Annotated in this window: 52 protein-coding genes and 2 pseudogenes; 33 read left to right on the top strand and 21 right to left on the bottom strand. The window is 64.6% G+C overall.

Annotated elements, in window-relative coordinates:
- The first annotated feature begins 107 nt into the window (after positions 1-107).
- Positions 108-488 carry an Rv0313 family protein gene (locus tag ON44_RS40245; RefSeq protein WP_040700084.1) on the top strand — a complete coding sequence of 127 codons (381 nt, stop codon included), beginning with the start codon at positions 108-110 and terminating at the stop codon, positions 486-488.
- A gap of 500 nt (positions 489-988) precedes the next feature.
- On the opposite strand, the gene ON44_RS53615 is transcribed toward ON44_RS40245, so the two are convergent.
- From ON44_RS53615 to ON44_RS40185, 11 genes are all read right to left on the bottom strand, one after another.
- Positions 989-1,297 carry a hypothetical protein gene (locus tag ON44_RS53615; protein ID WP_040700082.1) on the bottom strand — a complete coding sequence of 103 codons (309 nt, stop codon included), beginning with the start codon at positions 1,295-1,297 and terminating at the stop codon, positions 989-991.
- Positions 1,298-2,257: 960 nt separating this feature from the next.
- Positions 2,258-4,528 carry a serine/threonine-protein kinase gene (locus ON44_RS40230; RefSeq protein ID WP_083898462.1) on the bottom strand — a complete coding sequence of 757 codons (2,271 nt, stop codon included), beginning with the start codon at positions 4,526-4,528 and terminating at the stop codon, positions 2,258-2,260.
- A gap of 363 nt (positions 4,529-4,891) precedes the next feature.
- Positions 4,892-5,515, bottom strand: coding sequence for a hypothetical protein (locus ON44_RS40225; protein ID WP_051183093.1), 624 nt, complete (start codon positions 5,513-5,515; stop codon positions 4,892-4,894).
- A 420-nt stretch (positions 5,516-5,935) separates the two neighbouring features.
- Positions 5,936-6,586 (bottom strand): slipin family protein, encoded by a 651-nt coding sequence (locus tag ON44_RS40220; protein ID WP_040700081.1) that lies wholly within the window; start codon positions 6,584-6,586, stop codon positions 5,936-5,938.
- A 304-nt stretch (positions 6,587-6,890) separates the two neighbouring features.
- Positions 6,891-7,769 (bottom strand): membrane protein insertase YidC, encoded by an 879-nt coding sequence (yidC, locus tag ON44_RS40215; protein ID WP_040700094.1) that lies wholly within the window; start codon positions 7,767-7,769, stop codon positions 6,891-6,893.
- An 88-nt stretch (positions 7,770-7,857) separates the two neighbouring features.
- Positions 7,858-8,157 carry a DUF6412 domain-containing protein gene (locus ON44_RS40210; protein ID WP_040700080.1) on the bottom strand — a complete coding sequence of 100 codons (300 nt, stop codon included), beginning with the start codon at positions 8,155-8,157 and terminating at the stop codon, positions 7,858-7,860.
- Between the two features lie 16 nt (positions 8,158-8,173).
- On the bottom strand, positions 8,174-9,055 hold the full coding sequence (locus ON44_RS40205; RefSeq protein WP_040700079.1) for a sterol desaturase family protein: 882 nt from the start codon (positions 9,053-9,055) through the stop codon (positions 8,174-8,176).
- 52 nt (positions 9,056-9,107) lie between these two features.
- Positions 9,108-9,929, bottom strand: coding sequence for an AraC family transcriptional regulator (locus ON44_RS40200; RefSeq protein ID WP_306306538.1), 822 nt, complete (start codon positions 9,927-9,929; stop codon positions 9,108-9,110).
- Positions 9,930-10,131: 202 nt separating this feature from the next.
- The gene (locus tag ON44_RS40195; protein ID WP_083898456.1) at positions 10,132-12,189 is read right to left on the bottom strand and encodes a CocE/NonD family hydrolase; all 2,058 of its coding nucleotides are present in this window, start codon (positions 12,187-12,189) and stop codon (positions 10,132-10,134) included.
- Positions 12,190-12,344: 155 nt separating this feature from the next.
- Positions 12,345-13,517, bottom strand: coding sequence for a PucR family transcriptional regulator (locus ON44_RS40190; protein ID WP_040700077.1), 1,173 nt, complete (start codon positions 13,515-13,517; stop codon positions 12,345-12,347).
- A 19-nt stretch (positions 13,518-13,536) separates the two neighbouring features.
- On the bottom strand, positions 13,537-15,345 hold the full coding sequence (locus tag ON44_RS40185; protein WP_051183091.1) for an AMP-dependent synthetase/ligase: 1,809 nt from the start codon (positions 15,343-15,345) through the stop codon (positions 13,537-13,539).
- A 563-nt stretch (positions 15,346-15,908) separates the two neighbouring features.
- On the opposite strand from ON44_RS40185, the gene glnA reads away from it, so the two are divergent.
- Complete coding sequence (gene glnA / locus ON44_RS40180; protein ID WP_083898460.1) at positions 15,909-17,441, top strand: type I glutamate--ammonia ligase; 1,533 nt, start codon at positions 15,909-15,911, stop codon at positions 17,439-17,441.
- Position 17,442: 1 nt separating this feature from the next.
- On the opposite strand, the gene ON44_RS40175 is transcribed toward glnA, so the two are convergent.
- Positions 17,443-18,216 (bottom strand): helix-turn-helix domain-containing protein, encoded by a 774-nt coding sequence (locus ON44_RS40175; RefSeq protein WP_040700076.1) that lies wholly within the window; start codon positions 18,214-18,216, stop codon positions 17,443-17,445.
- Between the two features lie 45 nt (positions 18,217-18,261).
- Here ON44_RS40175 and ON44_RS40170 point away from each other — a divergent pair, with 45 nt between their 5' ends.
- Positions 18,262-19,131 (top strand): alpha/beta fold hydrolase, encoded by an 870-nt coding sequence (locus tag ON44_RS40170; RefSeq protein ID WP_040700075.1) that lies wholly within the window; start codon positions 18,262-18,264, stop codon positions 19,129-19,131.
- Positions 19,132-19,673: 542 nt separating this feature from the next.
- Here ON44_RS40170 and ON44_RS40160 read toward each other — a convergent pair.
- From ON44_RS40160 to ON44_RS40145, 4 genes are all read right to left on the bottom strand, one after another.
- On the bottom strand, positions 19,674-20,882 hold the full coding sequence (locus ON44_RS40160; RefSeq protein ID WP_083898459.1) for an FAD-dependent oxidoreductase: 1,209 nt from the start codon (positions 20,880-20,882) through the stop codon (positions 19,674-19,676).
- A gap of 152 nt (positions 20,883-21,034) precedes the next feature.
- Positions 21,035-21,784 carry a dienelactone hydrolase family protein gene (locus ON44_RS40155; protein ID WP_040700072.1) on the bottom strand — a complete coding sequence of 250 codons (750 nt, stop codon included), beginning with the start codon at positions 21,782-21,784 and terminating at the stop codon, positions 21,035-21,037.
- 63 nt (positions 21,785-21,847) lie between these two features.
- A complete protein-coding gene (locus ON44_RS40150; RefSeq protein ID WP_063721713.1) occupies positions 21,848-22,342 on the bottom strand; it encodes a hypothetical protein in 495 nt (164 codons plus the stop codon).
- Between the two features lie 76 nt (positions 22,343-22,418).
- Entirely contained in the window at positions 22,419-23,459 is a 1,041-nt protein-coding gene (locus tag ON44_RS40145) for an amidohydrolase family protein (protein ID WP_218007755.1), read from the bottom strand.
- An 88-nt stretch (positions 23,460-23,547) separates the two neighbouring features.
- On the opposite strand from ON44_RS40145, the gene ON44_RS40140 reads away from it, so the two are divergent.
- On the top strand, positions 23,548-24,462 hold the full coding sequence (locus ON44_RS40140; protein WP_218007754.1) for a LysR substrate-binding domain-containing protein: 915 nt from the start codon (positions 23,548-23,550) through the stop codon (positions 24,460-24,462).
- 211 nt (positions 24,463-24,673) lie between these two features.
- Positions 24,674-24,988, top strand: a complete 315-nt coding sequence (locus ON44_RS47505) for a hypothetical protein (protein ID WP_157187557.1) — start codon at positions 24,674-24,676, stop codon at positions 24,986-24,988.
- A gap of 34 nt (positions 24,989-25,022) precedes the next feature.
- Here ON44_RS47505 and ON44_RS53160 read toward each other — a convergent pair whose 3' ends face one another.
- From ON44_RS53160 to ON44_RS54295, 3 genes and pseudogenes are all read right to left on the bottom strand, one after another.
- Complete coding sequence (locus ON44_RS53160) at positions 25,023-25,412, bottom strand: IS3 family transposase (protein ID WP_157187556.1); 390 nt, start codon at positions 25,410-25,412, stop codon at positions 25,023-25,025.
- 101 nt (positions 25,413-25,513) lie between these two features.
- Positions 25,514-25,741: pseudogene (locus ON44_RS54300) on the bottom strand (DDE-type integrase/transposase/recombinase); the annotation flags it as partial.
- Between the two features lie 237 nt (positions 25,742-25,978).
- Complete coding sequence (locus ON44_RS54295) at positions 25,979-26,323, bottom strand: aromatic-ring hydroxylase C-terminal domain-containing protein (RefSeq protein ID WP_373283290.1); 345 nt, start codon at positions 26,321-26,323, stop codon at positions 25,979-25,981.
- A 22-nt stretch (positions 26,324-26,345) separates the two neighbouring features.
- On the opposite strand from ON44_RS54295, the gene ON44_RS40120 reads away from it, so the two are divergent.
- The 8 genes from ON44_RS40120 (at position 26,346) to ON44_RS40075 (ending at position 36,811) form a co-directional block, all read left to right on the top strand.
- Positions 26,346-26,840, top strand: a complete 495-nt coding sequence (locus ON44_RS40120) for a class I adenylate-forming enzyme family protein (protein WP_051183086.1) — start codon at positions 26,346-26,348, stop codon at positions 26,838-26,840.
- A gap of 292 nt (positions 26,841-27,132) precedes the next feature.
- Positions 27,133-27,552, top strand: a complete 420-nt coding sequence (locus tag ON44_RS40115; protein ID WP_040700068.1) for a nuclear transport factor 2 family protein — start codon at positions 27,133-27,135, stop codon at positions 27,550-27,552.
- A gap of 1 nt (position 27,553) precedes the next feature.
- On the top strand, positions 27,554-29,131 hold the full coding sequence (locus tag ON44_RS40110; protein ID WP_051183082.1) for a class I adenylate-forming enzyme family protein: 1,578 nt from the start codon (positions 27,554-27,556) through the stop codon (positions 29,129-29,131).
- Between the two features lie 278 nt (positions 29,132-29,409).
- Entirely contained in the window at positions 29,410-29,928 is a 519-nt protein-coding gene (locus tag ON44_RS40105) for a hypothetical protein (protein ID WP_157187555.1), read from the top strand.
- Between the two features lie 449 nt (positions 29,929-30,377).
- A complete protein-coding gene (locus tag ON44_RS40095) occupies positions 30,378-31,943 on the top strand; it encodes a class I adenylate-forming enzyme family protein (RefSeq protein WP_083898454.1) in 1,566 nt (521 codons plus the stop codon).
- A gap of 31 nt (positions 31,944-31,974) precedes the next feature.
- Entirely contained in the window at positions 31,975-32,388 is a 414-nt protein-coding gene (locus tag ON44_RS40090; protein WP_157187554.1) for a nuclear transport factor 2 family protein, read from the top strand.
- A gap of 355 nt (positions 32,389-32,743) precedes the next feature.
- Entirely contained in the window at positions 32,744-33,124 is a 381-nt protein-coding gene (locus ON44_RS40080; RefSeq protein ID WP_040700062.1) for an FAD-dependent oxidoreductase, read from the top strand.
- 402 nt (positions 33,125-33,526) lie between these two features.
- Positions 33,527-36,811 (top strand): protein kinase domain-containing protein, encoded by a 3,285-nt coding sequence (locus ON44_RS40075; RefSeq protein WP_040700061.1) that lies wholly within the window; start codon positions 33,527-33,529, stop codon positions 36,809-36,811.
- A 330-nt stretch (positions 36,812-37,141) separates the two neighbouring features.
- Here ON44_RS40075 and ON44_RS53155 read toward each other — a convergent pair whose 3' ends face one another.
- Positions 37,142-37,336, bottom strand: a complete 195-nt coding sequence (locus ON44_RS53155) for an acyl-CoA dehydrogenase family protein (RefSeq protein WP_245567521.1) — start codon at positions 37,334-37,336, stop codon at positions 37,142-37,144.
- A 234-nt stretch (positions 37,337-37,570) separates the two neighbouring features.
- Positions 37,571-38,368 (bottom strand): SDR family NAD(P)-dependent oxidoreductase, encoded by a 798-nt coding sequence (locus tag ON44_RS40065; protein WP_040700059.1) that lies wholly within the window; start codon positions 38,366-38,368, stop codon positions 37,571-37,573.
- A 216-nt stretch (positions 38,369-38,584) separates the two neighbouring features.
- Between ON44_RS40065 and ON44_RS40060 the strand changes: the two genes are divergently transcribed.
- The 20 genes and pseudogenes from ON44_RS40060 to ON44_RS53150 all read left to right on the top strand — a co-directional run.
- Positions 38,585-39,037 carry a MaoC family dehydratase gene (locus ON44_RS40060; RefSeq protein WP_040700058.1) on the top strand — a complete coding sequence of 151 codons (453 nt, stop codon included), beginning with the start codon at positions 38,585-38,587 and terminating at the stop codon, positions 39,035-39,037.
- A complete protein-coding gene (gene fabG / locus ON44_RS40055; RefSeq protein WP_040700057.1) occupies positions 39,034-39,774 on the top strand; it encodes a 3-oxoacyl-ACP reductase FabG in 741 nt (246 codons plus the stop codon). The genes ON44_RS40060 and fabG overlap by 4 nt, the downstream gene beginning before the upstream one ends.
- Positions 39,771-40,574: an enoyl-CoA hydratase/isomerase family protein gene (locus ON44_RS40050; protein WP_373283289.1), complete on the top strand. Its 804-nt coding sequence runs from the start codon at positions 39,771-39,773 to the stop codon at positions 40,572-40,574. Before fabG ends, ON44_RS40050 begins: the two co-directional genes overlap by 4 nt.
- Positions 40,571-41,359, top strand: coding sequence for an enoyl-CoA hydratase/isomerase family protein (locus ON44_RS40045; protein WP_040700056.1), 789 nt, complete (start codon positions 40,571-40,573; stop codon positions 41,357-41,359). The genes ON44_RS40050 and ON44_RS40045 overlap by 4 nt, the downstream gene beginning before the upstream one ends.
- Before the next feature lie 2 nt (positions 41,360-41,361).
- The gene (locus tag ON44_RS40040) at positions 41,362-42,144 is read left to right on the top strand and encodes an enoyl-CoA hydratase/isomerase family protein (RefSeq protein WP_040700055.1); all 783 of its coding nucleotides are present in this window, start codon (positions 41,362-41,364) and stop codon (positions 42,142-42,144) included.
- A 15-nt stretch (positions 42,145-42,159) separates the two neighbouring features.
- Positions 42,160-43,785 (top strand): class I adenylate-forming enzyme family protein, encoded by a 1,626-nt coding sequence (locus tag ON44_RS40035; protein ID WP_040700054.1) that lies wholly within the window; start codon positions 42,160-42,162, stop codon positions 43,783-43,785.
- A 3-nt stretch (positions 43,786-43,788) separates the two neighbouring features.
- Positions 43,789-45,498, top strand: coding sequence for an AMP-binding protein (locus ON44_RS40030; protein WP_218007756.1), 1,710 nt, complete (start codon positions 43,789-43,791; stop codon positions 45,496-45,498).
- Positions 45,499-45,602: 104 nt separating this feature from the next.
- Positions 45,603-46,835 (top strand): aromatic ring-hydroxylating oxygenase subunit alpha, encoded by a 1,233-nt coding sequence (locus ON44_RS40025; RefSeq protein WP_040700087.1) that lies wholly within the window; start codon positions 45,603-45,605, stop codon positions 46,833-46,835.
- Positions 46,835-47,320 (top strand): aromatic-ring-hydroxylating dioxygenase subunit beta, encoded by a 486-nt coding sequence (locus tag ON44_RS40020; protein ID WP_040700052.1) that lies wholly within the window; start codon positions 46,835-46,837, stop codon positions 47,318-47,320. Before ON44_RS40025 ends, ON44_RS40020 begins: the two co-directional genes overlap by 1 nt.
- A 12-nt stretch (positions 47,321-47,332) precedes the next feature.
- Positions 47,333-47,575 carry a hypothetical protein gene (locus tag ON44_RS40015; RefSeq protein ID WP_174415249.1) on the top strand — a complete coding sequence of 81 codons (243 nt, stop codon included), beginning with the start codon at positions 47,333-47,335 and terminating at the stop codon, positions 47,573-47,575.
- 1 nt (position 47,576) lies between these two features.
- A complete protein-coding gene (locus ON44_RS40010) occupies positions 47,577-48,833 on the top strand; it encodes an acetyl-CoA hydrolase/transferase family protein (RefSeq protein WP_040700051.1) in 1,257 nt (418 codons plus the stop codon).
- Positions 48,834-48,901: 68 nt separating this feature from the next.
- Positions 48,902-50,098, top strand: a complete 1,197-nt coding sequence (locus ON44_RS40005; RefSeq protein WP_040700050.1) for an acetyl-CoA C-acetyltransferase — start codon at positions 48,902-48,904, stop codon at positions 50,096-50,098.
- Positions 50,098-51,462 (top strand): OB-fold domain-containing protein, encoded by a 1,365-nt coding sequence (locus ON44_RS40000; RefSeq protein WP_040700049.1) that lies wholly within the window; start codon positions 50,098-50,100, stop codon positions 51,460-51,462. The genes ON44_RS40005 and ON44_RS40000 overlap by 1 nt, the downstream gene beginning before the upstream one ends.
- The gene (locus ON44_RS39995; protein WP_040700047.1) at positions 51,459-52,652 is read left to right on the top strand and encodes an acetyl-CoA acetyltransferase; all 1,194 of its coding nucleotides are present in this window, start codon (positions 51,459-51,461) and stop codon (positions 52,650-52,652) included. The genes ON44_RS40000 and ON44_RS39995 overlap by 4 nt, the downstream gene beginning before the upstream one ends.
- Positions 52,653-52,752: 100 nt before the next feature.
- Positions 52,753-53,529, top strand: a complete 777-nt coding sequence (locus ON44_RS39990; RefSeq protein ID WP_051183079.1) for an enoyl-CoA hydratase/isomerase family protein — start codon at positions 52,753-52,755, stop codon at positions 53,527-53,529.
- A 9-nt stretch (positions 53,530-53,538) separates the two neighbouring features.
- A complete protein-coding gene (locus ON44_RS39985; protein WP_040700045.1) occupies positions 53,539-54,699 on the top strand; it encodes an acyl-CoA dehydrogenase family protein in 1,161 nt (386 codons plus the stop codon).
- A 34-nt stretch (positions 54,700-54,733) separates the two neighbouring features.
- Positions 54,734-55,597: an SDR family NAD(P)-dependent oxidoreductase gene (locus ON44_RS39980; RefSeq protein ID WP_040700044.1), complete on the top strand. Its 864-nt coding sequence runs from the start codon at positions 54,734-54,736 to the stop codon at positions 55,595-55,597.
- A 14-nt stretch (positions 55,598-55,611) separates the two neighbouring features.
- Positions 55,612-56,919, top strand: coding sequence for a phytoene desaturase family protein (locus tag ON44_RS39975; RefSeq protein ID WP_040700043.1), 1,308 nt, complete (start codon positions 55,612-55,614; stop codon positions 56,917-56,919).
- A 222-nt stretch (positions 56,920-57,141) separates the two neighbouring features.
- Positions 57,142-57,327 carry a hypothetical protein gene (locus tag ON44_RS51080; protein ID WP_040700042.1) on the top strand — a complete coding sequence of 62 codons (186 nt, stop codon included), beginning with the start codon at positions 57,142-57,144 and terminating at the stop codon, positions 57,325-57,327.
- A gap of 168 nt (positions 57,328-57,495) precedes the next feature.
- Positions 57,496-57,671: pseudogene (locus ON44_RS53150) on the top strand (oxidoreductase); the annotation flags it as partial.

Here is a 57,671-nt window from a genome sequence, read left to right as displayed (position 1 = left end):
GGACGAGTTCGTCGCGTCGCGCCGTGATCATTTCCGGACGTGGCGAAGTCGGAATTACGCGAGGACACTGAAGCCGTAGCGCTGAATTCGACTCCAGGAGCAATGTGATGGCATCCGAAAGACCTTTTGGGATCGATCCGGAAGAATTCGAACGCGCGTTGCGGGAGGCGGGGATCGAATTCCGTGACCTGCTCGGAAAAGCCGGTGAGTACATCGATCGCACAACCGGGAGTACGCTGGCGTCGCTGCTGGGTCAGTTTGTTCAGCCGGAGCGCACGCGGCCACCGAAACCGGAGGGTGAGACCACCGGCGAGACCGGCAGTGGAGTGTGGGTCATCTACAGCATCGATGATGCCGGCGAGGCCAGGGTCGAGCAGGTTTTTCCGAGCGAGCTCGAGGCCTTGCGTGCGCATCGCGACAATACCGACGAACGCCGTCGCGTGCGGTTCTTGCCTTACGGTGTTCCCGCAACCGCGCTGGGCACCTGAGTGCGGAGCCCTGATTGATGGCAGCGCAATAAGCGAGCAGCCGTGTCAGCGACGCACACATACTTCGCCGCCGGATATCGCTGTTGTTAGGACCATAAGCCCGGCAGGCTCGCACGGACGTTGCTCCGGCGGGGAATTCAGGCCTCGGCGCTCGGCTGGACGAGGACCTCGAGAGCGGCTTGCTGAAGGAGACCGCTTACGTACATGGATTCGGCGGACCGGTCCGCTATGACTCGATTGCGGACCGGACGCGGCCAACCCCGCAGGCGGCCGGCGCGGTAGGCACCGCCCGGACGCACAGCGCGGAGAGCTATCTCGTTGGCAGGCAAACGGAATCGTCAGAATTCACCAGCCGCAGCTACTCGATACGGCGAATGAACGGTGTGATTCTGGCAAATTCACTGCAATGGTGCGCACTCGCCGATGTGTAGCGTAGCGGCACAAAAGAAATCCAGCCCCGAGAGGCGATACGGATGACGTGGTGATCTACCGAGACCGAATCAGGAGGCGGGCTTGGGCTGGGTCAGGTCCCTGATACCGGTGATCGAATCGATGATGTTGAGGATGGCGGAGGTGCCGCCGTCGAGGGCCGAGCTGCCGGAGTCGAGCATGGCGGAGCCGGAGGACGATCCGGCCGAACCCGAGGACGAGCCGCCGTCGGCCGAACCCGAGCCCGCGGAGCCGGTCGCGGCGGATTTGGCGACGGGGGTAGCGGCGGGGTTGGCGGCGGAGGCCACTGCGACCGGGCCGAAGAACAAGGCGGCGGCGGAGACGGTGGCAGCGGCGGCGAAGACCTTGCGAGAGACCATGTACAGAGCTTCCTTTCACAGATGGATAACGACGCCATCACGTCGCACACCACAAATGTTATGAAGAAGAGATCTGCAAATCCACTTTTCTTATTGTGCGAATGATCACGGTTAACAATTGGCAAACAGCATATTTTGCCGAGGTGACACAATTTGATCTTAATTCCGACCTTGAATTCGATGATCAAATTCTGTTGATTCTTCGACGGTGTCGCGTATTGGCGTGCGGCGGACGCGATCTCGTAGCCGACCTTCGATCCCGGCACCACGTGACCTCGAGCCGACGACGCGCGCGGGGCCCGCTCGTACGATGGCGTTACCAGGCGAGGCGTCGCGCTGCGCGACGGCGCGACACACTCGAGACCTGATGTTGTCCTGGCCGTCTCTCCCATGTCGTGCTATAGGACTGCCGGCGTCGGCGGCTCGGCACGACCGCACCGAAGCGCCTGTAGTGCGCCGTCGCGCTGGCACTGGGGGGTTGCGCCGGTTCCCGGTTCGACACGGCATCTGGCTGCGACGGTGAGCGGAATGACCCTGCTGTGGCACATTCGCGCGCTGTCGGATCCGGCCCACCGACATCAGGGGGCTCGGTGCCGACGACTTCGCCGGCACCACGGGCACCATTACGGCACGATCCTGACCGATATCGAGACCTGGCGGCCGGTCGCCGCGCTCGCCGACCGAACCGCCGAGACACTGGCCGACCAGCTGCGAACCCACCCGGAGTGGAGATCGGCGATCACTGGACACCTCGACCGAGCAGACGCGACATCGACGCGCACGCCACGTTCGCCTCGGCGGCTCCGGCGCGGTCGTCGCATCGGCTGCTACCTAACGCCTCCGGGACGACGCCAGCACGATCGCCATCGCCCCCCCGGCACCCGTAAACGGCACATTCTCGGTCCTTCTGAGCGGCGATCTGTCCATCGCTGCACTGTTCTGGCGTATCCGGCACGGTGGTCAGCGCTGGTTCTGCCGCGAGCTGCCGGACAGGGTGCGTTGGAATGCTTGCAGGTCATCCTCGAGTTTTCGATGCAGCCAATAGTTGCCGATGAAGCCGAAGACGCCTGCGATGGCGAGCCAGCGGATCGAATCGGTGACCAGGGCGACCTCTTCCGGTTTCAGGAACATCAGACCGTGGATGACGCCGATCAATGGAATCGATGCGGCGACTGCGAGGTAGCGGGTGCTGCGGCGGCTGAGGGCGCGGAGGTTGTCGTGGTCCTCGGGTGCTGTGCCGTGCAGGAGAAGACGGGGGTAGATGACCCGGACGACGAACAGGGTGACGAGAAAGAACGGGTAGGCGACGGCGACGGCGCCGCAGACGAGCAGTGAGGCGGACAAGTGCACCACCTGCCCGAGGGGCAGGTCGGTGTCGCTGTGCAGTGCCAGCGCGGTCACGATCGCGCCGACGCTCCATCCGGCGAATGCGACCCAGGCGACTCGGTCACCGACCGACAGTGTGTCTCTTCGTGCCAGCGCCAGCATCTCAGGGGTGAACGTCCGGCCCTTTCTCAGTCCGCGCCACACCACCAGAAAAACCCTGCGGCACAGATAGTTCGTCACGATGAGGACCAGCAGGGGGATGATCAGCTCGAGCACCGGGTTGATGGCCCGCAAGGATTGTCGCTGGTCGTCCGGAATCCACGCCTCGATCAAGGCTCTGTTGTGCACGTTGCCGTACAGCACGCCGAGGAAGCCTCCGGTCGCGCTGGCCAGGGTGACGATCGCCCCCAGCGACCAGGGACCGACTTTCGAACGCAGACTGCTTCCGTGCGGGTCCACGAGATCGCGGGCGCGACGGTCCAGGCACAGCTCGAACTGCTGTGCCAACTCGGCGCCGCTCGACCAGCGGTTGTCCCGCTGTGGCGCAAGGCATTTCAACAACACTCGGCGCAGGGTCGGCGGGCAGTCCGGCGGCAGCTCGGACAGGTACCGTGGTTCGATGTCTTGCTGCCGCAGCTCCAGCATGCGTGCCAGTGAGGTTTCGGATTCACCTGCCAGTGGTTCGTCGTCGAAGGGCCTGCGGCCGGTCAGCAGTTCCCACAGCATGACGCCGAGCGCGTAGATATCGCTGCGCAGATCCAGATCTTCGGCGGTGGTCGGCAGCTCCGGATGGCAGGCGGCGAGTTGTTCGGGGGACATGTAGGCCAGCGACCCACCGAAGTACGCCATCGGATTGGTCCCGGCCACGTGGTTGCTGAAGCTGACATTGAAGTCGGCGAGCTTCGGAATGCCTTCCGCGGTCAACAGCACATTGGCGGGTTTGATATCGCGATGCAACACTCCGCTGCGCGCGGCGTAGTCGAGTGCTTCGGCGAGCCGGCTGCCGAGCCACGCCACCGTTTCCGGCCAGGAATATCCGGTGATATCGCCGCGGATGCCGGTCTCACTCGGGACGATGCCGCCCCGGTCCTGAATGGCCTGATCGACGGCGTCGAGCAGCAGGGCACCGCTGCGGAGGTCCGGTGATCGGGCGCGCACCAGATTCAGCACCCCGAGCAGCGTGCCGCCAGGAAGGTACTGCATGTACATCAATTTGAGCTCGCCGTTCTCGATCAGCCGATGATCGAAGACCCGCACGATGTACTCGTGATCCAGCTGCGCCAGCGTCTCCGGCTCGGTGCCGCGGTTGTACGAGATCTTCACCGCGACCAGGCGTTGCATCGACCGTTGCCGCGCCAGGAATACCCGCGCGAAGGCGCCGCTGCCCAGTCCGACGAGCAGGTCGAAATCGTCCACACTCGCACCGGGGCTGATCCCGTTGAGCGCTTCCAGAGACCGCGGCGGGGCGATCAGTGTGCTGCGGTAGTTGATATCGGACAAGGCCGACGCAGCGGTAGCCACTTCGGTCGGCTGCGTGCCGGGATCCTGGTCGCGTCCGGACCGGCGCCGCACATGGAATTCCTCGTAGGCCAGATCGGGTGGCGTCGGCCCGGTGCTCAGTTCGGCGTATTCGGCGCAGTACTGGGCGAGCCGCTTCGGATGGTCGTAGCGCAGCCACCGGTACTCCAGATCGACCTTGATCAGCTCGATCAGGCACATCCGCCGCAATCCCGGCGCATCCGGCAGATACTCCGCGAGGTCCGGTGGCGCACCGGTCTCATCCCAGGTGTCGGCGAACCGCCTGACAACCGATGCCAGCAAGGTGCGAGTTCGGTGGACAGCATCCGACTCATTCGTCGTCGGTTCCAACTCCGCTCCGATCCTCCGATCATTCCCAGAAGGCATCTCCAAGATGCAGTCTGTCATGGCGGCGAGGCCGCGAACAGGGATTTCCTGCCGAAACAGGGCAGGCGGCGGGTCTGGAGAGCCGGGAGGACGCCGGGCGGTTTGTGTCGCGCCCGGCGCCATGCCGACGACCGCTCGAGCGATGGTCACTGCGGCAAAGGTGATCGATGCCGGTCCCTGCGCAGTTCGCCGGACAACATCAGGTCACGGGCGTTGGGTGTGTCGCCGCGAATGCCGAGTTCTGTTACAGCGGTGGCGATTTCGGTTCTTCGGCGGCATCGATTACTGATCGTGGTGTCGGTCTTGTACCGGACCAGGTCTCGTCGCTGGAATCGGATCTCGCTTCGGAGGGTCGGCCGTTCCTCACTGGTTTACAACGCTCTTGGCGCCCACCATGCGTACCATGCTGAGGATCGGGAGCCCGATCACCAAATGTTCGATCGCGGTGGAGATACCCACCCAGAGGTGGCTCGACAGTGCGAGTGGAATGATCACCGCCGCGGCGGTCAGGATTCCCACGATCCAGTTGAAGAACAACTCCGGTGACGGCGTGCCCAGGCGCAGCAGATACCAGAGCACCCCGGCCAGCAGCGTGCAGATGAAGGCCACGGCCGCGAACCAGTACGCGTCCTGGGCCATCGGGTTCCACACCCCGAAATTGTTGCTCTCGGTCACCCGGGTGGCGATGATCTCGATAATCCAGGCGCACAGCCAGGCCGCGAGTGTGGTCACCACCGCCGCCGCGAACACACCACCAACGAACATACCGATGTTGACGTCCGGCCCCTGCTGTGGTCGAGACTGCCGGTCCGGATAATCGGACTGCTGATACGTGCCGTATCCGTGGTCTTGGCTGTATCCGTGATCCTGGCTATACCCGGGGTCACGGTAGTTCCCCGGGTGATAGCCGGCCTCGTAATGTGCGGTGTGTTGGTCGCGCGGATCCCTGGGGTTCAACCGCCGATCACCTCCGTCGAGAGCATCCATGTGCGTTGAGTGTAGGGCGGCTGGGAACAGGCTGCTGCCCGCTTGTCCATTCCGGCGCTCCGTTCGCGTAATTCGACCCAATCGGAACACAAACGGGCGCTTTCTGATTCGTCATGTGGCTGGTGTCCTGATCTCGGGCTGATGGCCGTCCGATCCCTGCACCTGCGTGGTCTGCGGATCAAGAGTGCGGATCCGGCTGGCCCACGGTGCGGATCGAGACCAGGGCGCACCCAGTGCGAGACGCAGGGTTTCGAATCGGAGGTGACGAGCGTCGGCGACTAGGCGATGGTCTTGCGCACCGAGTGGTTATCAGAATGCGGATGCTTGCACGGACGATCGCACGATGACGCGAGGGAAAGCGGGGCGAACTTCGCAACGCTGAAACCCCTTGTCCAAGAGGAGTGGACAAGGGGTTTCAGTTCATGCGCGCTCGCGCGGGTCGAGCACTACCTGTGTGCCCGGAGTGGTTGCGACCTGCAGCGTGCGCAGCCGTAGCAGTGTCGGGTGTTCCTCGAGCAGTCGCGCGGTATTGGCCAGTGACCGTAGTGCTGCCGCTTCGGCGCGCGCTCGCTCGAGCTCGGCCCTGCCGCGTTCCTTGGCGAGCACGGTTTCCAGTGCGGCCTTGCGGAGTTCGCCGGGCAGCATCAGGTCGCGAGCGTTGAGTGCGTCGATGCGCATGCCGAGCCCTGTTACTGCCGTGGCGATTTCGGCGATGTCCCCGACGAGCAGCGTGCGGTCGGTGACGAGTTCGTCGAGGGAATGGCTTGCCACGACCCGGCGGGCGGCATCCTGCACCGCCGCGTACAGCACGCTTTCCGGGTACTGCGCGCCGGTGGTGAATGCCTCCGGATCGGTGACCTGCCAGTTCAGTGCGTAGCTGACCCGCAGTGACAGTCCGTCGCGGGTGAGCAGTTCCTGGCCGCTGACATTCAGCAGCCGGGGCCGCATGTCGACGACGATCAGCGTGCAGCGCTTGGCGTCGTAGCGGTGGCGTCCTGGCTCGAGTACTCGCTCGAGTGTGCCGTCGCGGTACAGCAGCGTTCGCTGCCACTCCATGACCGTCGTGTACATGTTTCACTCCTCCCGTGCCGTGTGTCGTTGGCTGCCTGGTTATTTCGGATGTCACCCGGTTCCGGTCACGGGTTCGCGGCGGAGGCGTCCCACGGCCGTAGCCGCGGAGCCCGCAGAGCCGTTTGCCGTATCCGACCGGAACCGGGTGGCATCGCAGTGGGAATCGAACCCATCCAGGCTTGGAGCCCTTCGCCAGGTGCGAGACCGAGCCCGACACGGGGAACGCGGGTGCGGAGATTCCGCTGCGCCCCTTGACTCGACCTGGAACAACCATAGGGTTCGCGGCGGAGGGTGCGCGAATGATTTATCGCCGCTTCGGTTTCACGCCGGGTTTGGGGGTGGCGTTCGCCACGGCCGCGGCGACACGCTTTGCCTCGGCAGCTGTTTCGGCGTCGAGGCGGCGGTAGACGAAATGCTGTTGTGCAAGCGTCCAGGCATTGTTCGTGACGAAGTAGAGCAGGATCGCCACCGGCAGCAATGCGCCGCCGAGAATCGCGGCCGCCGGGAAGACCCACAGACTGAGCGTGCGCATGAAGGGCAACTGCGTCGGCCCGGTCTGCCGATCCAATGACGCGCGGGCAGTGAAATGCGTTGCGACAGAGGCGATCAGCATGAGCGGAAGGGCCACGAGGGCCATGGTCGACAGCAGTTCGCCCGCACCGGCGAGTGTTGCCGACAGCGGTGCGCCGAACAGATGGGCATGCAGGAACGACTGCACATCACCCGGGCCGAAGAGATAATTCGCGGTCGCGGCATTCTGTTCGGCCGTCATTGTCGCGGTGCGCCCGAACGGTAGATAATCGAAGGTCCCGGTGCGGTCGAACGAACGCAGCACATGGAATAGGCCGATGAATACGAAGACCTGGGCGATCATCGGAATCAGACTCGCGAAGAGATTGACGCCGTTGTCCTTGTACAACTGCTGGATTTCGGTATTCCTGCGGACCGGATCGTCTTTGTATTTCTGCTGAATGGCTTTGACGCGTGGTTGCAGTCGCTGCATAGCCGCCTGGGTGCGCGCTTGTTTCAGGAATGGCAGGAATAGCGCGGCGCGGAGGGTGATCACGAGAAATATGACCGCGAGTACCCACGCGAGTCCGCTCGAGGGACCCAGGACGGTGGCGAAGGCGGTGTGCCACAACCAGAGAATGGCGGACACCGGGTAGTAGATGAAGTCGAGCATGAGAGCACCTGACTGTGGGAACGCGCGTATGCGCACGTCGATGGGAATGGTCAGCCGAATCGCCTGGGGACCAGGCGGCGAGTGATCGCTAAGCGGTGACCGAACCAGGTGCTCGCGGGCGCGGACGTCCGGCGGTATCCGGATTGCTTTGACGCAGGAAGGAACCCCGGCGGCGACGCTGCGCCGAGGGCGGCGGACCCGAGTGGGCTGGCGCCATCGGGATACGTCGGGTGCTCTGCAGGGCGAGCAGCGTCAAGGTCAGCGACGCGGCGATGACACCGAAGACGGCCAGTGCCGCCGGTTCATTCGACGGTGCCGCGGCCAGGGCGAGCGCGGGTACGACGAGTGCGAAGACCGCAAACGCCATGAGGTGTACCCGCGAGAACATGCCAAGAGCTTACCGACTACATTGCACAGCCGCCGTCCGGTGTGAACGGGTAGACGAACTGGTCGACATAGCCGCTCGGGTAGTCGGGTTTCGCCGCCATACCGAGATCGTCGGTGCCGAAGCGTCGTGCCGGATCGTAGGAGTAGGTGCGGAACAGATGATCCCAGATCAGGGTGAACAGGCCGAAGTTGACGTCGCCGATACCGGCGAACTTCAGATGATGGAAGCGATGGCCCTCGTTCAAGGCCAGCAGATATTTGGCGGGTCCGATCCGGTAGTCGGCATTGGAATGTTGCAGCAGCAGCTGGATGGCGACCGAGAGAGCAAGGGCGGCAGCGATATTCGATGGCAGGCCGATCAGGATGAGCGGGGCGACACCGGCGGCCATCTCCACGGTCTGGTGCAGTGGATGTTTCATCAAACCATTGAGGCCGTAGAAGCGTTCGACGCTGTGGTGCACGGCGTGGAAGCGCCACAGAAGTCCGATTTTGTGACTGGCCAGGTGCACCGTGGTGATGCCGAGATCGGCGACCAGGATGGCGAGGAGAACCTGGCACAGGAACGGCCACGAGGTCGGCCAGCTGTCCGGAGCGGGCACGATGGCCGTCAGCAGCGGAATCGCCGCGACGCTGAGCAGGATGAGCATTTCGTTGACGAAGGCGTGGATGCGATCGCGCAGGGTGTCATCGAGATCGTGATTCCAGTCGGCCTCGTACGGAATCAGCCGCTCCACGAGAAATGAGGCGACGATCGCGACCACCAGTACGAGCAACAGCCAAAACTTCGGCGCACCAATGGAACTGAGCGCGATACCGACGCCGTTGAGGCCGATCAGCATGAAGGGCACGTAACCGTAGCGCGCGAGACGCTGTGCGGGCGTGCGGGTAATGGTAGTCATAGGGCAAGCCTGGTCGGCCGTGCCCGGAATGACTTGAACGATTCGGCTGTACCTAGGAGGCGTCGCCGAGATCCCAATCGACGCGTCGGTTCAGGGCCGAGGGCGGCAGTCCGAAGGTGCGGCGGCAGGTGCGGGTCAGGTGGGAGCTATCGGCGAAACCGGCGGCGTGGGCGGCGGCGGTGAGATCGTCGCCGGAGCGGACGCTGGTGATCGCCACATGTAGTCGGAGCCAGAGAATGTAGGGCCGCAATGGAATTCCGACCTGTTCGGTGAACAGATGGGTGAGTCGGGTTGCGGAAATGCCGACCCGGCGCGCGACATCCGCGCCGCGGATCGGTCCGTCGCCGACGATGGAAGGCAGCAGTCGCAGCACCTCGGTCACTGCCTCGTGGCGCTCGTCCTCGATGCTGTGCGAATTGTCGCTTTCGAGATCATCGACGACTTCGGCGACCAGTTCGGCGAGTGTCTCCCGCTCCGGATCGATGGGCAGGGAATGCTCAGAATCGGCCCACCCGTAGGTGTGGGCTCTGCGGTCGGCGGCCGCGCCCGCGACGGACTCCGGATCGAGATAGATCGCGGTGCCGCGTTCGGCCCCGGTGGCGATGCGATGCGGTGCGTCGGCGGGCACGATGACATGTGTGCCGCGATGCCGAATGCCGCTCGCGTCCACCACGACCACCGGCGTACATGCGGCGACCACTTGGACGGCGTGATGGGCGTGCAATGCGGTGGGGCCGATGCTGCCGCCGAAGGCGAGCACGCCGGCGCGCAGCAATGCCGTACCCTCCCAACGCAATTCACCGGGCGACCCGGAGACATAGTGCACGGATCGGGGCGAGGTGGATGCCCCGTCGGTAACCAGAGCCTTCATCATCGGATGCTCCCGGGTGACTACGAATCCCGAATCGGATCCCTCACGGAGACTATCCCGGCCGCACGGCCGCTGTCAGGGTAACGGCGACGCGATCGAGGAACTCGATGATCAAAGGCCAGGCGATCGGGGTGTCCGGGAATCGAAAGTGTGGTGGGACACATCCGGGCCGGTCCGGGTGCCGACCCGGATGTGTCCGATCCGGTCAGGCCCCGAAGGCGCTGGCCGGGGCCAAGGGGAGGACCACCCGCGACGGTGCGGCCGCATCGCGATGGATCTGCTGCGACGAGCCGAGCAGCCGCGGCAGATCGGTCGGGATCGGGATGGTGGTGGGGAAGGTGCCGCTGGTGATCCGCAACCGGAGGGCGTGTCCTGGCTCGAGTCGATAGAAGGTCGGGCGCAGCTTGATGTCCAGCTTCGTCACGTCGCCCGGCGTGAGCAGTTGTTCGGTGTCCTTGCGCACCACATGTTCCGGCCCGTAGACGGTGCCGTCGGGTGTGCGCCAGGTCTTGCTCTCCTCGAGGGTGCGCTGGCTGGCGAGCTGGGAGCCCCCGGTGATATTGACGACCGAACCGTCGGGTGCGACATCGTCGAGCCAGACCTGGAACGCGGCATCGGTACTCGACGATGAGGCGTACAGCGTGACGCTGCCCGGACCGGCGAGCACGGTCGGCTCGGTCACCGGGTCCATGGTGTACTTGCGGCCCGCGGTCGGTTCCTGCACCCATTCGGTACACGGGTTGTAGGCGTTGAAGAGTCGGAAGACGAAATCCAGTAGGCCGCCGGTATATTGGCCGATGGTCTGGCGATTGCACGGGTTGTCGATGCCGGTGTAGTCGAGCCGGTCGGCGGCATCGGCGATGGTCGGGGCCTGCGCGACGAGGCGGTCGCCGTCGAACCAGCGTTGCTGAATTGTGGTCTGCTCGAACGGATATCGTGCGGTCGCGACCGCCATATTGCTCGGATCGATGACGTGCAGCGTGGCGTCGGTCTTATCGATACCGTTCGGAATGTCCTTGAGCCAGCGGTCGAACCAGGCGAGGGTGATCATATCGGTGTCCAGGCGCGAGCCCGGTCCGAAGCCGAGACCGACGTGGTACCAGGGCCCCATCAGCAGCTGGTAGCGGCCGTCGACGGCTTGGCGCGGTGCCATCGGCGCGAACTGATCGCGGCCCGCGGCGAGGTTCTGCAGCTGGGAGTAGTTGCGCCACGGGCCTTCCTGGTAGAGGTCCCACAGGCCGCCGACCTGGTACATGGCGATGTCATTTGCGACGAGGTTGTCCAGGTGGGTTTCGAAGCGGCGGTCCTGCCACCAGTCGCCGTCGTAGGCCAGCGGTCCGCCACTGTAGGCGTCGAGGAGCATTTTGATCGTGCTGTCGGAGGACACGAGCGCCTGTAGATGCTCGATGAGCGAGCGCAAAAATTGTTGCGGCGATACGACCGCTGTCAGGAACGGTCCGATGAGGCTGAGATAGGGCACCATCAACGAAATTGCCGTGAGCAGAACCGGACTCATCATGCCGTCGTGGCCGAGGACTTCGTTGAAGATGTTGTTGGGCATGGCCATCGGGACGATCGCCTTCAATGGTGAACCCGGACCGACCGCCTCGGCGGTGCGCAGCGCGGACAGCGCCGGGAACGAATATCCGAACATGCCGACCTTGCCATTGGAGCCGGGCAGTTTCGCCGCCCAGTCGACCAACTGCACGCCGTCGATACCGTCCTGCTTCGACGCCGGATTCCATGCGCCGGTCGACCCGCCGGTGCCGCGGACATCGGCAATGACCTCGATATAGCCGTGCTCGACGAGGAGGTCCTGGGCGCTGGTGGCCTGATTGATGATGCGGCGTGCATCTTTGAGTTGGTCGGGCAGCGGGATTCGGAAGGTGTCGATGACGCTGGTGATCGCCGCGGTGACAGCGCTCGAAACAGCGCCGTAGGTAGTGAAGTTGACGACCACCGGGAACTCGCCCACGGCGTGCTGACCCGTCGCCGGATCGGTCGGATAGCGCACCTCGGTCTGTAGTTGCGTGCCATCCGCGAGCGGCACGACCTTGCCCAATTCATAAGCGATGCCGTACTTCTCGGGTGTCGGCCGGTAGTCGGCAGGCAGGCCGAAATTCGCGGATGCGGTCGGCACCGGGCCCGCGCCGGGCACCGCGCCGACCGTCGGGGCGAGCTGGGTGGTCAGTCCGAATGCGGTGATTGCCGCGACGGCGATCGTCACGGTACGCCCGCCCCGCGCACTGGTCGAAATTCTCAACTATCGAACCCTCTGCTGGCTGTGGTCGAGGCAGCGCGTACCGGATCCGGGGCGCCTGACCTCATCGTCGCCATCTAGCTGACCGCATAACGACAGGGCGGCACTACCGGCAATCCGCAAGCTGCGGCGGGCGGTGTTTGTCAGAGTGCCCAAACTCAGGGGGCGAAGGCAGCGGATTCGAGGCGGCGGGCCAGTCGGGCCGCGGAAAGGGTCATGGCGTCGGCGGGGCGATGCGGGTCGAGGCCGGTGAGTTCATGTACGCGGGACAGGCGGTAGGTGACCGTATTCCGGTGCACGCTGAGCTGACGCGCCGTCGCCAACTGGTTGAAACCGCTGTCGACGAATACTTCGAGTGTTTCCGCCAGCATCGGCTGGGTGTCGAGTGGCGCAAGCACCGACGCCAGCCCGGGCCGTGCCGCATCACTGACCGCCACCGTGTATTCGAACTGTAAATCCGTTCTACGGCAGAGTATTTCGCGACGTGTCAGGCACCGCCCCAGTTCGGCCAGCACCCGCGCCTCGGCAAAGATCGTCGGGATCTCCGCCCTGCTCGCCGCCGCACCGACACCGACCCAGTAGCGCGGCGCTTGATCGGGCTGATGTGCCGGTAGTCGCGCAGTGAGACCGGTGATCGCGGCCGTACCGTCATCGCCGGGTTGCAGCGGGATCAATGCGGTCCACCCGCCCGCGTCCAGCCGCAGGAAGACGCCGGGAATCGCCTCGACCCGGTGCCGCAGCGCCGAAGCGTGCCCGCCGCGGGTGCCGCAGAGGCGGAATACCGCGACGAGGAAGTCGTCCGCGACCGGAATGACCGGATCATTGGCCCACTCCACCGGATCGCGCCCGGTGAGTAGGGCGTCGGCGATACCTCGGCGACGCTCCAACAGTTCCCAGCGCGGATCGTGTGAGCGCTGGGTGGCCGCGCCCGCGATGCGCGTCATGACGAGCGTGATGTACTTCAGCAGCACCAGTGAGGCGTCGAGCAGCAGTTCCTGCTCGGCGGGGGTGGCCGCTTCGCGCAGCCGGTCCCAGATGAAGGCCGAGCCGAGCCGATATCGGTCCAGCACCTCGGTTAGCGGCGTGCCGTCGCGGAGCCGGTCCATGGCCAGCTCGACGAGCTCCCTGGTGTCGCCCTCGGAGGGTTCGGTGCCGCGACGCAGATATTCGAAGAACAGGTCGACATTGAGTTTCGTGCCGCGCGCGAAATCGGTCTCGACCAGTGACTGCGGTATCCGCGGATACGGTGGCAGGCTCCCGTAGAACCCGTCGACCAGCGATGCGGCTCTTCGGTGCAGATCGTCGACGACCCGGGTCCGCGTTGGCGTCATTGAACTTCTCCGTCCCGCACTACGAGTACAAGCTCTCGATCGTGTCGGTGTAGCGGGCGGCGATCGGGGCGCGCTTGAGTTTGCCGGTCGCCGTCAGAACATCGCTTCCGGGCTCCCACACCTCGGGTAGCACGATGTACTTCTTGATCTGCTCCACCCGGGAGAGTTTGCCATTGGCGGCGGCCACACCTTGCTCGATTGCGGCCAAGACCTCCGGATTCTTCGCCAATTCGGTGACGGTGGTCGCGGTGAGCCGGTTGCGCTGGGCGAAAGCCAGCGCCAAGTCGGGGTCGAGGCAGATCAGCGCGGTGTTGTAGGGCCGCTGCTCACCGATCACCACGACGGCGCCCGCGAGCGGGCAGTTCTCGGTGATCGTGTTCTCGATATTGGCCGGGGACATATTCTTCCCGGCCGCATTGATGATGAGTTCCTTCTTGCGGTCGACGATCGCAAGGTAGCCGTCGGCATCGATCGACCCGATATCGCCGGTGTGCAGCCAGCCGTCGGCATCGATGGTCTCCGCGGTTTTCTCCGGATCGTTGCGGTAGCCGCGCATGACCATCTTGCCGCGGATCAGTACTTCGCCGTCGTGGCCGAGCTTCACCTCCGCCCCGGGTAGTGGTGTGCCGACGGTACCGATTTTGACGCGCGCCGGACCGTTGAGCGTCGCGCCCGCAGTGCATTCGGTCATCCCGTATCCCTCGCACAACGGCAGACCGAGCCCGAGGAAGAATTCGTGCACCTCGGGCGGGATGGCCACCGAACCGGTGACCGCGGCGCGCACCTGATCCAGGCCGAGCCGGGTGCGAATCGATGCGAGCACCAGACGATCGGCCAGGGCGTACCGGAGTTTGTCCAGCGGGCCGAACGCGCGGCCGTCGGAGCCGGCTCGGGCGCGGGCGCGGCCGGTGCGCACCGCCGATCGGACCAGGGCGCGCTTGATCGGATTCGGTTCGGTGGCGAAGCGCTCCTCCATCGCGCCCTTCACCTTCACCCAGATCCGGGGAACACCGAGGAAGACGGTCGGATGTACTTCGGCCAGCGCCTCGGCGACCTTCTTCAGATCCGCGACGGTGGTGATCTCACCACCCTCCAACATGGTGAGATAGTGCGCGAACCAGCGGTTGGCGGCATGTGCGTCCGGCAGGTACGAAATCACTCGATCGTGGCCGCTGCCACCGCCGAATGTCTCGATGACGCGGGCGTTTTCGATGAAGTTGGTGTGGGTGAGTTCGACGCCCTTCGGCGGTCCGGTGGTACCGGAGGTGTAGACGATGGTCAGCAGGTCCTCGGATTCCACACTGCGCCAGGTGGTTTCGAAATCGAAGCCTTCCGCTTCGGCCGCTTCCACTGTCGACAGCGCGATCGTGCCCGCCGGTGCTTCATCGACGCAGATAACGTGCTCGACGTGATTGCCTTGGGTCGCTGCCTTTTTCATGGCCTCGAGGATCTGTGGCGCAAACTGGCGCTCGCAGATGACGATCTTGTTGCCCGCATTGCCGAACTGGTAGGCGAGCAGATCGACGGGGTTGGTGTTGTAGACCGAGAACGGGGTGCCGCCCGCGTGCAGCACGGCCGTATCGCAGAGGTGGAATTCGGGTCGGTTGGTCATCATCAACGCCACCGTGTCGCCGGGGCGCAGACCTAGGGCGGCCAGGCCGGTCGCGATGGCGCGCACCCGGTCGGCGTACTCACGCCAGGTGATCGCCACCGCGCCGCCCATTGTGCGCAGCGCGACCACGTCCGGATACTTCGCGGCGTTCGCTTGAAAAGCCGCACACAGCGTGTCCGGACGGGCTGGGCCCGCCGGGACTGTCGATGAAACCAAGACCCAACCTTCTGCTCAGTGGTGTCGAGGTCACACCGCGGCGCAGGCGACCTCGTCGTCAGCTACCAGCACAACGCATCGACGAACCGTGGCGCTAGCGACAAACGAGCAGACTGCAAGGCCTCACCTTGTGCACATGACCAAAGATCGCGGGTCGACAGGTCGATAACGCCACGGGCTGACGTGCTGGATCACGTCAGCTATGACAAATCGACATGACATCCTTTCGAATAGCGCCGCTCGAGTGCAACCCGGCGACAAGGAGGTGACCGGAATATGGAGCGGCGAGGGTGGCTGCAGCATTGGGGGACAGGCAGTTTCGGCCCATGCCGCCCAGGCGGCCGCCACCGAAATCGAGGATCGAATCCGGGTCGAGAGTCCCGCCGGACTGACCCGAGGCGATCTCACTAGGAACGGTGGAACGTTCGATGGAACCGGTCGGAGTGTGCGACTGCCCGGGTGGGTTCGGACACGCCGGAGGGGTCCGTTTTCTCGCCCGTATTCGGGTCCGCTGTTGATGTCGAAGTCGTATCGTGAGATTCGGCGAGCAGGCCGTGACCCCGATGGACGGGGCCGGTCGTCAGGGACGGTCGCCTCGCCATCCGCGGATAGACCTGCGCCGCGAAAGCGAGGAGCAAGCCGTGTTCGACGAGCGAGCAGCCTTGACTGCCACCACCGACGGAATTCTGGAATACATCTGCGCCGCGGAAGTCGAATACGTCGATATTCGATTCTGCGACGTTCCCGGTGTGCAGCAACATTTTTCGATACCGGCCGTCGCATTCGGCGCGGATCTGGTCGACAACGGGATCGCCTTCGACGGCTCGTCGGTGCGCGGATTCCAGTCGATCCACGAATCGGATATGTTGCTGCTCCCGGATCTGCGCACCGCGCAATTGGACCCCTTCCGTGCCGCGAAGACCCTGAATTTGAACTGCTTCGTGCACGATCCGCATACGCACGAGGCCTATAGCCGCGATCCGCGCAATGTCGCGCGCAAGGCCGAGGAGTATCTGAAGCGCACCGGCATCGCCGACACCGCCTACTTCGGACCGGAGGCGGAGTTCTACATCTTCGACGCCGTGCGCTACGACACCAAGATGAACGGCGCCTTCTACGAGGTGGATTCGTCCTCCGCCGACTGGAACACCGGTGTCGAATACAATCCGGACGGCACGATCAACCGCGGATACAAGGTGCGTGCGAAGGGTGGCTATTTCCCGGTGGCGCCGTACGACGCCGATGTCGATGTGCGCGATCGGATGTGCACGAATCTGCAGAACGCCGGCTTCGAATTGGAGAAGGGGCACCACGAGGTCGGCACGGCGGGCCAGGCCGAGATCAACTACAAATTCAATACGCTGCTGGCCGCCGCCGATGACCTGCAGCTGTACAAGTACATCATCAAGAACACCGCATGGGCCGAGGGCAAGACCGTCACCTTCATGCCCAAACCGCTGTTCGGCGATAACGGTTCCGGTATGCACGTGCACCAATCCCTGTGGTTGAACGGCACACCACTGTTCTACGACGAAGCCGGATATGCGGGCCTGTCCGATCTGGCCCGGCACTATATCGGCGGACTCTTACTGCACGCGTCATCGTTGCTGGCATTCACCAATCCGACCGTGAACTCGTACAAGCGCCTGGTGCCCGGGTTCGAGGCACCGGTGAATCTGGTCTACAGTCAGCGCAATCGCTCAGCGGCCGTGCGCATTCCGGTCACCGGCGCGAATCCGAAGGCCAAGCGTCTGGAATTCCGCTGCCCCGACTCCTCGGGTAATCCGTACCTGGCCTTCGCCGCCATGATGATGGCCGGTCTGGACGGCATCCGCCGCAAGATCGAACCCCCCGTCCCGATCGACAAGGACCTCTACGAGCTCACCCCGGAGGAATCCGCCGAGGTCACCCAAACCCCACCCAGCCTCGAAAGCGTGATCGACCGACTGGAAGCCGATAACGATTACCTGACCGAAGGCAATGTCTTCACCGACGACTTGCTCGAAACCTGGATCCGCATCAAGCGCGATACCGAGATCTCCGAAATCAATGTCCGCCCGCACCCCTACGAATTCGATCTCTACTTCGACGTATAGGTCAGTCGATGTGGAGCTCGCCATTGATGGTGAGGAAGGCGGTGGGGGTGAGGCCGAACATGGCGCGGAAGGTATCGCTGAAATGCGAAGGGGAGGCGAAGCCGGCGTCGACGGCGGCGCGGGTGAGGTCGTGGCCTGCGGCATAGGCCCGGCCGGCGCGCAGCATCCGCGCCCACTGCACGTAACGGCGGAAACTGGTGCCGGTCTGTTCGGCGAAGGTGCGCAGGAAGTAAGAGGTGGATAGTCCTGCAGCACTTGCCTTTTCGGCTGCGCGCTGCTGCTGGGTGGGGTCGGCGCGGATGGCCGCGGCGACGGCGGCGATGCGGGGATCGCGGATGGTCGGGACCGGGATGCTGGCCAGCTCGAGCAGACGGTCGATATCCGGTGCCGGATCGGCGCACAGCTCGATCAGTTCGGCCTCGTTCCGATGGTCGGCGCTGTATCCGCTGACGGTGCGGCGCATACCGCCGAGGCAGCGGGCCATATTTTCCGAGGTCGGGTCGAAGAAGCAGAAGAGCTTGGGCACGTCGGTGTCCAGGATGTGGTGCGTGACGCGGGCCCGGAACAGGAAACTGCGGGCGGTGATGTCCGGAGCATCCGCGACCCGGACCCGGAACGGGGCGTCGAGTCCGACCCCGAGACCGGCGATCGCAGTGGAGTGCGCGCCCAGGGCCATCCCGGGCCCGATGTAGATCGCGTGTCCGAGCCGCAGCCAGAGCCGGGCGGAGACCGCCGTTTCGGGAGCGCACGTTTCTGGAAGTGCCGACCGCGCCATATCCGCGACGATACAGAAAGTCGCAGGACAGACGGGAGATCAGGGATGAAACTGGATGGGCGGGCGGAATCGACCTTCGAGCTGCGGGAGGTGACGGTCGACGGCGGGCGGCTGCGTTATGTCGATGTCGGACAGGGTGATCCGCTGGTGCTCTTGCACGGCTGGCCGGAGAGCCATGCCGCATGGCGGCACCAGATCGGGCCGCTCGCGTTATCGCGGCGGGTCATCGCACCGGACTGGCTCGGGTGGGGTGCTTCCGATCGGGATACTGCGCTGAGTTGTGACTACGACAGCGAAGTCGAGCGGATCGGGCGCATGCTGGACGCGCTCGGCCTGGACCGCGTCGATCTGGCCTGTCACGACTACGGCGGGTTCCTCGGATTGGGCTTTCTGCAGCGTCATCCGGAACGGGTGCGCCGTTTCGCGATTCTGAATTCGCGGGCGCAGGGCATTTTCACGCCGCCGTACTACGTGCTGTTCGGCTTGCTGACTGTGCTGGCGCGGACCGCACTGCTGCGGCCGCTCGTCACCGCACGGGCCATCAAATGGGTGCATCGCATCGGTCTCGCACCGTACGTGCGCAATGGATCATTCGACAGCGAACAGCTGCACCGGTATCTCGCTGTTCTGGACACCGCGGACGGTCGCCGCTGGAACGCCCACTTCTGGTCCGGCTATCGCGTCCGGATCCGTCCGGAACTGGCTGCCGGACTGGGGGCGATCAGCTGCCCGACGACCGTCATCTGGGGCGACCGCGACCCGGCCATCCCGTTCCGCACCGCCCGAGAACTTGCCGAAGCAATCCCCTACGCCACGCTGGTCCGCATCGACGGCGGCAACCACTTCATTATGGAAGAACGCCCCGACGAGGTCACCGAGGCCCTGCGCGCATGGCTGCTGCGCCCGGCCACTTGATAGCCGAGTGGCTAAAATTGTTGTCTACCTGCATCATTAGCGCAAATGGGATCGGACGCCAGTGGCGCTCGCCGATGAGGAACGCGTCATCCGCTGAGATCGATTTGGGGGAAATCGGGAGAATCCTCGGTCCCCCGGCGACCAGGCCGAGCTTGATGCCGCGTACCTGGACAACGGTTAGCAAACCGTCTACGAATCCGTCGCAGAACATCGGCGTGTCGCGTCCCCCGCTGAGGCGGCGTAGCCGCTCGGGCGGCTGATCGGGCCCTCGTGTGCGAGCCAATTAGCGGCGGCATCATCGATGTCGAGCTCCCAGGCCAGCTGAGCGGCGAGACTCCGGCGCCGGTCTTCGCCTACCCCGTTGTCGCGCAGAACTTTTGCCCACCGCTAGCCCGGAGCTCACCGTTCGCGCCTGGTGGTACATGACGGCGGCGTGGCTGTTGGCGGTGGTGGGGAGCATCGGCCAGTCGCCCGGCATGGCCAGCATGGAGCCCAGTGCGAAGCCCACCGGCGGTGGTGGGCTTCGCGTCCACTGTGGCCGGTTATTCGGGTAGGGGGCGGTGTCCGATCACCTGTGTGCCCACGGCGGCGGACTTGCGGACGGCGGTGAAACCGTAGTCGCGCATGGCTTCCTCGTACTCGCCGATGCCGTCCAGGAGGGTTTTCTTCCCCTGGCTGACGGCGAGGAGCTCATCGCCGAGGACGTGTGCGTCGCGCAGCGCGGTGTTGGCGCCGATGCCGAGGGCCGAGCTCATGGCGTGGATCGCGTCCCCGATGACGGTCACGTTGGTGGGTTCCCAGGCGTCGGTGGGTACGCAGCTGCGCAGGGTCAGTGCCTGCACGGTTGCGGCGTCCCACAGTCGAACTGTCTCGACCAGGGCCGGGTGCCAGGATGCAAGCCGGGCCAGCACGTACGCCTTCAGCTGTGCCGGCCCCGTGGCGAACAGTTCGGCGTCGGGGAGCATCCGGCCGGTGAGCGAGTTGAAGATGCTCAGCGCGTAGTTCTTGCCGGCCTCGTCCTGGAAATCCTGGTCTTGCTCCTTGACCAGCGCCGAGCCGGGGTCGGTGCGCTCCAACGGGCCGAAGGTGAGCCCGTCGTGGTTGCTGTCGAAGGCGAGGGAGAACGTGTTGAACAGCTGCTCTGGCAGCCTGGCCCTGGTGTCCTCGGTGAGCGGGATCTTTGCGGTGATGTGTCGCGAACCGAGGTCCACGACCCTGACCTGCGGGAGCCGCTGGGTTCGCACGGCGGAGTTGACGCCGTCCGCGGCGATCAGCACATCGGCTTCGACGGTGTCACCGTTGTCGAGTCGCACGGTCACCGTCGAGTCCGGGTTGGTGCGATACCCGGCGACCGCGGAACCGAACCGCACGGTCTTCTCCAGTCCGATGTGGAGGATACGGCGCAGGGTCGACCGGCACATCACCATGTGTTCGGGGATGTCCCCGGTGGGAGTCCCGATACCGGCCATCGCCGATGTGTCACGGGCCTGGCGGAGGTTGAACTGGTCGTCGAACAACAGCATGTCGTCGGTGGGCCGGCCCGAGGTCGCCAGGAACAGCTCCCACAACCGCGGCTCCAGCGCGGCATGCAGGGCGGAGGTGCCGGTGGAGTTGATGTGCAGCCGGTATCCCGGGTCACGTGCCGCCAGACAGGCGTCACGCTCGTACACAGTCACGTCCAGGCCATGCCGGTGCAGGTAGTGGGCCAATGTCATCCCGGCGAGTCCGCCGCCGGCGATGACAATACGCATATCGGACACAAGTACTCCCTTTCAAAGGTTCTACTGGGGAGCACACTGGGCCCTCTCCGCGGAGAGAATGTTGACGACGACCTGGCGAAATACCGCGGGTCGCGTTTCCGGACTACCAACCGGGACGCAGTTTCGTGTGCTGTTGGAGGATATCAGTCGGATTTCAGTGAGCGGTCGAAGAGATCCAGCAGCGCCGCCCAGTGGCGTTCGGCGGCGCCTGGGTGGTATGCGGCGGTGTCGGCCTGGGTGAAACCGTGGTGGGCGCCGGGGTAGACCTCGCAGCGGTGGCGCACGCCCGCGTCTGTGAGTGCCTTCTCGAGGCGGTCGACCTGTTCGGGTGGCAGCGCGCGGTCCTGGTCGGCGTGACCGAAGTACAATTCCGCGGCCACGCGGTCGGCGAGCAGGTGTGGGCTGTCGGGCTCGGTGCTGGCAAGGTTCCCGCCGTGGAACCCGGCCGCGGCGCAGACGCGGCCAGGGTGGGTGGCGGCGGTGCGCAACGCCAGCCCGGCACCCATGCAGTAGCCGGTGACCCCGACCGGCCCGTCCGTGGTCAGCGGGGAATCCGCGAGCGAGCGCAGGTACGCGTCGGCGTCGCGCATCACCAGTTCCGGTGTGAGCGACCGCACGATCGGCCCGAGCCGCTGGAAGATCTCGGGCCGCCGCGCGGGGTCGATGAACTCGGGCAGGTTCACCACCGGTGCCCGGCCGTGCCGGTAGAACACGTTGGGCACCAGGACGGTGTAGCCGGCCGAGGCGAGCCTGTCTGCCATTGCCCTCAGATGTGGCCGCACCCCGAACGCGTCCATGTAGAGCAGGACACCAGGATGTGGGCCGCTGCCGTCGGGGTACGTCAGATACGCGTCGGCGAACCCGTCCAGGGTGGGCACGTCAACAGTGGTCATGTTCACCTTTCTCTTTTTCGGAATCGTGACGGCTGCGGGTCGGTGCGGCGGGTGCCAATGTTGTCAGCGGAGGATCTCCACCAGCGCCACCCACGCGTTGAACAAACCGACCGCGAACGCAAGCAGGATCCCGGGGAACAGCCAATACAGCCCGCCGCCGACCCTGACCGCGTAGCAGACACCGGCCGTGGTGATAAGCAGCGGCGCGGTGACGGTCAGCACCGCTATGCCCAGCGCGTGGCGGCGGTATTCCGGCCGATCCCGGTGCACCCCGTGGTGGCGCAGCACTACACCCGCCACGACCAAGCCGGCCACGGCCAGTTCGCCGCCGGCCAGGCGGTGGTCCTGAGCAGGTACCAACAGGACGGTTCCGGCCATGAGCACCCCGGTGAACAGGCTCAGCGATCCGGCCAGCCGGGACACCACAGGTGGCAACTGGAGGATCTCGCGAATGTTGATCGAACAGGCGACCACGAGCAGACCGGCCAGCGCGGCAGCCGCACCCACCTCGGCCACTGCGAAGCTCTCCCAGGTGGACTGGTCGTACCCGGCTGTCATCGTATTCATCATCACGTTCGGATCATCGACAACAGGGACTCCGGGGAATCGATACCGTTGGACTCACCCACCTGTGTCAGGACAGGTTGAATAATTTTCGCGCGTTCTCGCCGAGAATCAGTGCCTTGTCCTCGTCGCCGATGTCGAGGTTCTTCACGTAGTCGACGCCTTTGATCATCCATTCGTGCCGGACCGGGAACGAGCCTCCGAACAGAACATTGTCCGCACCGTAGACGCCGATCGCGCACTCCAGTTGTTTCGTGCCCCACGCCTGGGGACAGGAAATGTCGAAGAACAGGTTGTTCTTCAGGTAGCTCCGGTAGATGTCGGTGTCCGTGTCGAAGCGGTCCAGGGTCTCCTCGGTGGCCGACGGGCGCGGAAGCATGCCCTCCTGGTAGGCGTAGAAGGCGCCACCCAAGCAGGTGTGAATGAACTTCAGATTCGGGAACTCCGCGAAGATGCCGCTGAACAGCTCCCGGCCCACGGCGGTGGCCTGGTCGACGCACCGGCCGTAGAACCGGCGCATGTTGTTGAACGAGTATATCGATCCGTAGTCCACCGGCAGCTCGTTGTGGTGGACCACAACCGGCAGGTTGAGGTCGTTGAGCACCTTCAGGTACGGCCGGAACGCTTCGTTGTCCAGGTACAGGTCCCCGTAGTGGCTCGACAGCTCGACGCCCACCATCCCCAACTCGTCAACGCACCGTTCCAGCTCGTAGACGCAGTCCTCGGTGGCCCATGGCGGCACGCAGGCGACGGCGCGCAGTCGGCCGCCGCTTCGTTTCACCGTGTCAGCCATGCTGTCATTGACGATCCGGCAGACATCGATCGGCAGCCACATGTTCCAGACCGGCAGGCGCAGAATCGCCAGGTCCACCCTGCCCTCGTCCATGGCCGCCAGTTCACTCTCCAATGTGTAGGCGCCGTCGATCGCGTGCAGGTTCGGATGACCCTTCGGTTTCTCCGCGACGATCTGGCGACGGTCGCTACCCGAAACGGTGCTCAGGTACGCAATTTCGCCGTACTGCCGGGGCACACACGAGACAAAGGCTTCCAGCAGCTTCTCGTTCTCGAACAAATCCTCGGGAAAGTGATGCATGTTGATATCGACAATCACGCCATCAACGATCCACCGCACAGCGATTTGATGTCAATTGCAACGTTATTACCCCAATACTTGCGTCGCGTGCAATATATTGTCCGACGTGGGCGACTTCGATCTCAACCTGCTGGTGACCCTCGATGCCCTGCTGTCCGAAGGCACCGTGACCGGCGCCGCCGAGCGGCTGCGGCTGTCCGTACCCGCCACCTCCCGCGCGCTCGGCCGACTCCGCCGCGCTCTCGGCGACCCGTTGCTCGTCCGGGCCGGACAGGGAATGGTCCCCACCCCGCTCGCGTCAGCACTGGCCCCGCAGGTTCGGGCGCTGCTCGCCGAGGTCCGCGGCCTGGTCGACGCCAGCCGAGCCGCCGACCTGGCCCGCGTCCAGCGCACGATGACGATCCGCTGCGGCGACACGTGGGCCGCCGTCCTCGGCCCCAACCTGCTGGACGCCGCCCGCCGCACCGCGCCCGGCATCACCCTGCGCTTCACCGACGAAGACGAGGAGAGTGTCCAGGCACTCCGCAACGGCTCGGTCGACCTCGACGTCGGCGTCCTGCGGATCACCGCCCCCGAGATCATGGTTGAAGAGCTCTACCAGGAGCCGTTCGTGGCCGTGGTGGCACCCGGCCACCCACTCGCCGCCGAACCCGGGCCCGTCCCACTCACCCGACTGTGCGACTTCCCGCACATCACGGGCACCCGACGCGGCCGAACCCACGGACCACTGGACGCCGCCCTCACCGAATCCGGGACACCGCGCCGGATTGCGGCCGAAGTGTCCAGCTTCACCGCCATGGCGTTCCTGATCTTCTCCACCGACACCGTTGGATTCCTCGGCCTGGGATTCGCTCGCCGCGCAGCCACCACAATGGGTCTGAACATCCTGAATGTCGCAGCCGACCTACCACCACTGGTCATCTCAGCCGCGTGGCATCCGAGGCAGGCCGTCGACCCCGCGCACCGCTGGCTGCGCACCAGCGTCCGGACGGCCATCCAGAAACACTATGCCGATATCTGAACGGTCCCCGGGTAACCGCGAACGCCCTCGACGGCGCCTGGCCTGCGCGCCGCAGTCGATGAACGTGCGGTCATACGACATATCGCGACTCGCCCCGGACCGAGCGGCGCTGTCGGCGTTCGGTCCGGGGCGGACGCCATCGGCTGGATTCCGTGGCCGAACCATCCTGGCGGCCGTACCGACCCCGGTGACGACACGAAGGTTGTCGTTTTTGCTGAAGAAGGCTGGGCGGCAATGTGGAATCGCCGAGGAAGCCGACCGCCTGCACGAACTGCTGCGTCAACACACGATGCGCCAGCCGGCGACTGTTGAACGCGTCATGGGGCTGCAACAGGGTTTGCTTCGTCAGCTCGGCGCGATCTGCGCCACGGTGGCCGAACTGGAAACAAGCATCGAAACCGCCTATCAGGCCCATCCCGACTCCAGGATCGTGAGCAGCTTACCGGGGTCGGAGCGCAACTCGGCGCCCGGTTCCTCGCCGAGATCGGCGACGATCGCGATCGATTCGCCGATGCCCGAGGGGTGAGAGCTTTCGTGGCGCGGCCCCGGTCACCCGAGCGTCAGGCAAGACCAGTTTCGTGCATGCTCGTCGCGCCAAGAACGACCGCCTCGCGACCGCCGGATATGTCTGGGCGCTCGCTGCTATCCGTCACGACAAAGATCGGGAAGCGCTCTATCGAGCTCGCCGAGACCGCGGTGAGCGGCATACAGCCGCACTGTGCAGACTGTTCAATGCCATGCTCAGCAAACTGCACCACTGCCTGATATCCGGCCAGGCCTATGACCCGGCGCTTGCCTTTGCTATGGCCGAAAATGCGACTGCTGCTTGACATCCTGCGTTGGTGAGATTTCTCGATGTAGGAGAACAGCGCGTTCTCCGCGTCTTCCCTTGTGCGCCAGGAGTTCCGGTAGACCAGCTCGGTCTTGAGCGTGGAGAAGAAGTTCCCCATGAGCGCATTGTCACAGCTGTCGCCGACCAAACCGATCGACTGCGCGATCCCGTTGTCCGACAACCTGTTTGCGAACCGAATCGCCGTGTAGGTCGAGCATGGTCGGTATTATGGACCAGCTGCCCGGCGCGCGCCCACACCGCGTACCCGAGCGCCCCGAGCACCAGCTCGGTGTCACAGCGATCCGAGCATTTCCAGCTCACGATCCCGTTGCAGAATGCATCGCGGACCACCGCCAGCCAGAACATACCCTCACCGGTCGTAATCCGCGTCGCGTCCGCCACCCACAACCGATCCGGCGCAGCCGCTGTGAAGTCCCGGTTGACCAGATCCGGCGCCGGCGTCGCGCGTGGGTTCTGCCGCGTCGACGGGATACGTCATTTCTTCAGCGAACCGATGGTCCAGCGACCGGGCAGTGGCGTTGGCGCGCCACGGCCAAGTGTCGAGGTAGGGGTTCCGTTATTGCGCACGTGAACAGCGCAGCCGTCCCGTACCGTCCGTGAGTGAGGTACCCACCGTCGAACATCCGGTTGCGGAGTGAAATTGACCGACCGTGTTCCGAGAGATCACCTCGAGCCGACTTCCGATGCTTGGTCTCGGCGAGGTGCTGTTCGATGCGATTCCACTCCGTCGTCAGGACGGCCGTAGAAGTTGCCCCAATTCTGCCGGATGGCTTCGAGAAGCGCTGGTGTCGCGTCATGGGCCGGGGACGACGTCCGCCAGAAGACGTGGCCATCGGGCCTGACGACGACTGCGCCGACCTCGCCGACTTGGATCAGAGCGCTGGAAGCTTCTCCGCTTGCCGCGATGGGCACGACTGTGATGCCGGGGGAGGGCACTGGGTTGTGTGCGAGGAGGCGTTGCCAATGATCGCCGACGAAGGAGAACAACGTCAGGCGGCTCCTGTCCACTGCATCGTGCACCGGGATCGGCTTGCCGTCGACCACGACGATCGGAAATGGCTTCGGGCTCACCGAGATCACCGGCGTGCTCACCTTGCTGCCCGACGACGAGGCCGAGGAATACGCGGAGTCGGTCGGGTACGCGATGCCGTCGAACGAGCTGAAGATCTGTGACCCGGAATCCCCGTACCGGGACGGGGGAGTTGCTCGCTCGCGGTCCGAACGTGATGCTCGGCTACTGGAACAACCCGGCAGCGACGAAGGTGACCATCATCGGGGGTGGCTTCACACCGGCGACATCGCGACCATCGACGACGAGGTACGAGTGCACATCGTCGATCGTGCGAAAGACATGATCAACCGCGGCGGCGAAAATGCCTACTGCTCGGAAGTCGAAATTGCCTTCGCCGCAATGGCGGGGGTCGCGGAGGTTGCTGTTGTGGGCCTTCCCAACCCGACCATGGGAGAACCGGTAGCAGCACTGCCGGCGTGCCGTGAGGGGTATCGCTCGATGTCGATAGTGTGATCGCCCAGGCGCGGGCGAGTCTGGCCGATTTCAAGGTTCCGAAGTCGTGATGATCAGTGACCGTCCGCTGCCGCGAAACGCCGCCGGCAAGGTGCTGAAACGCGCTCTGCGCGAACTCGACTGGTCGAGGGTGCCGCGAATCCGCCGTCGAAAGGACGGGAATGCGAGCTCGGAGATTGCCTCCACTGCTCAGTGGGCTGCGGCGGGCCCGTACCGGCACGGATCTCCGATCCGGTCGTGAGTATTGACGGCTCGTCCGTGGTGATATTAATCTAGGTTAGATTCAATATGGATGGAGAGTGTTGTGGACCGCTTGCTCGAGGACCGAGAAATCTTCGACGCCACCCGTCGGTGTATCGACGCCTGGAACTCGCTCGACCTGGAGGCGGTGCTGGCGACCTATTCCGAGGACGTGATCTACCAAGATCCGGGCAGTGGCGGCCGAGTGGTGGGCAAGGAGCGGGTACGGCGTTACGTGCGACGGTTCCTGGAAGTGTGGGAGATGAAGTTTCGTGTAACCGAGGACCGCAGAATCGCCGGCAGCAACGCGCAGGTGTGTCTGTGGGAGGCGGAGGTACGCCGGCGAATCGGCGCCGGTGTGGTCGTCACCACCTCGGGCATGGACATCATCCATGTCAATGAGGCGGGTGAACTGTCTCGTGACGAGGTCTATACCGATCGTGTCCCCCTGATGCAGTTGGCCGACGGCTGACATGGGCGTCCGATTGCAGTTGACCCAGAGCATTCGGCGGGCCGCTTATAGTCGGCCCGACGGTGTCGCGACGATCGATGGTGATCGAACGGTCACACATCGAGAGTTCGTGACCAGAATTGCTCGCGCGGCTGGCGCATTGCGGGCGCTGGGGGTGCGCCCCGGGGATCGGGTCAGCGCTCTCGCGCTGAACTCCGATGCGTTCCTCGAACACTACATGGCGTGCTGGTGGATGGGAGCGATCCCGGCGCCGCTCAACATCCGCTGGACGAACGAGGAAGCTGTGCGCGCGCTGCGGCATGTGGAGGCATCGGTTCTGATTGTCGATCAGACGTTCGCGCCACGAACGCGGGAAATTCTGGCCGACGCGCCGTCTGTCTCCCGAGTGATCGGATTCCATGGCGCCGCCGGCCCGGACGTCGCGGACTGGGAGGAATTGATCTCCGGCGCGGATGCGAGCGTCGAAGACGGAGGTTTCGGCGGGGACGACACCGCGTGCCTGCTGTTCACGGGTGGAACCACGGGCTTGCCGAAAGCCGTTGAACTCAGCCATGAAAACTTGGTAGTCGCGGGTGTCGGTATGCGCGCCATGGGTTGCGAAACCACCGAACGCCTCCTACACGCACCACCGCTGTTCCACATGGGCGGGATCCAAATGAGTGTGGCGCACTGGCTGGGTGGCGGCACGCACGTCCTGATTCCTGGCTTCGACCCGGCCGAGGTAGCGCGGTCCATCCAGCGGCACGCGGTAACGGATGTCCTTCTCGCGCCCACCATGATCAAGATGTTCCTCGATCAGCCGAACCTCGACCCCGGCGAGCTCGAATCATTGCGACAGGTGGTCTACGGAACGTCACCGATCACCTCGTCGCTGCTCGATCGGGCAATGGAAGTGATCCCGAACGCACGGTTCGTACAGGGCTATGGCATGACCGAAACCGCCATGACGATCATGCTGGGGCCCGAGCACCACACCTCGCGCGGGCGCAAATCGGGCAAGCTGAGTTCCATCGGGCTGCCGTCGCCGCTCGTGGAGGTGAAGGTCGTCGACCTGGACGGTGCCGAATGCGCGAACGGTGAAAGCGGCGAACTCGTGGTCCGCGGCGCGAGCGTGATGAAGGGCTACTGGAACGCACCCGAGCAGACCCGGCAGGCGATTGATGACGACGGATGGATGCACACCGGCGACGGCGCCCGGCTCGACGCGGACGGCTACGTCTACCTCACCGATCGGATCAAGGACATGATCATCATCACAGGCGGAGAGAACGTGTTCTCCGTCGAGGTCGAGAACGTCTTGGCGCAGCATCCAGCAGTCAGCGCCATCGCAGTCGTCGCGGTGCCTCACCCCGTGTGGGTCGAGGCGGTGCACGCGGTCGTGGTTCCGGTAGCAGGGACCGCGGTTACGGCAGATGAGCTCGAGGCCTTCGCCCGTTCCCGGCTCGCCGCGTACAAAGTGCCTCGCAGTATCGAGTTCGTCGATGCCCTGCCCTTGTCGGCGGCAGGGAAGGTCCTGAAGGCGCAGGTTAGGGAGGCGGCTCGGGCACGTTCTGACAGGCTCGTCGAACTGGAGTCGTAGTTGTGCAATTCGCCTGCACCGCCCGACCAGCACCCAAATGTGCTCCACTGCAAGGTGATTCAAGGGAGCTGAGTCGGGGCGTCGGCCGACCGCGAAAGTGGCCCTTGTCGAATGATCATTAAAATCGAATTTTGCCCCCTGACTTCTGGAGCTGTGAGGAGTGCCGATCGATGCCAACTCCCGATACATCCGATGTCGACATCGCGCCGATCCTGTCCGAGCACACGATCGGTTCTCTTCTGAGGTTCTGGGCCGGTCGCGCACCCGAGCGTGACGCCTTGGTCGCGCCCGGTTGGCTCGACACCCCTCACGGGCCTGTGGTGCTACACCTTGCCCATTGGGATTCGAAGAGCGCACGTGGTCGTCATGATGAGAACACTACGACCATCCGCGACCCTCGTCGTGGCCAGCTCGCAGCAACCGATGTCGAATGGCGGCCGCACTACGATTCCGCAGGCCAGGTTCACCTGGTCCAGTTCAATTGCGTCATGTCCGACGGTTCGCGGCGCCGGTTCAGGATTGAGCCGATCGGTGCGACTGCGAGCTGCCTCGGCCCGGGCCTGTACAACGGCTACCGAGGTCACTACCACGGCGAGGACCGCGGCAGGCTCCACATCGACGGCGACGTCATCCACGACATCGAACAGCCCGACTTGCAACCGCAGATCCATCAGCTCCGTGAGAAAGTCGCACGGATAGTTGACGAAGAATCAGGGGAGAGCGGCTGGGGTGGGCTGCAGATCGAGTTGGTGGGCACCTTCCCGGAGTACGGCCTGCCGAATCGGGACTACCGGTGAGAGCGTCTGGTTACGGGCGAGGATGAGGTCTCGACACATTTTCGGTGCCGTTGTCGGCAATGGGAGACGCCGCCTACAACCACAAGCGCGGTCAAGGCGGATCGAAGCGGCACTGGGCCAGCGCAGCGCTATAGATCTGGTGTCGACATCGACGCAGGGTGACCACCGAGCCACCAGGTGATGTGGCGATTACAAGCCCGACCCCGTTACGGTCCCATGGGGGCGGCACCTTCGCGGATATTGCGTCGGTTATCGCGCGCACCGCCGAGTGAGCACGGAGTCGAGGGGGTCCAATCGGGAGATACGAACCCTGGCGGCAAAATATTTTCTATGTTAAATTAATATTCCCACGAATGGACACGGTCGTTCAGGCCACAATCGTCGCTCACTGCGCAGCGTGAGACGTCCATATGCGGTGATGGCCGTTTCCACGAGAGGTGTGTGAGGCAATGACAAGCTACCTACGCGAGATCGCGACCCGGCTGGCCCGTGTCCGCGGCGCGGACCTGGCCTACGCGGAGGGGCGAAACACCCGCACCTGGGCCGAGATCCACGAGCGGGCGTGTCGCCTTGCCCGAGGGTTCCAAGACCTCGGTATCGAACCGGGCCGGCGGGTAGCCATCATCTCCCAGGACCGTATCGAGATGATCGACCATTGGCACGCTTGCTTCCACGGCGGGATGGTCCGCGTCGGAATCAACTGGCGGTACTCGCCTCGCGAAATGGACCACATCGTCCGCGACGCAGACGTCCGGCTCGTTCTGATTCAGGAGAAGTTCGTCGGGCCGCTCAGCGACTACCTCGAAAGCTGGCGAGCCGCAGGGCGATTGCTCGTCGGCTACGGACCGAGACACGGCCTCGAACACGACCTCGAACACCTGATCGCCCGCTCGGAGACAGAGTGCCGAGAGCCGAACCTCGATCCACGCTCACCTATTGCGATCTCGTACACGTCCGGCAGCACCGGCATCCCCAAAGGCGCGGTGCTGACCCAGGTCGGAGCGGCAACTCAGGTGGTGTCGGCACCCTACGCGGCCGGGTTCACGGCGGACGACGTCATCCTCAACAATCTCCCGGGGTCGGGGTTTCCGATCTTCATCCACACCTATGGCATGTCCAGTGGTGCCACCACTGTTCTTCCAGGGCTCTTCGACGCCGCCGAAGCTATCGACACCATCGAACGCCGCGGGATAACAGTCATGTTCTGTGTGCCGACGATGCTCCACGCGATCGAGCAGAAATGCCGGGAGCAGGCCCGTCAGCTCACCACATTGCGGACGGTGGTTCTCCTCGGGAGCCCGGTCGTGCCCGCCATCGTCGAACGCGCCCGGGAAACTCTCGGGTGTACGTTCCAGAACTGGTACGGATCGACCGAGGCGACGGGCGCGGTCGTGATGGAGCGACACCTGCTCGACCACCTCGATTCCGGTGGGCCTGCACCAGTTGGCCGCCCGCTACTGCACGTCGACGTCGAGTTGCACGACGATGACGACAAGCCTGTAGGCCCCAGAGTTCCTGGAGAGATCTGTGTACGCGGGCCCGTGCTGGACCGCTACCACAACATGCCCGGTGAGACGGCCGATGCATTCCGCAACGGCTGGTTCCATATGGGCGATATGGCCTATGCAGACGAGGACGGCCGGATCCACCTGACGGACCGGAAGAAGTTCATGATCATCTCCGGCGGCTACAACGTCTATCCGGCCGTCGTCGAGAATGTCCTGGCCGAACATCCGGGCGTAGGGGAAGTAGCCGTTGTCGGTGCGGCGCACCCGAAGTGGGGCGAGGCCGTTGTTGCCGTGGTTGTCGCAGCACCGAATACGCATTCGACACCGGAAGAGTTGATGGATTTCTGCCGAGCGCGCGTGGGCCTCTGGGAGGTTCCCAAGCATGTCGAGTTCGTGGAAGCTCTCCCCGTCGGCACGACAGGCAAGATCCAAAAGCTGGCCATTACCAAGAGATTTCGCGAAAACCCAGAACAGCTTGCGTGGAACCGCGAGGACGGGACCGCCTGAGTCGCGGTCACCAGTGAAGAAGGAGATCCGTATGATCGACACCGCCGTCACCGAGCCCCTGCTCACCGACGAAGAAATCTTCAGTGCAACACAGCGCTGTATCGAAGCCTGGAACACGCTCGACGTAGAAAAGACCCTCGCCACCTACACCGACGACGTCGACTACCGCGATCCCGGCACCCGCGGGACGATCCGGGGCAGCGACGCCCTTCGCCGTTACCTGCGGAAGTTCTTCGAGGTGTGGGACATGCAGTTCCGGGTCCTCGAGGATCGCCGGATAGCTGGCGCCAACGCGCAGGTCTGTGTGTGGGAAGTCGACATCACACCGCGTGACGGCTCCGCACCGACGATCACCGAGCGCGGGATGGACCTGATCCACGTCCGCGGCAACCAGTTGTCGCGCGACCACGCGTTCATGGACCGGCTGTCGCTGCCGGCACGGTAGGCGTTTCACAGCAGACAGGGAGCTCCGACGCACTGGGTATCGGAGCTCGCTGCCCTTTCATCTGCTTGAGCTCGCGGCCGAATCCCGGCACCACAAACCTGAGAATCTGCGCCGCATCGTGAAATGGCGCGGTGTGATCACGTCTCTTCAATTCGCTCGCCGAGCGGATGCTCCCCGATTCTGAGCTGTTCACCTCCAGCACGCAGAGGCTGAAAGAGTACGTCCAGCAATGGTTGGGCACCTGGCATCCCGCGCTGCTCGACATTGTGCGGTTGTGGGATGTCGCCACCGTGCAAGCGTTGGCCCTGCAAGGCTGCGTGCGCATACCGCCTGGGGGCCGTCGAGTGAGACCGTGATGGGTGACGCGATCCACGCGATGAGCTCGGCGCTGGGCATCGGCGCCAACACCGCACTGCGCGACGCCCACGTGCTCGGCGACGAACTGCTCGCCGTCGCACGCGGCGGCAAACCCGTGCTGGAGAGCATCGGCGCCTATGAAGAACAGATGCGCGACTACGCCTTCACCGCGGCGAATGTCCGCAGCCGTGGGCGAGAAGATAATCGGCCACCGCACGCTACCGAAGTAGCGGAGGCAGCCACAAGCTGGACAAACTCGTCCGGCCCGCGGCGTCGACCCGCCGCGCTCGAGTCGCCACAAGCGACCGCGCGATATGGCAGGTCATCACGAACGAGGGATGACCTGCCATTCGCATCCGGCCAGGGATCTTCCCGCTGAAGGATCAGAGGCGCGCTGGCTGTAGCGAGTCGGCCAGATGCGCACCGCCAGGTCCGCGACCTCGCTGAGTTCCAGTCTCCGTGTGATCGCGCGAACGCCAAGTTTGCCGATTCCGGCGTCGATGTAGGGGGTGCGACGATGCCGAACCGCGCGGCCGCCAGCCTGCCCGCAACTCGGCCAGGCCATCGGTCTTGGTGCCGGCACCATTTTCGAATCGGTGCGCGAGGCGATCGCGCCGTACAGGTGCACTTTGCAGAAGAACATCCCTCGACGGGATTGCCAGGCGCGCAGAGCACGAAAACCAGACTCTGCGAGAGTTCATCGGCGATACGCTGGCAGTTGACGAAAGAGTGAACCCATGTTCCTTAAGACCAGAGAGTCTGGTTGAACGGTCCGCGATAGATGACAGAAGCCGATCCGCTGCGTACTTGCCGTGAGGAGACAACGCTTGTCACGGAGGAGTTGGGCTCGGCCGGTTTCGAAGACGCAGTAGAGATCGGACGTGGGGGGTTCGGCGTGGTCTACCGATGCGCGCAGGTAGCACTCGACCGGACCGTGGCAGTGAAGGTCCTCACCGCAGAACTGGACAGCGAGAATCAGGCCCGGTTCTTGCGAGAGCAGCGGGCAATGGGTCGGCTGACCGGGCACCCGAACATAGTCACCGTCCTGGAAGCCGGCACTACCGCCAGCGGGCAGCCCTATCTGGTGATGCCTTATCACCCACTGAATTCTTTGGATGCGTGGATCCGCCGCCATGGCCCGCTGGCGGTGGAGAACGCATTGACGATCGGGGTAAAAATCGCCGGTGCACTCGAAAGCGCGCACCGCCTCGGCATTGTGCACCGGGACGTCAAACCGGGCAATATCCTGCTCACCGACTACGGTGAGCCAGCGTTGACCGATTTCGGTATCGCGCATATCGCCGGCGGGTTCCAAACAAGCGAAGGCACTCTGGTCGGGTCGCCAGCATTCACTGCACCGGAGGTCCTCGAAGGAGAAGCTCCCACACCAGCCGCAGACGTCTACGGGCTCGGTGCGACCTTGTTTTGTGCTTTCACCGGGCATGCGGCTTTCGAGCGGCGCAGCGGAGAGAAGGTGGTAGCCCAGTTCCTGCGGATCACCACTGACCCGGTACCGGACCTAAGGGAGAACGGCATCCCCGGTGACGTATCAGCTGTGGTGGAATCCGCTATGAGCCGAAACCGCCACCAGCGGCCGTCAGCCGCAGCATTCGGAGAGGCCGTTCGCCGAGTTCAGCGACACCACGGTCTCCAAGTGGACGAGATGGCCCTGCACGGCGAGCCAGCTTCTGTGTACCCGCCCCGCAAACAACGCTTGCCTACCCAGCGAGCCGAGTCGGCGGCAATGGACTCGGGTAGCGAGGGCGACTTGCCGCTCGAGCTGACAAGTTTCGTCGGTCGCCGCACCGAAGTGGCCGAGGTGCGGAATCTGCTGTCCACGTCGCGGCTGGTGACTCTGACCGGCACCGGAGGTGTTGGAAAGACACGGCTGGCACTGCGAATCGCCTCGAGTGGGCAACCATTCCCACACGGGGTGTGGATGGTCGAACTGGCCGCCGTATCCGACGCTTCCCTGCTGGTCGACGTGGTGGCGGCGAGGACGGGCGCGCGAGAGCAACTGGGAAAGGCGTGGCTCGATGTTCTGGTCGAGTATCTGAGCTCACGGAAGGCGCTGCTCGTGTTGGACAATTGCGAGCACATGGTCGACGCCGTGGCGGAGCTGACCGGGACATTGCTACGCAGCTGCCCGAATTTGCGGATCCTGGTCACCAGCCGCGAACCGCTGAACATCGCCGGCGAAGCCGTGTTGCGACTGTCGCCGCTGGCAGTCCCCGAACCGGACCAGGAGCCGACTCTGCTGGGACTCTCTCGCTTCGACGCGGTCACTCTGTTCACCGACCGCGCCGCAGCTGCAGTTCCAGGCTTCGAACTCGACGAGGACAACAAGTCCGCCATCGCTCGGATCTGCGCCCGACTAGACGGACTGCCGCTGGCGATCGAGTTGGCGGCGGCCCGGATGCGCACCATATCGCCGCAGCAGATACTGAAGCGACTTGACGATCGGTACGCACTGCTCACCCGCGGCACCCGCAATGCCCCCGCCCGGCAACAAACCCTGCGATGGTGTGTCGACTGGAGTTACGAACTATGCACAGCCGTCGAACAGCGGCTGTGGTCCCGCTTATCGATTTTCACCGGAAGCTTTGAACTCGACGACGCCGAGCAGATTTGCGGCACCGACCTGACCCCGGACAGTCCGCTCGACGTGTTGTCTTCTCTGTTGGACAAATCAATCTTGATCCGTGAGCAGACACCGACCGTCGTACGCTTCCGGCTACTCGAGACGCTCCGACACTACGGCCGCGAGAAATTGCAGGAGTTCGGGGAATACGACGACCTCCGCAGGCGACACCGCGAGTGGTATCAGCAGTTGGCGTTGAATGCTGAAGCCGAGTGGATCAGCGACCGACAACCGGACTGGATTGCCCGACTCGAGCGGGAACAGCCCAACCTGCGAGAAGCACTCGAGACATGCTTGTCCGAAGAGACCGAGGAAGCTGCCAGAGCAGGGTTGAACACCGCCGCGGCGCTATATGAGTTCTGGACATTTCGTGGCCTATTTGGCGAAGGCCGGTACTGGATCGATCGTGTCCTGGCCCACTCCCGCACACAATTGACACCCGACCGCGTTAGAGCACTTTGTGTAGGCAGCCAACTGGCCGCAGAACAGGGCGATTTCGAAGGAGCCGCCAAACTCCTGAACGAAGGTCGAGCACTTTCTGAACAAACTCCGACAGCGGCAGCGGACGCGCACCTGGACTACTCTGCTGGGGTTCTCGCGCTCGTCCGTGGAGAATCTGCTACCGCGTCCTCATCCTTCGAACGTGCCCTCGAGGTCCTCACGTCGGATAAGGCCACTGATTTCCACGTCAGCACCCTGACGTTGCTCGGTCTCGCCTACGAAATGCGCGGTGATATGACTCGCGCGACCGAGCGCTACCGTGAAGTAGTTTCGATCACCGAAGCGCGCGGAGAACTGCTTTTCCGATCTGTTGCGCTGCGCGGCATTGCCCTTGCCGCATGGCAACAAGACGAGCGAAGCCGCACGCAACAGCAGCTCCTGGAAGCTCTCCGACTCAACCGGCGGCTGCGCAGCCCGCTTGCTACGGCATTCAGCCTCGAGTCGCTGGCCTGGACTGCCAGTGCCGACGGCGCTGTCGAGCGTGCCGCTGTTCTGATGGGAGCTGCAATGGGACGCCTTTGGCCAAGAGGAAACAATGTAACTGCTGTTTTCCCCAACATGTCACGCTTCCACGAAGAATGCGAGCAGAGAACCCGTGACGCCCTTGGCGCGCGCCGATACGAGGCGGCCTTTCGGCGGGGGCATGCAATGAGTATCGACGCTGCTATCGCCTACGCACTCGGGGAACAGCCCACAAAGCCGATGAGCGAATCGGCCCACTCCCTTAAGCTGACGAAACGTGAGCGACAGGTTGCCGGTCTTGTGGCCCAAGGACTCAGCAACAAGCAGATTGCCGCCAAACTGGTCATCTCTCAGCGCACCGCCGAAGGCCACGTCGAACACATCCTGACCAAACTTGCATTCACCTCACGTGCCCAGATCGCAGCCTGGATAGCAGAAGATGCGAAAGGGGAGGCGCTGTGACGGTGTGTAGCGGGTGCGAAGTAGCGCGCAGATGAGGAGTGACCAGCAGTTCCGGAAGGACACCGACCTGCGTAACCTGTTGTTCTACCGGGTCGATTCGAACCGTATGGACCGCGATCGCGCGATTGCCCTGGATCCGACCCCGTGGCGGCAAACGATCGGCGAGGGTGAAGTACCTGACCGAGCTGCCGCGCAACCGCAAGACCGAACTACTCGACATCCGAGCGACCACCCGGATGTGTCCGTAAGGTGATAAAAGGGCGCGGTATCAACCAGTTTCGTGACAGGACGACCTGGTGCGGGTCTTCGTGGGTCGGTCCCAGGTGACGGCTAGTTGGAGACTGGTGCCAGGGCCGGATCCGCCGGGCGGTCATGGCCCGAGAGGTCATACGTCGCGAACAGAATATCGCCCGCGATCCACGACCCCATGGCCCGGCACGCCGCCTCGACGGCCAGCGCGAATTCGATGGCGCTGAGCCCCTTTCCGCTGTATTCGGCGGGGATGGTGATTCCCGCCAGACCCATCTCGACAGTGTCGCGGACCATGCCTGTGACCGGGCGGCGTCTTCTCGGTCGATCCGGGTCGCCAGCGGCGCCCACTTCTCCCCGAAGGCCCGGGCGCGGGTTTGAATGTCGGCCTGCTCGGGGGAGAAGTCGAATGCTGTTGTCTCCAGGCCATATCCAATCGATGGCGGGGTTGGCGGGGCAGGTGTGCGGCCTGCGGTCGCCCGGTCGAATCCGGTCGCCCGCGGAGCGGGGCTACGGCATGGTGTAGCCGCCGCTGACCGAGAACATCTGTCCGGTGATCTGGCGGGCTGCTGTTTCGGAGGACAGCCACACGACCGCATTAGCGATGTCCTCGGCCATGGTGAGGCGTCGCAGCGGAATGTCCTTGCGGAGGAATTCGATCTGCTTCTCGTTGAACACCGAGTCGTTGCCGACTGCCCAGAGGCTGTCCTTCCCGACGGCCTCAGGTCCCTCAGGGATCACCAATCCGGGGCAGACCACGTTCGAGCGGATGCCGTGGCGGCCGTGCTCGCGTGCTGTGGTGCGCGCCAGTGCGGTCAGAGCCGCTTTCGTGGCTCCGTACACGCCCTGTCGGATCTGCCCGAACGCGGCATCGCTGGAAATGAACACGATGGAGCCCCGGCCGGCCTCCCGCATCACCGGAAGGGCGGCCTGGGTGGTCGCGATCGCGGTGTAGAGATTGACCTCCACGGTGCGCTGCCATTTGGATCGGTCGGTGTCCTCGGCGATGAACCCGGGCACGCTCCACCCGGCATTGTTCACCAGCACGTCGAGCCCGCCCCAGTTTCGAACAGCGCGATCCACCGCTACCTGTGCGATGCCGTCGGCGGTGAGATCACCCGTCGCGACCTCGACGGCCGCGGCGCCGAGGTCGAGCGCTTCGGTGCACACCCTCTTGGCTTGATCCGCGTCGATATCGCTGATGACGATGCGTGCGCCCTCGCGCGCGAAGCCGTGCACGATACCGCGCCCGATATTGGAGCCTCCGCCGGTGACGAGAACACGGGCATTGCGCAGCTGTAGGTCCATGCGATTCAACTCCTTCGTCGACGAGCGGACAGTGACGTCGTCGGGGGCGTGGTTGGTGGAAGCCGTCCACGACTCCGACGGTTGGCGATGACACGCTGTTCATATCGGCGCCTCTGATCGGCCTTCGCAACCGTGCGGGTCGGGTCGGGTCGGTGGGATTGACCCGATCACTATTAAAATCTATATTAAATTCAAAGTCTAGTGAGGAGTGCTGACGTGCGAGTTTTCGCCACCATCGAGGAGTTCGCCGCCGCGGCGGGGACGTCGCTGGGAACCACCGAGTGGCTCGAGGTCGATCAGAAGCGGATCGACACCTTCGCGGCCGCGACCGGTGATCACCAGTGGATCCACGTGGATCCGGAGCGTGCCGCGGACGGGCCGTTCAAGGGCACCATCGCGCACGGTCTGTTGACGTTGTCGCTGCTGCCGGCGCTGAATCACCAGCTCTACAGCATCGAAAAGCTGGCCATGGCCGTCAATTACGGCTTCGACAAGGTGCGCTTCATCTCGCCGGTGCCGGTGAATTCGCGAGTGCGGGCGACAACACGTATCGATTCCGTCGACGAAGTGCTCGGCGGCGTCCAGGCGAAGATGATCACCACCATCGAGGTGGAGGGCTCGGCCAAACCGGCCTGTGTCGCCGAGTCGATCGCACGGTTCATCGCATGACCGGCAAGCTGCTCAGCGGGAAGACCGCTGTCGTCACCGGCGCCGCAGGCGGTATCGGGCTGGCCATCGCACAGCTGTTCCATGAGCACGGTGCTGGGGTCGTGCTGGCCGATCTGAACGAAAAGGGTGCCCACGCGGCGGCTGAATCGGTCGGTGGACACGCGATCGGGATCGGCTGCGATATGACCGACGAGGATTCGGTGCAGGGCCTGGTGGACGAGACAGTGCGCTGGGCCGGCGGCTTGGATGTGTTCGTCAACAATGCCGGTGTCACCCGGGACGCGTCGCTGCGCAAGATGACCGTGGCCGACTTCGACACCGTGATCGCAGTGCATCTGCGCGGCACTTGGCTTGGGCTGCGGGCCGCGTCGGCGGTCATGCGCGAGGCCGGACATGGGGCGATCATCAACATGTCGTCGCTGTCGGGCAAGTCCGGGAACCCTGGGCAAACCAACTACAGCGCCGCCAAGGCCGGCATCGTCGGCATGACCAAGGCGGCCGCGAAGGAACTGGCGCACAAAGGAGTTCGCGTCAATGCCATTCAACCCGGACTCATCCACACGGCCATGACCGAGGCCATGCCGCCGGAGGTCTTCGCCGAACGTGAGGCCGCTATTCCGATGAAGCGAGCCGGGCAGCCGCACGAAGTGGCCGGTGCCGCACTGTTTCTGGCCTCGGATCTGGCCAGCTATATGACCGGAGCGGTGCTCGAGGTCGGGGGAGGGCGATTGATGTGAGTCAACCGGAGCCACAGGCCGGTCTCGGCGTGACGTCGGCGGAGGTGGTGCTGACGGAGGTGACCGACGGCGTCGGCACCATCACCCTCAACCGGCCCGAACGGATGAACGCCATCACCATCGAATTGGGTGCGCGGTTGCACCTCGCGCTGATCGAGACGGCCGCGCGAGCGAAGGTGATCGTGATTCGCGGCAGTGGCGGAAACTTCTGCGCCGGAGGCGATTTCCATGAACTGCAACGGCTGCGGGCAGAGGGGCGCGACGCCATGGCTCCGCTGTTCGCCAACTTCCGGTCTGCCTGCGACGCGATCGCCGAGCTGTCGGTGCCGGTGATCTGCGCGGTCGAAGGTTATGCCACGGCCGGTGGGTTCGAACTCGCTCAGGCCGCCGATATCGTGCTGGTTCACGAGAGCGCGGTGCTCGCGGACATCCACTCGCGGTACGGGCAGGTCCCGGGCGGCGGTAGTACGCAACGACTCCCACGGCTGGTCGGACGGCAACGCGCGCTGGCGCACATTCTCACCGGAGACCGTCTTACGGCCGACGACGCGGTGGTATGGGGACTCGCATACCGGAAGTACTCCGCGTCCGAGTTCGACTCCGGAGTGCGGGCTTTTGCGGAGCAGTTGTCCATGAAAGATCCCACGGCACTGGCCAGGAGCAAACGACTCGTCCACGAGAGTCTGGGCATGTCGCTCGAGGAAGGACTGAGTCTCGAATTCGAGACGGTCCTCGACCATCTCACCAGCCCGTCAGCAGCCGACGGCATCGGCGCATTCACCACAGGGAGCAATTCATGAATGACCTGGTTCGTGTCGATGTCGACAACGGTATTGCCCGTGTGCTGCTGAACAGCCCCGAGACCTCGAATGGATTGGACGTGCCGTTCCTTCAGGCACTGCATGCCGCGATTATGCAGGTCCACGGTGACCCGCGGGTCCGGGCAGTGCTGTTGTCCGGTGCGGGTAAGCACTTCTGTGCCGGCGGTAACGTGCGGGTATTCGCGTCCAAGGGCGAACAGTTGCCGGACTATCTGCGTGAGGCCACGGCATGGTTGCAGATCGCTGCCGCCGCTCTCACTCAGCTGAACGTGCCGGTCATCGCAGCGGTGCACGGGTTCGCCGCGGGTGGTGGCGGTTTCGGCCTCGTTTGTGCCGCGGATTTCGTGATCGCTGCCGACACAGCGAAATTCATGTCCGGGGCGGTGCGTGTCGGCATGGCTCCGGATGCGGGCGTCTCGGTGACCCTGACCCAGTTGGTCGGCCTGCGCAAGGCCATGCACATCCTGCTGGCCAATCCGGTCCTCGACGCCGCTGAAGCACTCGAGATCGGACTGCTGACCAAGGTGGTGGCGGCCGCCGACTTGGAAACCGAATCACTTGCCTACGCACGCCAATTCACCACGACAGCGCCCAAAGCGATCGGCGCCACCAAGCGCCTGGTGTGGGGCGGCGTGGGTGCGACAGTGGCGGACCGGCTGCCCGAGGAAGCCCGCACAGTGTCCGAGCTGTCTGGCACCGCCGATTCCCGCGAGGGTCTGGCCGCTGTCATCGAGCGCCGCGAACCGAAGTTCCGAGGTGAATAGCATTGTCCGGCCATGATTCACCCGTACTGACCGAGGACCGCGGGCCGATCCGGATTATCACCCTGAACCGGCCGCAGCGGCGCAATGCCATCGATCTGTCGCTGCGCTACGCACTGGCCGAACGATTCGAGGAGGCCATGGCCGATTCGAGCGTGCAGGTGATCGTGTTGACCGGTGCTGGCGCGGGTTTCTGTGCGGGCGGCGATATTTCGACCATGCGGCGCATGGACGAGGCGGAGGCTCGGCCGCGCGCCGAGGCCGCGCAACGGGTGGTGCGCGCGATCTGGCAGGGCGGCAAACCGGTCATCGCAGCGGTGGAGGGCGCCGCCTTCGGTGCGGGTGTGTCTTTGGCATTGGCATGCGATCGGGTCGTCGCTGCGGCGGACGCCGTTTTCAGCACCGCGTTCACCGGTGTCGGCTTGGCCGGGGATATGGGCATTTTCGCTTCGCTACCAGCGCGAGTCGGTATGGCCAAGGCCCGCGAACTCATGTTGCTGCCCATGCGGCTCACCGGTACCGAGGCAGTCGAAATCCGTCTCGCCGACGCGGTCGTGGCTCCGGGCACCGCCTTGGAGTCGGCGCTCGCCGATGCCGAGCGGATGGCTATCGCGCCCCCGCTGGCGGTCGCGGCGCTGAAGGAGATGTTCGTGCGCTGGCCGCGCGATCCGATGACGGTGCTGGACAACGAAGTCGACAACCAGGTGAAGCTGTTCGACTCCGAAGATTTCGCCGAGGGTGTCTCGGCGTTCCATGAGAAGAGAACTCCCGTATTTCGCGGGAAATAGCGGAAGCGCATGCCTATGACAGCCGTGGCTGAACGCAAACTCAGTGAGTCCTATTGGGCGGCCGACGACAGCGTGCCGCTCTCGGACCACACGGTCGGTTCCCTCCTTGCCGATCGGGCCCAGAACCAATCCGCAACAGTCGCTTTGGTCGGAACACCGCACGGCGGCTCGGGGCTTCGCCGCCTCACATACGGTGAGCTCTACGACCAGGCGCGGCGAGTTGCGGCCGCTTTGACCGAACTCACCGAGCCGGGCGAGTTCGTGGCGTTGTGGGCACCGAACGTCATCGAGTGGCCCATCATCGAATTCGGCGCCGCATTGGCGGGCCGGGTGCTCGTGGCGCTCAACCCTGCATTTCGCGAAGGCGAGCTGGTCTACACACTCGAGCATTCCGGAGCAACTGTGCTCATCCACGCCGATGAATACCGCGGCTACGACATGGCGACGGTCGCCGCGGCGGCAGTCGATCGGGTGCCGGGCGTCCGGCAGCGGATCAGCCTGGCAGACATCGCACGCTGGCAGTCGGACACGTCGGACTTTGTCTCGCCGGACATCGATCCCGGCGATCCGGCGATGCTTCAGTACACCTCGGGTACGGCCGGGAATCCGAAAGGCGTTCTGCTTCGGCATCGTTCGCTGGTCAATGTCGCGAGGATGACGATGGAGGCCGCCGAGATCTCGGATGGATCGGTGTTCGTGAATCCGTTGCCGATGTTCCACACCGCAGCCTGTGTGATCGGTACCCTCGGACCTGTCTGGATGGCGGGCACGACTGTGCTGGTGGAGACCTTCGTCCCCGGTAAGGTTCTCGAGTTGGTTGCCGCCGAGAACGCCGATGTGCTGTTCTTCGTGCCCACGATCCTTGGCGCCTTGCTGGAGACCACCCGCGGAAACGAGTTTGCCGCACCGAAAATCGGCAGCATTGTCGGTGGTGCGGCGAATGTCCCACAGGTGATGATCGAGGGCGCGGCGCGGGTTTTCGGTGCGGCGGTACACAATCTTTTCGGTCAAACCGAACTGGCCCCGGTGATCACCCTGACCCGCAAGAGCGACTCGCTCGCCGACCAACTCAGCACGGTGGGCTGCCCCATCCCGCAAGTCGAAGTGAAGATCGCCGGTTCGGGCGGCGCCGGGGTGGCTCCGCTCGGTGTGATCGGTGAGATCTGCGCACGCGGCTATCAGCAGATGATCGAGTACTACCGCGACCCGGCCGCGACCGCGGCGGCAGTGGACGACGAAAGCTGGCTGCACACCGGCGACCTCGGAATGATGGACGAACGCGGATTCGTCACCGTCACCGGACGGCTCAAAGACATGATCATCAGCGGCGGCGAGAACATCGCCCCGGCGGAGGTGGAATCTCGCCTGGTCGAACATGATTCGATCCAGCAGGCAGCAGTCGTCGGCATCCCGCACGAGAAGTGGGGAGAAACCGTGGCCGCCGTGCTCGTGGTCCGTGGTGAACGGCCCGAGGATCTGGTCGCATCGGTCAAAGAACAACTCGGCGACACCCTCGCGCCGTTCAAGACGCCGCGACGCTGGTTTGTCACCGACACCCTTCCCGTCACCCTGTCGGGCAAGGTCCAGAAATATCGACTCCGCGAGGCAATTCTCGACGGTGCCGTCGACGAGATCTGGTGAAATATCTTGAGTAACAATGACTTCGACGATCGAAGGAAAAGGCTGGCGGCGCGGTTCCCGAACTGGCAACCGCGGTCGCTGGGTGACTGGCTGCACCGTTGCGCCGACGAGTTCGGCGAACGCCCCTTGGTCATCACCGACGAACGCACGCTGACCTACCGAGAGACCGCGGACCTCGCGACCAGGCTCGCCGATGGACTGGCCACGCTGGGCGTGCGCCCGGGCGATCACGTCGGGGTGCTGATGGCGAACTATCCGGAGTTCGTGCCGGTGAAGTTCGCCATCGCTCTCGCGGGCGCGGTCGCGGTGCCGTTGAATTTCCTGTACCGCGCAGACGAACTCGCCTATGTGCTCGGCCAGTCCGAATGCCGGGTTCTCATCACCATGACCGGTTTCGCGGGACTGGACTACCTCGGGATGCTCGACGAGGTCGCACCGGCATGGGAATCGCCCGACCGCGACAAGTCACGACTTCCCAAGCTGCACACGGTTATTCAGCTGCCCACCGACGGACGCGAGCGCGCCGGCGTGCTCACCGTAGATGAGCTGGCCCTCGTCGGCGACCGGCACCGTGGGGCGACTGCCGAGCTTCGAGTGGACCCGACGGCGGTAGGCGACATCCTCTACACCTCCGGCACCACCGGATCGCCCAAGGGGGTCCTCATCGCCCATGACGCGGTCCTGCGCACCGGATACGCCTCCGCGCTCACCCGTGCCTTCGACGACGGTCGCCGGATCCTGTTCTCGTTGCCGTGCTACCACATGTTCGGCTACGTCGAGGGCTTGATCGCGGCCATGATGGTGGGCGGCGCGGTGATCCTGTTGCCCGCCTTCGAGGCCACGAAGTACCTCGCCGGAATCGAGCGGCATCGCGCCGACGACATTCTGTGCGTCCCCACGATGACAGTGGCGCTGCTGGAACATACGGACCGCCACCGCTATGACCTGTCATCGTTGTCGGCGGTGCTGTCCGGTGCCGCGCCCGCTCCGGTCTGGCTGTGGGAGCGGGTCCGGGACGAATTGGGTGCGGCCGAGATCGTCACCGGCTATGGCATGACCGAATGCGGCGGCGCGATGACCCTGACCCGGCCCGAGGACTCGCTGGAACTCACCGCGACCACTGCTGGCCGGCCGAAATCCGCCGGAGCGGCCGGAATCGGCGACGGGGCGCTGGTGCGTTATCGCACCGTCGACCCGGTCACCGGTGTGTCATTACCCGAAGGTAAAGAGGGCGAACTGGTTTCGCACGGCCCGACCAGCATGCTCGGGTTCTGGGGCAAGCCGGAGGAGACCGCCAAGGGACTCCGCGACGGCTGGGTGTTCTCCGGTGATCTGGGGCGGGTGCGTCCGGACGGTTATCTGGAGATCACCGGGCGCAGCAAGGAGCTCTATAAGAGCGGCGGAGAACTGGTGATGCCCAAGGAGATCGAGGAACTGCTCACCGCCCGCCCCGAAATCAGCCAGGCCTACCTGATCGGCGTACCCGATGAACGATGGGGTGACGCGGGCTGCGCATGCATTGTGCGCGCGCCCGACGCCGAGATATCCGCCGAGCAGCTGATCGAGATCTGCAAGGCGAATCTGGCCCGGTTCAAGGTTCCCAAACACGTCGTATTCCTCACGGCAGCGGAACTGCCCACCACCCCGACGGGGAAGGTGCAGAAGTTCCGTCTCGTGAGCTACGTGAAAGCACGATTGGAGCAACAGAAATGACGGTCACGACACCTCCGGACGCCGCGCGCGAACCGGGCGATCATTCGATCTGCGACCTGGACACAGCCTGCGAAACCGGTCCGGTCGCGAAACAAGCACCGCGAGTGGACTATTCGCGGCTCATTCAGCCAGAGCGGGTGCACGGCTCGCTCTACACCGATCCGGCCGTTTTCGCCGACGAGTTGGAACGCATCTGGTACGGCGGCTGGGTGTTCGTCGGCCACGAGTCCGAGGTGCCGCAGCCGAACGACTACGTGCGCAAGAACATCGGTCCGCAGGACATCATCATGACCCGCGACCGCGCGGGCCAGGTGCACCTGGTCACCAACCGGTGCGCGCACCGCGGCAACCTCGTGTGCGACGAGCCGCGCGGTAACTCCAGCTCATTCCGCTGCCCCTACCACGGCTGGACCTACAGCAACACCGGCGACATGCTCGGCTACCCCTACAACAAGGGCTACGGCGGCAAGGGCAAACTGAACCTCGGACTCGGTGTGGTGCCCCGCGTGGAGAGCTACCACGGCTTCGTGTTCGGAAGCTTCAACCCCGACGTCCCGCCACTGCTGGAGCATCTGGGCGCCGCCGCCGGTGAAATCGATCGACTGGCCCGGCTCTCACCCACCGGCAAGGTACGCCTCGACAACGGCTGGCTCAGGCATCGCACGCGCGCCAACTGGAAGTTGTTGGCGGAGAACGAAACCGACGGCTATCACCCGCAGTTCGTGCACGGCTCCATCTTCTCGGTGACCGGCTCCACCATCGGCCCGCTCTATAGCGACGCCTCCACTGCGGTCACCCGCGCGCTGGGCAACGGGCACAGCGAGAACGACCTGCGGCCTGAGTTCCGCAAGTTCGCCGAGCCCATGCGCTGGTTCGGCACCACCGCGGACCGGGTGCCGGAGTATGTGGCGAAGATGCACGAGGTCCACGGCGAAGCCGCCGAAGAGATCATGATCGAGGGCGCGCCGCACGTCATGATCTTCCCCAACCTGTTCATCGCCGAGATCCAGGTTTTCAACATCCAGCCGCTGTCGGTGCACGAATGCATCCAGTTCTCCACCTCGGTGCAGTTGGACGGTGCGGATGAGCTGAACAAGCGGATGCTGTCGCAGTCCATCGGTTCGGTCGGCCCGGCGGGCATGCTGCTGGCCGACGACACCGAGATGTACGAGCGCAATCAGGTCGGGGTCGCGCAGCTGCTGCCCGAATGGCTCGATCTGCGCCGCGGTGTGGCTCGGGAATCGTTGGACGACAACGGTTTCCGCATTGGCGGCGCGACCGACGAGACCGCCATGCGTGCCTTCTGGCAGCACTACAAGACTCTGATGGAGGCGTGATGACTGCCCTTACCGATATCGATCTGCGCGAGCTCGAGCAGTTCATCTACCGCGAGGCTCGCTTCGCCGACGAACACGACTACGACTCGTGGGAGGCGCTGTGGATCGACGACGCCGTGTACTGGGTGCCCGTCGACGGCGGCAGGTACGACCCTGAGCGGCACGTGTCGATCATGTACGACAACCGCCGCCGCATTTCCACCCGCCTGCAGCAGCTGCGCACCGGCAAGCGGTACGCGCAGTCGCCGCCATCGAATCTGCGCCGCACGATCTCGAATGTCGAACTGCTCAGCGTCGAGGGCGATGAAATCACTGTGGGCGCGAATTTCGTTCTCTACGAGTCGAAACCGCGCGGAATTCACACCTGGGCGGGCCGCTACACCTACGTGCTGCGGCGGGCGGACGGTGAACTGCGGCTGGTCCGCAAGACCGTGGTGCTCGTCAACAGCGCGGAAGCCGTGCCCAGCATGGGCTTTCTGATCTGAGGGGGTTGGCAGATGGACAGGCCAGGATCGGATGGTGGCACCGGCCGTGAATTCGGCATCGTGCACAGTGAATTCGCCTCGGTGCGGGTCGGCATCGACGAGACCGCGAACGGTCCACGGTTACGGCTGGAGGACTTGAAGTCCGGCCGCGTCCGTTTCCTGGACGCCCTCGAATTGGAAACGATCGTGTGGCTCGCCGAGGGGCACATGGAACGTCTGCTCGACCCGTCCGCCGACCGCTGGCGGGAGGACTGATATGCCTGATGCCACGCCGCTGCGCGCGGTTTCCGCGCCGGACCTCGATTTCCGCGCCGTCATCCGTCCGGGCGATTTCGTGGTCTGGGGTCAGTCGTGCGCGGAGCCGGTGACGTTGACCGAGCGTCTGCTCGAACAGCGGGCGGACCTCGGCGGTATCACCTGCTTCATCGGCATCCCCGCCGTAGAGACGGTGAAACCCGAGCATGCCGACCATATTCGGTTCGTCAGCTACTGCGGTACGGGTAGTAATCGGGCGCTGGCCGCGGCCGGGGCACTCGAGGTGTACCCCGGCCACTACTCGACCCTGCCGGAATTCGTCTCACGCGCAGACGTGGTACTGGTGCAATGCGCACCACCGGACGTCCTGGGGCGTTACAGCCTCGGCTTGGCCGACGACTACCTCACCGCCGCCATCGACAGCGCGCGGATCGTCGTCGCCGAGGTGAACGATCAAGTGCCCGCAACACCCGGCGCACGACATCTGACCGACCGTGAAATCAATATCGCGATCCGTACCTCACGGCCGGTGGCGGAGAGTCCGGCCGTTTCGCCGACACCCGAGATGGCGACCATCGGCGCGCATATCGCAAGCATCGTGCCCGACGGCGCCACATTGCAGTTCGGGATCGGCTCGGTACCCGAGGCCGTACTCGGCGCGCTCGGCGCGCACAACGACCTCGGTATCCACTCCGGCATCCTCACTGACGCAGCGGTCGAGCTCATCGACAAGGGCGTGGTGACCAATGCCCGCAAGACCACCGATCGCGGGATCTCCGTGGCGGCGGTGCTGATCGGTACACGGCGGTTGTTCGAGCACGTGCACTGCAACCCGACGGTATCGCTGCGGCCGATCACCTACACCCACGATCCCGAACGCCTTGCGGCGCAACACCGTTTCATAGCCATCAACTCCGCCATCGAGGTCGATCTGACCGGGCAGGTCAACGCTGAGGTGGCGGGCGGACGCTATGTCGGCGGCGTCGGAGGCGGCGGCGAATTCCTGCGCGCCGCGGCGCGGTCCCATGGGGGCATGCCGATCATCGCCCTGCCCGCCACTGCGGGCACCCGCAGCCGGATCGTGGACCGGCTCTCCGGGCCGGTCAGCATCGCACGCAGCGACGCGGGCATCGTGGTCACCGAATTCGGCATCGCCGACCTGCGCGGTGTGCCGCTGTCCGAGCGGCGTGAACGGATGCTCGCCATCGCACACCCCGACCAGCGGGACGACCTGCGCGCGGCGGCGAGTCGGTGGTGACTCCCGCGAATTGCCGTCATGCCCGAAAACTATAGGGGCACAGTGAAAGTCAGCATCGAGGTGAAACCATGAAGAGAGCGGCGATCGTCAGCCCGCTACGCACCCCCGTCGGAACCTTCGGCGGCACACTACGTCCTGTCCCCGCCGAGGACTTGGCCGCCCACATCATCAAGGCGGTCGTCGAGCGCTCCGGTGTCGACCCGGCGCGCATCGACGACGTCTCCTTTGCGCAGTCCTACACCAATTCCGAAGCGCCGTGTATCGGCCGCTGGGCCGCACTCGCGGCAGGCCTGCCCATCGAGGTGCCCGGCTTGCAGACCGACCGCCGCTGCGGCGGCGGCCTGCAAGCCGTTGTCACCGCCGCGATGATGGTGCAGACCGGGGCAGCCGACGTGGTGCTCGCGGGTGGCGTCGAGAGCATGAGCAATATCGAGTACTACACCCAGGACATGCGGTGGGGCGCACGGTCGGGCAATGTCGCCTTCTACGACCGCCTCGACCGCGGCCGGGAACGCTCCCAGCCGGTCGAACGCTTCGGTCACATCAGCGGCATGATCGAGACCGCCGAGAACCTGTCGCAGCGGTACTCGATCACCCGTGAGGCGGCTGATGAATTCGCGTTTCGCAGTCACCAGAAGGCCTCCGCCGCTTGGGAATCGGGCAAGTTCGTCGACGAGGTGGTGCCGGTCTCGGTGCCGCAACGCAAGGGCGATCCGATCGAGTTCGTCCGCGACGAAGGCATTCGCGCCGACTCGACGCCGGAATCCCTTGGCCAGCTTCGCGCCATCATGCGCGACGGCACCGTGACCGCCGGGAATTCGAGCCAGCAGAACGATGCCGCGGCGGCCTGCCTGGTCGTTGCCGAGGACAAGCTCGACGAACTCGGACTCGAACCCCTCGGCTTCCTCGTCGGCTGGTCGGCTGCGGGCTGCGAACCCGCCGAGATGGGCATCGGACCAGTGCCTGCCGTGGCGAAACTCTTCCAACGCACCGGCCACACCTTCGACGACATCGATGTCGTCGAACTCAACGAAGCCTTCGCCGTCCAGGTACTGGCAGTGCTGAAGGGCTGGGGTTTCGACGACCACGATCGGCTCAATGTCAATGGCTCGGGTATCTCCCTCGGCCACCCCATCGGTGCTACCGGCGTTCGCATCCTCACCACCGTGCTGCACGAATTACGCAGGCGCGGTGGACGATACGCCCTGGAGTCGATGTGCATCGGCGGCGGTCAGGGCATGGCGGCACTTTTCGAGGCACCCTGATGACACAGTACGGAATCACCTCCTATGGCACCTACCTGCCCGCCCACCGGGTATCGGTCGCCGATATCGGCAAGACCCTGAATACCAACGCGGGCAAGGGGGTTCGTGTTGCTGCCGCCTTCGACGAAGACAGCACAACGATGGGCGTCGCGGCTGCCGCGACCGCGCTCGCTCCAGGTGCGGAACCCGCGGGACTGTATTTCGCGACCACCACGCCGGCCTACGCCGACAAGGCGAACGCGACAGCTATTCACGCGGCGCTCGGCCTTCCCTCCGAGATCTTCGCAGCCGATCTGGCGGGTTCGGCTCGCAGTGGCATCGCGGCGCTGCTGGCCGCTGCGAACTCCGGTGGGCTTGCGGTCCTGGCCGACATGCGCGTCGGCCGTCCCGGATCCGCCGACGAGCGCAGTGGGGGAGACGGTGCGGCTGCGTTCCTCTTCGGCATCGAGCCGATCGCGGAAATCATCGCCCGATCTGCACTGACCGCCGAATTCCTGGACCGCTGGCGAGACCCTCGGGCGGTGACCGGAGAGCAGTGGGAAGAGCGTTTCGGCATCGAGCAGTACCTGCCATTCGTTTCCCGCGCGGCCGCGACCGTCCTCGCTGAGGCCGGGCTGAACGAGGCGGATCATGTCGTGCTGGTCTCGCCCAATCTCACCCTGGCCAAACGTGCCGCGAAAAGGATCGCGGGAAAACTGTCCACCCGAAACTCGCCCATCGGCCACGCAGGCACCGCCGACGTCGGACTTGCCCTGGCCGCTGCCTTGGATCAGGCCGAACCGGGCGAGACCATACTCGTGATCTCAGCGGCCGATGGCTGCGATGCCCTCGTCCTGCGCGCCACCGAGCGCATAACGCACGCGCGACAGCCGATTCCAGTCGCCACACAACTCGAGCAGGGTACGTCCGTGTCCTATGCGGCCTACCTGAATTGGCGTGGCCTGCTGGACCGGGAACCGCCACGTCGTCCGGAACCCGATCGGGTGGCCGCACCGCCGTCGGCCCGGGCGGCCCGGTGGAAGTTCGCGTTCACCGGCAGCGCGTGCGGTTCCTGCGGACTGGTACATCTGCCGCCGGCCCGAATCTGTAAGCGCTGTGGCGCGATCGACGCCATGACCGAGGTGTCCATGGCCCATCGCGAGGGCGCGGTCACGACCTTCACTGTCGACCGGCTCGCGTACTCACCCGCCCCGCCCGTCGTGGAGGCCGTCGTCGACTTCGACGATGGCGGGCGCTACGCCCTCGAGGTCGCAGACGGCGCGGCCGACCGGCTGGCCGTCGGCTCCCGCGTGCGCACCACCTTCCGTCGCCTGCACAGCGCCGCGGGTGTGCACAACTACTTCTGGAAAGCGCAACTGCTATGAGCAGCAACGGAATCTGCGACAAAGTCGCCATCGTCGTCATGGGCTGCACCCGCTTCGGCGAGCGCTGGGAAAGCTCCGCCGACGACCTGCTGGTCGAGGCCATGGCCGACTGTTTCGACGGCAACCCGAAACTCGATCGCGCTGATATCGACGCCTATTGGCTCGGTACGCTCGGTACCGGGCAGAGCGGCCTGACCGCCAGCAGGCCGCTGGGCTTGCAGAACACGCCGGTCACCCGTGTCGAGAACTATTGCGCAAGCGGCTCCGAAGCCTTCCGCAACGCCTGCTACGCCGTCGCATCGGGCGCCTACGACCGCGTCGTCGCCATCGGTGTGGAAAAGCTCAAGGACTCGGGCTTCTCCGGTCTGCTGCGCGGCGACCCGCCCAGCGATGGCACGGCCTCGGAGCTGTCCTTGACCGCACCGGCCGCCTTCTCGCTGCTGGATCCGGCCTACTGCGCCAAGTACGGTGTGGATCCCGCCCTCATGCGAGAGGCCATGACGCACGTCGCCTGGAAGAATCACCACAACGGCGCTCTGAATCCCAAGGCGCAGTTTCGATCCGAGGTCGCGAAGCAGAAGATCGCCGGTGCCCCGCTGGTTGCGGGACGCCTTGGCATCTTCGACTGCTCCGGTGTTTCCGACGGCGCGGCCTGCGCGGTGATCGTCCGAGCCGAGGACGCCCTGAACTACACCGACACACCCCTGTATGTAAAAGGGCTCTCGCTCACCGCCGGACCGGGCCGCGGGGCGGTTGATCCGGACTACGATTTCACTACCTTTCCCGAGGTGGTGGCCAGCGCGAAAGACGCCTACACCCAGGCCGGAATCACCGACCCCCGATCCGAGATCTCCTTCGCTGAGGTCCACGATTGCTTCACACCTACAGAGCTCGTCCTCATGGAGGATCTCGGCTTCACCGATCGCGGACAGGCATGGAAAGACAGTGTCGCAGGCGATTTCGACCTGGATGGCCGACTGCCGGTCAACCCGGATGGCGGCCTCAAATCCTTCGGCCACCCGGTCGGCGCCAGCGGCCTGCGCATGCTCTACGAATGCTGGCTGCAATTCCGCGGCGAAGCGAGTGAACGTCAGATCGCGAATCCGCGGATGGCCCTGACCCACAACCTCGGTGGGCGTCCGGGCGCTTGCGTCTCCTTTGTCTCCGTTGTCGGCGCTGAGCTGGGCTGAAGCGGTAACCGAAACTTCCACACCGGCCGGGTTCCGCTGCGCAGGGCTTGACCAAAGCCTATTTCCTAATTTACATTAAATTCGAAAAGGAGGTGCGACGTTGATCTCGTACCAGGTCGTCGACGACATCGCCTACGTCAGGCTGAATCGGCCCGAAGCGCGCAATGCCCTCGACAAGGCGATGGGGGAGGCGCTGCTCGAGGTGGCGACCCGGATCGCCAACGACGACGGGCTGCGGGCTGTATTGATCACCGGGAATGGTCCGGTGTTCAGCGTCGGCGGTGATATCGGCGCGTTCTCCGATGGATCGGCGGACCTGCCGGACACGCTCACCCGGATGGCGATGCTCATGCACGAGGCGATCCGGTTGCTGGCCCGGGTCGGCGTGCCGATCGTCACGGCCGTGCACGGCGCGTGCGCGGGTGGGGCGCTGGGGTTCCTGTACCCGGCCGACATCACGATAGCCGCCACCGGGACCAAGTTCGCCACGGGCTTCGGGCGCATCGGTATTACCTCTGACTCCGGAAACACCTGGTATCTACCGAAATTCATCGGCATCCGGCGGGCGAGTGAAATGCTGTTCGAAGACCGGGTCATCGACGCCGATACCGCCGTTGAGTGGGGTCTGATCAATCGTGTCGTCCCCGCTGACCAGCTCGCGGCCGAAGCCGAGGCGACGGTACAAAGGCTCGCTGCCGGCGCCACCCGCGGCTATGGCGAGATGCGCAGGCTGCTGCACAACTCCTGGAACACCAGCCTCGACCACGCGCTGTCGGAGGAGACGGCGGCGTTGCGTCGCATCGCCCACACGGGAGACGCGACCGGCGCCATTGAGAGCTTCCTCGCCAAACAGCAGCCGACCTTCACTGGAAAGTGAGATGAACCGTTGTCCGCCTTGATAACCGATACCGAAGAACGGGCCCTGCTGCGCGAGAGCGTCGCCAAACTTGCGGCCAAATATGGTCAAGAGTATTTCCTGGAACGCTCGCGCTCCGGAGGCAAGGTCGACGAGTTATGGCGTGATCTCGGTCAGGCCGATCTGCTCGGCGTGCATCTGCCCGAGGAGTACGGCGGCGGTGGGGCGGGCCTGTCCGAGATGCTCATCGTCATCGAAGAGCTTGCCGCGCAGGGGTTTCCGCTGCTGCTCGCGGTCGTTTCGCCGGCCATCTGTGGATCGATCCTAGCCGCGCACGGTTCGGAGCAGATGAAGACCGAATGGCTGCCCGGCCTCGCCGACGGCAGCCGGAAGATGGCCTTCGGCCTGACCGAACCCGATGCCGGTTCCAACAGCCACAATGTGAGCACCACCGCGCGCCGCGACCGCGAGGGCTGGATGATCTCCGGCGGCAAGTACTTCATCTCGGCCATCGACGAGTGCGAAGCCATCCTGCTGATCACGCGAGACCCGGAGTTCGTGGGCACCTCGAAATCGCCGCTGTCGATGTTCGTGGTGCCCACCGACGCGCCTGGGCTCACGCTGCAGCCGTTGCCCACGGCTGTGGTGTCGCCGGATCACCAGTTCACGGTGTTTCTCGATGAAGTGCGCGTCGGGCCGGAGGCGTTGATCGGCGCGGCGGGCAATGGTCTGCGGCAGGTCTTCGCCGGACTGAATCCGGAGCGGATTCTCGCCTCGGGTATCAGCACCGGCATCGGCCGCTACGCTATTTCGAAGGCGGCCTCCTACGCGCAGAACCGTCAGGTGTGGTCGGTGCCGATCGGTGCGCACCAAGGGATTTCGCATCCGCTGGCCGAGGCGCACATCGCGGTCGAGCTTGCCCGCCTGGCCGCCTATCGCGCGGCCGAACTGTTCGACGCCGGACAGCCTGCCGCCGAAGCGGCCAATATCGCGAAGTTCGCCGCCGCCGACGCCTCGCTGAAGGCGCTGGACCAAGCCATCCAGACCCACGGCGGTAACGGCCTGTCCCTCGAATACGGCCTGGCCGAACTCTGGTTCTCCGCACGCCTGCTCAAGACCGCGCCGGTGAGCCGGGAAATGGTCCTCAACTTCGTCGCGCAGACCAGCCTGAAGCTGCCCGCGTCGTACTGAAATCAACTCTGGAAAGTCAAGGGAGACAACACTAATGCCCGGAGTAACCGATCGTGTAATCGTCGTCACCGGAGGCGGTGGCGGCCTCGGCCGCGAATACGCACTGCTGCTGGCCAAAGAGGGCGCCCAGGTCGTGGTGAACGACCTCGGCGGCGCCCGCGACGGCTCCGGCTGCGGCACCTCGATGGCCGACACCGTCGTCCAGGAGATCCGCGACGCCGGCGGTACTGCGGTGGCCAACTACGACAACATCGCCACCGAAGAGGGCGCGGCAAATCTGATCAAGACCGCCGCCGACAACTTCGGCACCGTGCACGGCGTCATCCACAACGCGGGCATCCTGCGTGACGGCTCCTTCGCGAAGATGACCGCCGACAACTGGGAATCGGTGCAGAAGGTGCACCTGTGGGGCGGCTACCACGTCACTCGCGCCGCCTGGCCCTACTTCCGCGAGCAGAACCACGGCCGCGTCGTCGTCGCGGCATCCACCAGCGGACTCTTCGGCAACTTCGGCCAAGCCAACTACGGCGCCGCGAAACTCGGTCTCGTCGGTCTGATCAACACCCTCGCGATCGAAGGCGCCCGAAACAATATCCTCGCCAATGCCATTGCGCCACTGGCCGCCACCCGCATGACCGAGGACATCGCGCCCAAGGAGATGCTCGACAAGCTGCCGCCCGCCCACGTCGCCGGCGTCGTCGGCTACCTGATGAGCGACGAATGCACCGACACCGCAACAGTTGTCGTCGCCGGCGGCGGCCAGGTGTACCGCGTGCAGCAATTCCAGAACAAGGGCGCCGTCTTCACTGCCCCGCCGAGCATCGACGAGGTCGCCGCGCACTGGAACCAGATCACCGACATGTCGGGCGCGGAACCCGGCAGCAACCCGCTCGGCTGAAACGAGGATCATCGATGACCGAAAACAATTGGGACGCATTAGTTGTCGGCGCAGGCGCAGGCGGATTGTTCACCGCCGCACGGCTCTCGCACCTGGGCTACAAGACTCTCGTTGTCGAACGCCTGGACAAGGTCGGCGGTCGTGCCTCCACCGATGAGGTCGACGGCTTCAAAGTCAATAACGGCGCCATAGTGATCGAACTCGGTGGCATCACCGAGGAGACCTTCGACGAGGTCGGCGCGAAATTCGACATTCGCAAACCGGAACCGCCCGTCCTGTACCGGATCGGCGGCAAGGATGTCGACGTGACCGGCGGCGGCTGGGGCTTCCTGCTATCCAAACTCACCCGGCAAGGCGCCAAGCTGGTCAAAGGCATCGGCGCGGCGCGCAACGACAGTGGCCTTCCCGAAGACGAACTCTCAACCGCCGACTGGGTGGCCAAGTACACCAAAAACGAATCCGTGCACGGCATCTTCCGCAATATGTGCGGATCGGTGTTCGCGGTCGGCTCCGAAGAACTCCCCGCCCGGGTCTTCCTCACCTACTTCACCCGCAAGAGCGCGTTCAAGAAGTTCGGCTTCTGCCCGCAGGGCACCATCGGCGTGTGGCAGTCGCTTGCCGAGGTGGTCGAGAGCAACGGCGGCGCGGTATGGCTGGACAGCGAGGTGACCTCGCTGACCCTGACCGACGGCAGGATCACCGGCGCGGTGATCGCGCGTGGCGGTGAAACCGTCGAAGTGGCAAGCCGTTTCACGGTCAGCAACATCGGTCCCTTCGCCACTCTGGATTTGGTCGGGCGCGACAACTTGCCTGGCGATTATGTCGCACAGGTCGACAAGGCCAACCGGCCCTGTGGCATGATCTCGGTGAACTTCGCCAGTCAGCAGCCGCTCGTGCAGGCCCCCGGCTTGACCAGCTTCGCTCAGAGCCGCCGTCTGTGCTACATCGCGAACTTCACCGCGTTGTGCCCGGAAATGGCCCCGGAGGGCTGGCACCTCTACCAGGGCACTGCGGTACCGAAACCGGCCGTGGGTGACTTCGACGAGGAAGCCGAGACCGAACTTCTGCTGCAGGATCTGCGTGACGAGGTGCCCGGATTCGACGGGGCGCGCATCCTGTCGATCAACGTCACGCGCGACGGCTGGCCGCCGCAGCGCGCGGTCGCCGGATACGATCTGCCGCACGACACTCCGATCCAGAACCTGTGGAACGTGGGCGACGCGGTCAAGGAATATGCCAACGGTGGCACCACCGCATGCGCGGAGACCGCCAAGATTGTCGTCGACAAGATCCGCGACCATTTCCCGGTCGCGACTGCCTAGATCTTGTCCGGAAAGGCTGGCTTGGTAATCGAGGTGTCGGGAATGGCGGACTTGCCCGCTGGTGCGGCCGGTGGAGGTGGCGTCGTGGTTGACGAGCCGGAGGTGTCCGTCCGGGGCGGTGGTGTCGGAGGAAGGCCGGAAGCTGACGGATTACCCACCTTACGTTGTCTGAGGAAGCGATAGCCCGTGGCCGCGGAAGGATGGTCACCGTCCGAAGGAGATGTGCACCTGCGCATCTGGCTTGCCGGCGTGGTCTTCGACTACATGGCCAGCACAGCGGCGGTACGCAACCTTGTCAACGACTGGAGGCGAAAGCATTGGCACACAATCGAATTGATTCTCGATGCCACCGAGGACTGCCGGTTGCTGCCGCGCCTGCCGTGCGAACGATTGTTTCTCGGGTCGTGACGGTGAGGTGTTGCCCGTCCGTGACAGCGGCGGGCACCAGCAGCATGCTGATGAGCCCACACGATCGTCGAGTCGACACTGACCTGCCACCGGATCCGGCTGCGAGCTTCGGCGACGACCTGCAACAACTTCACGATCACCAGCCACCCGCCCCGATACTGCCAGCGGCGGAACAACCTGCACTGCCGTGCAAGTTACGTGTTCATCGCGGGTGGTATCGGAATTACTCCGATCCTGCCGATGGTGGCCGCCGCGCAGGCCGGTGGTGCTGAGTGGGAGCTGTACTACGGCGGACGGACCTTGGCGTATATGGCCTTCGCCGAGGACATCGCTCGCTACCCGCA

Origin of the sequence: Nocardia vinacea NBRC 16497 (assembly GCF_000308835.1) — a bacterium.
Lineage (GTDB): Bacteria > Actinomycetota > Actinomycetes > Mycobacteriales > Mycobacteriaceae > Nocardia > Nocardia vinacea.
Note: the sequence above shows the minus strand (reverse complement) of the source record. Positions and strands in the feature narration are given on the sequence as shown.

Coding starts and splice junctions, on each gene's coding strand:
- ON44_RS40245 (WP_040700084.1), top strand. CDS start 108: ATGGCATCCGAAAGACCTTTTGGGATCGATCCGGAAGAATTCGAACGC.
- ON44_RS53615 (WP_040700082.1), bottom strand. CDS start 1,297: ATGGTCTCTCGCAAGGTCTTCGCCGCCGCTGCCACCGTCTCCGCCGCC.
- ON44_RS40230 (WP_083898462.1), bottom strand. CDS start 4,528: ATGCCTTCTGGGAATGATCGGAGGATCGGAGCGGAGTTGGAACCGACG.
- ON44_RS40225 (WP_051183093.1), bottom strand. CDS start 5,515: ATGGATGCTCTCGACGGAGGTGATCGGCGGTTGAACCCCAGGGATCCG.
- ON44_RS40220 (WP_040700081.1), bottom strand. CDS start 6,586: ATGTACACGACGGTCATGGAGTGGCAGCGAACGCTGCTGTACCGCGAC.
- yidC (WP_040700094.1), bottom strand. CDS start 7,769: ATGCTCGACTTCATCTACTACCCGGTGTCCGCCATTCTCTGGTTGTGG.
- ON44_RS40210 (WP_040700080.1), bottom strand. CDS start 8,157: ATGTTCTCGCGGGTACACCTCATGGCGTTTGCGGTCTTCGCACTCGTC.
- ON44_RS40205 (WP_040700079.1), bottom strand. CDS start 9,055: ATGACTACCATTACCCGCACGCCCGCACAGCGTCTCGCGCGCTACGGT.
- ON44_RS40200 (WP_306306538.1), bottom strand. CDS start 9,929: ATGATGAAGGCTCTGGTTACCGACGGGGCATCCACCTCGCCCCGATCC.
- ON44_RS40190 (WP_040700077.1), bottom strand. CDS start 13,517: ATGACGCCAACGCGGACCCGGGTCGTCGACGATCTGCACCGAAGAGCC.
- glnA (WP_083898460.1), top strand. CDS start 15,909: ATGGACGGGGCCGGTCGTCAGGGACGGTCGCCTCGCCATCCGCGGATA.
- ON44_RS40175 (WP_040700076.1), bottom strand. CDS start 18,216: ATGGCGCGGTCGGCACTTCCAGAAACGTGCGCTCCCGAAACGGCGGTC.
- ON44_RS40170 (WP_040700075.1), top strand. CDS start 18,262: ATGAAACTGGATGGGCGGGCGGAATCGACCTTCGAGCTGCGGGAGGTG.
- ON44_RS40160 (WP_083898459.1), bottom strand. CDS start 20,882: ATGCGTATTGTCATCGCCGGCGGCGGACTCGCCGGGATGACATTGGCC.
- ON44_RS40155 (WP_040700072.1), bottom strand. CDS start 21,784: ATGACCACTGTTGACGTGCCCACCCTGGACGGGTTCGCCGACGCGTAT.
- ON44_RS40150 (WP_063721713.1), bottom strand. CDS start 22,342: ATGACAGCCGGGTACGACCAGTCCACCTGGGAGAGCTTCGCAGTGGCC.
- ON44_RS53160 (WP_157187556.1), bottom strand. CDS start 25,412: ATGGGGAACTTCTTCTCCACGCTCAAGACCGAGCTGGTCTACCGGAAC.
- ON44_RS40115 (WP_040700068.1), top strand. CDS start 27,133: ATGGAGAGTGTTGTGGACCGCTTGCTCGAGGACCGAGAAATCTTCGAC.
- ON44_RS40110 (WP_051183082.1), top strand. CDS start 27,554: ATGGGCGTCCGATTGCAGTTGACCCAGAGCATTCGGCGGGCCGCTTAT.
- ON44_RS40095 (WP_083898454.1), top strand. CDS start 30,378: ATGACAAGCTACCTACGCGAGATCGCGACCCGGCTGGCCCGTGTCCGC.
- ON44_RS40090 (WP_157187554.1), top strand. CDS start 31,975: ATGATCGACACCGCCGTCACCGAGCCCCTGCTCACCGACGAAGAAATC.
- ON44_RS40080 (WP_040700062.1), top strand. CDS start 32,744: ATGGGTGACGCGATCCACGCGATGAGCTCGGCGCTGGGCATCGGCGCC.
- ON44_RS40075 (WP_040700061.1), top strand. CDS start 33,527: ATGACAGAAGCCGATCCGCTGCGTACTTGCCGTGAGGAGACAACGCTT.
- ON44_RS53155 (WP_245567521.1), bottom strand. CDS start 37,336: ATGGGTCTGGCGGGAATCACCATCCCCGCCGAATACAGCGGAAAGGGG.
- ON44_RS40065 (WP_040700059.1), bottom strand. CDS start 38,368: ATGGACCTACAGCTGCGCAATGCCCGTGTTCTCGTCACCGGCGGAGGC.
- fabG (WP_040700057.1), top strand. CDS start 39,034: ATGACCGGCAAGCTGCTCAGCGGGAAGACCGCTGTCGTCACCGGCGCC.
- ON44_RS40045 (WP_040700056.1), top strand. CDS start 40,571: ATGAATGACCTGGTTCGTGTCGATGTCGACAACGGTATTGCCCGTGTG.
- ON44_RS40035 (WP_040700054.1), top strand. CDS start 42,160: ATGACAGCCGTGGCTGAACGCAAACTCAGTGAGTCCTATTGGGCGGCC.
- ON44_RS40020 (WP_040700052.1), top strand. CDS start 46,835: ATGACTGCCCTTACCGATATCGATCTGCGCGAGCTCGAGCAGTTCATC.
- ON44_RS40015 (WP_174415249.1), top strand. CDS start 47,333: ATGGACAGGCCAGGATCGGATGGTGGCACCGGCCGTGAATTCGGCATC.
- ON44_RS40010 (WP_040700051.1), top strand. CDS start 47,577: ATGCCTGATGCCACGCCGCTGCGCGCGGTTTCCGCGCCGGACCTCGAT.
- ON44_RS40005 (WP_040700050.1), top strand. CDS start 48,902: ATGAAGAGAGCGGCGATCGTCAGCCCGCTACGCACCCCCGTCGGAACC.
- ON44_RS40000 (WP_040700049.1), top strand. CDS start 50,098: ATGACACAGTACGGAATCACCTCCTATGGCACCTACCTGCCCGCCCAC.
- ON44_RS39995 (WP_040700047.1), top strand. CDS start 51,459: ATGAGCAGCAACGGAATCTGCGACAAAGTCGCCATCGTCGTCATGGGC.
- ON44_RS39980 (WP_040700044.1), top strand. CDS start 54,734: ATGCCCGGAGTAACCGATCGTGTAATCGTCGTCACCGGAGGCGGTGGC.
- ON44_RS39975 (WP_040700043.1), top strand. CDS start 55,612: ATGACCGAAAACAATTGGGACGCATTAGTTGTCGGCGCAGGCGCAGGC.